Here is a 56,722-nt window from a genome sequence, read left to right as displayed (position 1 = left end):
TTGCCGGAGGTGACATTGGGGAAGATCGAGGCATCGACGATGCGCAGGCCCGCCAGGCCGTGAACCTTGAGGCGCGGGTCCACCACCGAGTTCTGCGGGTCGCGGCCCATGGCACAGGAACCGCACAGGTGGTAGATCGAGCCGCTGTTCTCGCGGAAATATTGCAGCATCTGCGCATCACTGTGCACCGCCGCACCCGGCAACACTTCGTCCACGGTAATGCCCTTGAGCGCCGGTGCCTGCATGATCTGGCGCAGCAGCCGGCTGCCCTGCAGCACCTCGTCGATGTCCTTCTCGGTGCTCAGGTAGTTGGGGTCGATCAGGGCTGCGTCCCGCGGGTTGTTCGAGGCAATCTCGATGCTGCCGCGGCTGGTGGGCCGGCACGGGTTGAAGCACAGCAGAAAACCTGAGTACGGCTCGGGCTTGAGACTGGCCTTGTTGCTCTTGGGAATCTGGTACGACAGCGGGTTGAAGTACAGCTGCAGGTTGGGATGTTCCTGGAGCTCGTCGCCACGGAAAAAACCGCCGGCCTGGTTGACGCTCATGGCCAGGGCGCCCTTGCGGGTCAGCAGGTACTGCAGCCCCAGCTTGAGCTGGCCGAACAGCGAGCTGAGTTCATCGTTCAGGGTCGGCACATTGGCCTTGTAGTAGTAGCTGACGCACAGGTGATCCTGCAGGTTCTGCCCTACCGCCGGCAGGTGCTTGAGCAGCGGGACCTGGTGCCTGGCCAGCAAGGCGCGGTCGCCCACGCCGGACAGTTGCAGGATCTTCGGCGTGTCCACCGCCCCTGCACAAAGGATCACTTCCTTGCGAGCGCTGAACGTCCGGGTGACACCCTGCTGGGTCACGCTGATACCGATGGCGCGTTGCTGCAGATCATCGAACAGCACCCGGTCCACCAGGACGTGGTGCAGCACTGTCAGGTTCGTTCGGCCCAGGGCCGGGTGCAGGTGGGCAAAGCTGCTGGAGCAGCGCTGGCCATTGCGGGTGTTGACGTCGTAGATGCCCGCGCCTTCGAACTTCGGCCCGTTGAAATCATCGCTGCGGGGATACCCCAACTGCTCGCAGCCCTTGAGGAACACCTCGCAGATCGGATGGGTCTGGCCCTGCATCGGGGTGATGCTGATCGGCCCGCTGGCGCCGTGGTATTCGCTGTCGCCCAGGGGGTGGTTCTCCAGCTTGCGAAAGTACGGCAGCACTTCCTTGAAGCTCCAGCCAGGGTTGCCAGCCGCCGCCCAATCGTCAAAGTCGTGGGCCTGGCCGCGCACATAGATCATCGCGTTGATCGAGCCGGAACCGCCCTGCACCTTGCCCCGGGGCGCATAGATAGCGCGGTCGGCGAGCTGCTTCTGTGGCTGGCTGTAGTACATCCAGTTAAACGTCGGGTTGTAGTACATCTTGGCGAAACCCACCGGGATCTTGAACCAGAACGATGAGTCCTTGCCGCCAGCCTCCAGCAGCAGTACCGAGTATTGCCCCGACGCCGAAAGCCGGTTGGCGAGAATGCAGCCGGCGGCGCCGGCGCCAGCGATGATGTAGTCGTATGTCATGCAGGGTTACCGCGTCAGTCGTATTGAAGGCAGCCGCCAGCGGCTGCCCATGCCCCGTCCGGGATCGGCGGGAAAATGCCTCAGCCCCTGGCCGGGGAAGTGTCCTTGACGTCGGCCGGGGTGGCGGCCATTTGCAGGTGCAGGCGTTCGCCGCTGTAGGGCGAGTGCCGGCGTACCACCTCCATGTTCAGCTCCACCCCCAGGCCCGGCTCGGTGGACGGGATGATGTAGCCGTCCTCCCACTGCAGGGGCTTGGTCAGTACCTCGGCGTGGAAGCCACCCCAGGTCATGATGCTTTCCTGGATCAGGAAGTTCGGCGTGCAGGTCGCCAGCTGGAAACTCGCCGCGGCGCCAATCGGGCCGTTGTACAGGTGCGGGGCGATCTGCGCGTAGTAGGCCTCGGCCATGCTGGCGATCTTCTTCGCCTCCAGCAGGCCGCCGCAGCGCGCTACGTTCATTTGCAGGATCGAAGCGCCACCGGCCTGCAGCAGCTTGAAGAACTCGTACTTGGTGGTCAGGCGCTCGCCGCTGGCAATCGGGATACTGGTCTTGGCCGCGACCTGGGCCATGGCCTCTTCCTGGCCGGGCGGCACCGGCTCTTCGAACCACAGCGGGTCGTACTTCTCCAGGCGCTTGGCCAGGCGAATCGCCGACGACGGCACCATCTGCCCGTGGGTACCGAACAGCAGGTCGCACTGATTGCCCACCGCCTCGCGAATCTTGCGGCAGAAGGTTTCGCAGCGCTCCAGCACTTCCAGGGACAACTGGTGCCCCGAGTAGGCGGTGTAGGGGCCGGCCGGGTCGAACTTCAGCGCAGTAAAGCCCTGCTGCATGTTCTGCACTGCACATTCGGCAGCCAGGTCCGGGTCGTCATAGTCGTATTCGCCGCGGCTGTTGAGCGGGTACAGGTAGGTGTAGGAACGCAGGCGTTCGTGGACCTTGCCGCCGAGCAGTTCATACACCGGCTTGTTCGCCGCCTTGCCGATGATGTCCCAGCAGGCCATCTCCAGGCCGCTGACCACGCCCATCATGGTCAGGTCCGGACGTTGGGTGAAACCGCTGGAATAGGCCTGGCGGAAGAAGCGCTCGATGTGGTGCGGGTCCTGGTCCAGCAGGTAGCGCTGGAACACATCCTCGATGATCGGCAACATCGCCTTGGGACCGAAGGTGGCGGCGTAGATCTCGCCCACGCCTTCGATGCCGCAAGCGGTCCTGAGCTTGACGAACAGCCAGTACATGCCACCGATATGCGGCGGCGGTACGGCGACGATATGGGTTTCAAGGGCGACAATTTTCATCTCAGGCACCTGCCTTCTGCTTCAGGGTTGAACGGTTGACGCGTGCCCGCAGGGCAATCGCGGCCAGGGTTCCGAGGGCGCCGACCGCGGCGATGTAGCCGAAATACAGGCGGTAGCCCAGGGCCCCGGGAAAGTGTTCGGTGAGGTAGCCGTTGATCAACGGAATGAACGTGTCCGGCAGGTAGCCCACCACCGAGACGATGCCAATGGCCAGGCCGGTGATGCGCAGCGGAATCTGGCAGGTGTCGAGGATCGCCCAGTACAACCCGCGAATCGCATAGGTCATCAGGCCGATGAAGATCACCGTAGCGATCAACAGCCCAAGGCTGCCCAGGGCCGGGAACAGGATCAGCCCGACAATCCCCAACGTTGCCAGCAACAGCGCAAAGATCAGCACCGAGATGTTGGAATAGCGGTCGCCCAGCCAGCCGCCGCCGATGCCGCCAAGGGGGCGCATCCACAGTTTGATGGTGGTGATGGTGCCGGCCATGACTGCGGTCATGCCGTTGCCCTGCAGGTAATCGGAGAAACTGTAGGTGGCCCAGAAGATGTGATAACCGCAGAACACGATGGCGGTCACCAGCCACAGTTCGGGGATCTTCACCAGGGTCGCCAGGTCGCTGAGCAGGTTGAACCTGCCCTGCTCCACCGGCGCCGTGTCCGCCATGGACTTGGGGTCCTTGAGCAACACCAGCACGCAGCCAATGGCGATACAGGTGAAGGAGTACAGGTACACCACCTGCTTGAACCCCTCGGCCGTCGACTCGCCGCGGGTCTCGGTGGCCAATGCGAACAGCCCCAGGGCCACGGTGGCCAGCAAGGCTTCCACCAGGCCGCGACCGCCATCGAGAATGCCGAAGAAACGCCCCTGCTCGGAGTGCCGGGCGATCATCTTCACCCGCTTGAGCACCGAGGCCCAGAAGGTCAGGCCGGTGCTCAGGCCCCAGCAGCCGAAGATGATCATCAGCCCGCTCATCGAAGGTGCAGTGGAATACCACAGGCCCAAGGCACCGGTGGCCACCAGGGAGAAGAAGATCAGGAAGCGCGGAGCGATGCGGTCCGCCAGCCAGCCGCTGGGCAAGTAGCTGAGGAGAAAAATCGTGCCGAGCATGGAGTACAGGTAACCCAGCTCGCTGTGGTTGATCTGCAACACTTCGAGCATGGTGGTCTGGTAGACCTGGCGCAGGTAGAGGATCGGGTAGATCGCCCCCGCCGCCAGCACCAGTAGCATCAATTGAACGTAGCGGCTGCGTGTGTCGCGGCTGCCCAATGGCAACGCTGCAGAAGCCTGGACCCCAGCAGCGCCGGCGTGTTTAGACATGACTGTGCCCTCGGGCACCGGTATCCGGCGCCCTCATTGTTGTTATTAGGGGGTGAAGCTGCGGCAAGCCTTGAGTTTCAAGCGGCAAAAGCTCATGCACCGCTTGCACCTGAAGCTTGCCGCTTGGAACCTGCAGCGGTCTTTAGAACGGCATGACCACCAGGCGGGTCTGGGTGAACTCGAGCATGCCGTGCTTGCCGTCGTCGCCGCCCAGCCCCGAGCGTTTCCAGCCGGCGTGATAACCCTGGTAGGGATCGGCCGGGGTACGGTTGATGTACAGCTCGCCGGCCTCGATGGCCCCGGCAACCTTCATCGCGGTGCGGTAGTTCTCGGTGTAGAGCACCGAGGACAGGCCGAACTGGTGATCATTGGCCAGGGCCAGGGCTTCATCGATATCGCGGTACTTGAGCACCGGCAGCACCGGGCCGAAGATTTCCTCCTGGACGATCTCCATGTCCTGACGGCAACCGCTGAGCAGGGTCGGCGGGTAGAAATGCCCCGGGCCTGCGGGCAGTACACCACCGCTTTCGAGCACCGCACCGTCGGCCACGGCGCGCTGTACCAGGGCGTGGATGTTGGCCTGGGCCGCGGCATTGACCAGCGGCCCCATCAAGCTCGGGTCTTGGCGGCGGTCGCCGAATTTCACGGCGCTGATCTGGTCCTTGAGCAAGGCCAGGAACCGCTCATGCACGCTTTCATGCACGTAGACCCGCTCCACCGCCGTGCACAGCTGGCCGCAGTGGGTGGTCTTGGAACCGATGATGGCTGCGGCCGCCAGCTCCAGGTCGGCGTCGGCCTCGATGATCGCCGGGGTCTTGCCCCCCAGTTCCAGGGACGGCTTGGCGATATTGGCCTTGCAGTAGTCGAGCACGATGCGCCCGGCGTTGACGCTACCGGTCAGGGTGATCATCCCCACCGCCGGGTGGGTGCAAACCGTGGCCGCGGTCGCGTGATCCATGGTCAGGATGTTCACCACCCCGGCCGGCAGCCCGGCCTGTTGCACCGCCCGGGCAATCTCGAAGGCCGAGATCGGCGTGTTGTTGCTCGGGCGCACCACCACGGTGTTACCGGCGATCAGCGCCGGCGCGACCTTGCGCAGCAAGGTGTAGACCGGGTAGTTGAAGGGAATCAGGCAGGCCACCACGCCAATCGCTTCGCGGTGCAGGAAGAGCTTTTCGTCGGGGCTGTCGCTGGGGATGATTTCGCCTTCGATACGCCGTGCCCACTCGGCGTGGTAGCGGGTGATCTGTGCGGCGTAGCGGGCCTCGTTGCTGGCGTCCAGCAGGCTCTTGCCGGACTCGGCGGCCAGGGCCTGGCCAATGGCCTCGGCGCGCGCCTCCAGGGCATCGGCCAGGGCGCGCAGGTAATCGCCACGCTGGATGCTGGTGAGCGCCGCCCACGGCTTTTGTGCCTTGGCCGCGGCAAGCACCGCAGCCGTCGCCTCCTCCTGGGTGGCCGCCGAGACTTGGCCCACCGAGGTTTCAGTGGCCGGATCGTAGACCGCGATCAAAGCGTCGCTGGCAGGTTCGATGAAGTGACCGTTAACAAAATTTCGCTCGAGTCGCATGGAGATGGCCCCGTGGTTGGCAGAAAGGTGGCGCAGGCAGCCTGGAGGCGATCCAGGCCCGGCGGTCAAAGGGTCTGGGAGGTTCGAGCGGACACAGCGGCGGCGCCTGCGGGCCGGTCAATGGCCTGCGGGCAACGATGAAAATGACGGACAAGGCGCGGCGACAGGCAATCGACAAGGACTGGATACGGCATGGCTGGGCACTCGGGTTGTTGTTATGTGAGTGCCGGCAGTCTTGTCGTCCGCCGCGATCAGGACAAACGATTAATTGCGCGATAGAACATTCGAAAAACGCATGTTACTGACCTCATCCCTGCAGGAGCCGCCTGGTCGGCGAAGCGCCCCTTGAGCCTTGCGTGGCCCTTGCCCAGGCCTGAGCTGGCCAAGCCTGCTCCTACAGGGGCGTCGAGGCGGTAGAAGGTTCTAGCTGACGTTGCGCCAACCAGATCTCTTCCTGCAGCCATTGGCCAAACACCTGCAACTGCGGCATCTGGGTCTGCTCCGGGCGGGTCACCAGCCAGTAGGATTGATGGCCTTCCACATGCACATTGCGCACCTGGGTCAACTGCCCGGCCGCCAACTCCGCAGCCACCATGTGCCAGTCGGCGATGGTCACCCCCAGGCCCTCGACCGCGGCGCGGATGGCCAGGTCCAGCAGGTCGAATTCATAGCCGCCCTGAGTGTCGACACCGCTGATCCGCGCAGCGTCCAGCCAGTGCTTCCAGGTCAGGTAGCGCTGGTCTTCGCGCGCCAGCACATGCAGCAGCGTCATGCGCGTCAGGTCGATGCCCTGCTCGGTCGATTCACGGGCCAGCAGCGATGGCGCGCAGACCGCGATATGCCGCTCCTGGAACAGCAGCGAGCTGTCCAGGCCATCCCATTCACCGTCGCCGAAGCGAATCGCGCAATCCAGGGTACTGGTTTGCACCAGGCTGTCCTGCAGGCGCGTGCTCAGGCTCAACTGCAACTGCGGATGCTGTTCGCGCAAGCGCCCCAGGCGCGGCAGCAGCCAGCGACTGGCAAAGGTCGGCGGCACATTGAGGTGCAGGCGATTGGTGTGGGATTGCTGCTGGATGCCGCGCAAGGTCAGCTCGATCTTGTCGAAGGACTGGTGCAGCGCCCGCAACAGCACGCGCCCGGCGCTGGTCAATTCGAGGTGGTGATGGCGGCGCTGCAGCAGGCTTTCCCCGAGCTGTTCCTCCAACTGCCGGACCTGGCGGCTGACCGCGCTCTGGGTGACGTTGAGCAGCTCGGCGGCGCGGGTAAAACTGCCGGTGCTGCCGGCGACTTCGAAAGCTTTGAGCGCATTGAGCGCGGGCATCTTGCGTTTCACGGCAGTCTCTCGCTGACAGCGGCTGAGGGGCGCCAAGCATCGCACGCCACGGCGTCGCCAGCCAACTGGCTAACATGCGTTTTACGCATGCTCAGGCACCGAATAAATCGTTTGTCGCGCCACCTGCGGATGCCAACACTGCGAGCACCTTAAAAAAACAACAACACGAGCCCTGCCCATGCCTCACTCACCCTGCCACGCCTGCACCCTGGCGGCTGTCACTGCCTGACAGCTACTGCCAGTGCATCCCCCCACTACCTGTGTGCGCCTTTGGTTGCAGCCTTTGCCGCGACCGGTTTCGACGCACCCCAAAACAATAACAATCCGGGAGAAAACCCCATGCGCCATCCTCGCGCCCGCACTCTCTGCAAGCTAACCCTGCTGCCATTGCTGGGCAGCCTCGCCGCCCCCGCCCTGGCGGTGCAGGTCAGCGATCATCTGGACCTGGGCGGCGCGGTTCGCGCACGCTGGGACTATGACCCGGACCGGGACATCCAGACCTTCAACTTCGACACCGCGATCCTCAGTGCCAAGTACGCCTCCGACACCTGGATCGGCGCCGCCAAATACCGCTTCTACGGCGGCGCCTACCCCTATCGCTACACCGACAAGGTCGGCGACATCGCCTTCGCCGAAAGCGCCTGGATCGGCTACCGCTTCACCCCCGAACAGCAGGTGCAGGTCGGCCTGAACCAGATCCCCTTCGGCCTGCAGCCGTATTTCGGCAGTAGCTTTTTCGAAACCCTGGGCAACGTGGTGGGCCTGGAAGACATCGAGCAGGTCGGCGCCAAGTACATCCAGCAAAGCGGCGCGTGGAATCTCCAGGCCGGCTATTACCTGCGCCCGGCCTGGCAAGGCAAGGGCACCAGCAACGGCCGTACCTACTCCAGCGTGGTGTCCTCCGCCGACCACTACGTGGCCGATGGCAGTGACAACCGTGAACGCAACACCCTGGTGCTGCGGCTGGCCAGGGCCGTGCAACTGGGGGATTGGGCCTCGGAAGTCGGGGTCTCCGGCCTGACCTCGACCCTGAAGAACAACGACACCCGCCACGATGGCCGGCGCAATGCCCTGGCCCTGCACTACCTGGGCAAGAACGGGCCCTGGGGCGTGCAGTTGCAGGCGGCGCGCCAGCAGATGTCGCCGCGCAATCCGGGCACCGACGAGCTGGTGACCCTGGGCGGTTATGACGGCACCTTCAACGTCGCCAGCCGCGGCAACCTGTATGTCGCCGACCTGAGCTATGCGGTGGACGGCAAGTACCTGTTCGACCAGGTCAGCGGGATCAAGCTGTACACCAACTACAGCGCCTTCGATAAATCCGCCAGCGGCTACCAGACCTCGCAACGGATGATCCTTGGCAGCTCGTTTTCACTGAGCCGACTGTGGGTAGCCACCGAGTGGCTGTTCGGCAAGAACGATCCCTACATCGGCGGCAGCAGCTATGCCCAGAGCCTGGGCCCCGGCGGCAGCAACCAGTGGGAAAACCAGCTGTACGTGAATATTGGCTACTACTTCTGAATCTTTGCCGGCCCTTTCGCTGGCAAGCCAGCTCCTACAGCTGACAGGGATATCGCCGGAAACCCTGTAGGAGCCGGCTTGCCGGCGAAGGCGATCTCAAGGTCCTCTTGGCCGGCAAGCCAGCACCCTCCAAGGGCGGCTACAGGGTAAGATGGGCGCGCTGAACAAGCGCCTTACAACAACAATAAGCCTGCCCCGCCACGTCCAGCGCCCCGCCTGCCAGGCTCGGCCGCTCCTTCCTGGCGCCAGGTGCGGAGTCTGCCCGCCATGCGTCAACTGCCCTCCCTGAACATGCTCCGGGTCTTCGAAGAAGTCGCCCGCCACCGCAGCTTCAGCCAGGCCGCCCTGGAGCTCAACGTCACCCAGGGCGCAGTCAGCCGCCAGATCAAGCAACTCGAAGACTACCTCGGCGTGGCGCTGTTCAGCCGCAACCCGCGAGGCCTGGAACTGACCGAGGCCGGCGCAGCCCTGGCGCCGAACCTGGGGCAGGCCTTCGATCACATGGAACGGGCGCTGCAAGCATTGCGCGTGCCCAACCTGCGCCAACGCCTGCGGATTGTCGCGCCGCCAACCTGGGCCACCCGCTGGCTGTCGGCGCAGTTGCGCGACTTCTGCCAGCGCTACCCGGACATCAGCCTCAGCGTGACCCAGCACAACAGCCATGACAGCCCGGCGCAAATCGACTGTGAGATCCGTTTCGGCATGCACGCCGCCACGCATTGCCACAGCCAGTTGCTGGTGATGGAGCGGCATATCGCGGTGGCCAGCCCGGAGCTGTTCAGTGCCGGCCAGGCACCGGACCTGCGCCGCTTTCCCCTGCTGCACATCCTGCATGACGGCAAGCGCCTGCGGGTCTGGGAGAACTGGCTGGCGGCCATGGGCCGGGACGATGTCGACGCCCAAGCGGGCCTTGAGTTCAGCACCCTGGACCAAGTGATCCATACCGCCCTGGCCGGTGGCGGGCTGGCGGTGATCGACCGGCAGATGATCGAGCGGGAACTGGCGGACGGACGCCTGCTGCCGATCACTCCGGTAGAAGTGATCGGCCCTTACGGTTATTGGCTTGAGGTGGCGAGTGATCGGCAGGGGTTGTCCAAGGTGCGGCTGTTCACCCAATGGCTGAGCCTGGTGAGCAACCCTTGAACCTCGCCGCGCAGCGTCGACCGCCAGCGGCTTGCCAGCAACGACGTCGCTCAACAACGCACAAGGCTCAAGGCGTTCTTCACCGGCCAGCCGGCTCCTGCAATATCAGATCGGCGCGACGACCTTGGGCAGGTTGGCGACAGGTTCAGGGCTGTGCACGCTACACGCCTGGCTCAACGTCAGGGACTTGGTTTCCGGCGCCCAGGCCCAGGAGATCCAGGCACCCAGGGCAAGGATCGCCGCGAGGATGGCCATGGTTGGGCTGAGGCCGATCCCGGCCACGCTCACCGGTAGCAGAAAGGTGCTGATGGCCGAACCCAGGCGACTGATGGCGGTGGCCAGGCCGATGCCGCTGGCGCGCACTTCAGTGGGAAAACTCTCTGCCGGGAACACCCCCACCAGGTTGCTCACCGCCGACAACACCAGGGTGAAAACACCAAACAGCAGCACCATCAGCCAGGCCGCACTGCCCGGCAGCACCGCCAACAGCAGCAATGCCACGGCGAGGATGATGAAGGAGTTGATCAAAAACCCCCGTCGGGAAAATTTCACCGTGCACCAGATGCCGATCAGCGCACCGATGATCAACAGCAGGTTGAGCATCAACTCGGTGCCGAAGCCTTCGGCCAGGCCCATCTTCTGCAGGATCGATGGCAAGAAGGTGTAGATGGCGAAGTACGGCATGACGATGCACACGAAGAACAGGCAGTTGAACGCCGTGCGCTTGCGGTACTCGGGGCTGAACAGCACCCCGTAGCCGGAACGGCTTTCGCCGCTGGGCTGTTCGTCGAGCACCACGTTGGCACCCAGGTGTTTGTGCACGATGGCCCGGGCCTCGGCAATGCGCCCACGATTGACCAGCCAGCGCGGCGACTCCGGGGTGCCGATGCGCGCCAGCAGGATCAACCCGGCCGGGATCGCCGAGGATGCCAGCATCCAGCGCCAGGCGTCATCGCCCAGGCTGAGCATGGCGGTGCCGATAAAGGTCGCGGCGACGTAGCCGAAGGTCCAGATCACGCTGAACGAACCGAGCAACACGCCGCGGTGCTTTTTCGGCGCGAACTCGGCGAGCATCGCGTGGCCGACGCTGAAATCGCCGCCCAGGCCAATGCCGATCAGCACCCGGCAGAAAAACAGGCCCATGGCGGTCTCGGCATAGAACTGCATCACCGAGGCCAGGGTGATCAGCACGAAGCTGACCAGGAAGATCTTCTGCCGTCCCAGGTGGTCGGAGATCCAGCCGAAGAACAGGCTGCCGATAAACAGCCCGATCAGCGCCGAGGCGCCGATCAGCCCCTGCCAGAAGGCGTCCAACTGCATCTGCGGACTGAGCAGGGTGAAGGCAATGCCGATCAGGCCAAGAATGTAGCCATCGGTGAAGTGCGCGCCGAACGTCAGCCCGGCGATCTTCAGGTGGAACCGGCCAATCGGCAGGTCATCGATCTTGACGGTTGCGGTGGTCATGTTCGTCTCCGTTTATTGTTTTTGAATAAGAGATGAATCGGGGTCGAGCACCCCTTGCCGCAGCCGTATGCGGCAAGGGGCCTGGCTTCAGAGGCCGCCCATCAGCAGGTATTTGATCTCCAGGTAGTCGTCCAGGCCGTACCTGGAACCTTCGCGGCCGAGACCGGATTCCTTGATCCCGCCGAACGGCGCCACTTCGGTGGAGATGATCCCTTCGTTGATCCCGACCATCCCGGCCTCCAGGCCTTCGGCCATGCGCCACACCCGACCGATGTCACGGCTGTAGAAATAGGCGGACAAACCGAAGGGCGTGTCGTTGGCCTGCTGCAGCACCTGGGCCTCGTCCTTGAAACGGAAACAGGCGGCCACTGGGCCGAAGGTTTCTTCCTGGGCGATGAGCATGTCGCCGGTGGCTTCAGTGAGGATGGTCGGCTCGAAGAAGGTCCCGCCCAGTGCATGCCGGCGACCGCCACACAGCAACGTCGCACCCTTCTCCAGCGCATCGCCGACATGCAGCTCGACCTTGGCCAGCGCCGCCGCGTTGATCAGCGGGCCCTGCTCGGTATCACCGTCCAAGGCGCTGCCCACGCGCATGGCCGCGACCGCGTCTGCCAGCTTGCGGGTGAAGGCCTCGTACACGCTGTCCTGGATAAAGAAGCGGTTGACGCACACGCAGGTCTGCCCGGTGTTGCGGAACTTCGAGGCCATGGCGCCCTTCACCGCGGCATCCAGGTCGGCATCGTCGAAAACAATGAATGGCGCGTTGCCGCCCAGTTCCAGGGAGACTTTTTTCAGGGTGTCGGCGGCCTGGCGCATCAGCAGCTTGCCAGTGCGGGTCGAGCCGGTGAACGACAGCTTGCGCACCACGCTGGAGGCTTGCAGCGCGCCACCGATGGCCACTGCATCACCGGAAACGATGTTCAACACGCCGGCTGGAATACCCGCCTGTTCGGCCAGCACCGCCAGGGCGAAGGCCGACAACGGTGTCTCTTCCGAGGGTTTGAGGATCATCGTGCAACCAGCGGCCAGGGCCGGGCCGACCTTGCGCGTGACCATGGCCAGCGGGAAGTTCCAGGGGGTGATGGCCGCCACCACGCCAATCGCTTCCTTGGTCACGATGATTCGCGCATCGGCCTTGTGGCTGGGGATCACGTCGCCATAGGCGCGCTTGGCTTCCTCGCCGAACCACTCGAGAAAACTCGCGGCGTAGACCACTTCGCCCATGGCTTCGGCCAGCGGCTTGCCTTGCTCGCGGCTGAGCAAGGTGGCCAGTTCACGCTGGTTGCCCAGCATCAGCTCGCTCCAGCGCTTGAGCTTCTGGCTGCGTTCCTTGGCGGTGAGCTTGCGCCACGCCGGCAAGGCGCGGTTGGCGGCGGCGATGGCCAGGTCCGTGGCTTCGGCACCGGCCTTCTGTACCTCGGCGATCAGCTCGCCGTTGGCCGGGTTGAACACCCGGTAGCTGGGGCCACCGTGGGACCATTGGCCATCGATGTAGTTGCCATTGCGGATCAGCGTGCTCATGCCACGGCCTCGGTCAGGGTGAAGCGCTCAAGGCCCGGACGGGCACTGCGCAGGATGCGACAGCCTGCGGTGTAATCGTTGATCACATCGCACGGGGTGTAGTTGCGTTCCAGCTCGTGCAGCTCCTCGGCATCCAGCGGCGTATCGAGGGCCGCCAGGGCACTGTCGAACTGTTCGGTGGTGTCGGCCCCCACCAGCATGCAATCGACACCCGAATGGTTGAGCACCCAGGCCTGGGCGATCTGCGCATTGGGCACGCCACGGGCACGGGCCACACGCTGCACCGAATGGGCGATCTGCAGCGAGGCTTCGTCGCTGTACATCTGCTGGGTGAAGAAGTCGGTCTGGTTGCGGGTCGACTGCACGTCGCCGGTGAGCAGCCCTCGGGCCAGCGGGCTGAACACCGACACGCCGAGGCCCTGGTCGCGGCAGAACGGGATCATCTCGCGCTCTTCCTCGCGGTAGGCACAGTTGAGTTGCAGCTGCATGTTGATCGGCTTGACCCAGCCGTTGCGCTCGCAGGCCATGAGGATCTTCGCCAGTTGCCCGGCGAGCATGGTGGACACGCCGATGTAGCGGGCCTTGCCGGCGCGCACGATGTCGTTCATCGCACTCATGGTCTCTTCCACCGGGGTGTTCACATCGAAGTAATGCAGCATGAAGACATCGACGTAATCCATGTCCAGGCGCTTGAGCGAGGCATCGATGCCGTCGAGGATGTGCTTGCGCGAATGGCCGCTGGCGTTGATCCCGCTGCGGGTGCCGTAGCCGACCTTGGTGGTGATCACCAGGTCCTCGCGGCGGGCCAGGCGCTTGACGATGCGCCCCACCACTTGCTCACCGACGCCGGCGGAATAGAAATCCGCCAGGTCGATGAAATTCACCCCGTGATCCAGGGCGTGCGCGACGATCGGCTCGCTTTGCTTTTCATCGAAGATCCAGGGTTTCCAGTCCGGAGTGCCCATGTTCATGGTGCCCAGGCACAGGCGCGAGACTTGCAGGCCGGAATGGCCCAAACGAATGTATTGCATGCGCTGCTCCTCAGGCTTTGGGGGTGTAGAACGGGTTGCTGATCTGGTTCACCACGTCGACCAGTTGGGCACGTTCGGGCTTGCCGGCCAGGGCCGCGCGAATCGCTGTGCGGCAGGCGTTGTAGTTGTTCAGGTAGACCGCATCCAGGTCGTCGCAGGCCGGGTTGACCCAGTTGGCGGTGACGATGGCCCATTGGTCTTCGGCTTCGGCCGGCAAGGTGCCGTCCAGCAAGGCCTCCAGCACCGCCTTGGCGATCCCGGCCTGGGACGCGCCCCAGGTGGCGTTGCCATGCAGCTCGCTGGCGATGGCCGCCTTGTTCACGTACAGGGTCATGGGCTTGACCGGGATGTTCGGCTGGGCGATCACCATGAATGGGCAGTGGCCCTGGCTCGGCGAAGCCAGGCTGCTGGCGAAGGCCTGCCCGGCGGGACCGTTGCGCGGGCCGATGAGGATATTGATATGGGCGGCGTTGACGCCCGGGCCTTCGAAGCCTTCACCGATATACAGGTCGAGTGGTGTCATGGGTGCTTACTCTTTGAGGACGCAGAGGAAAGGAACGAACCGGATCAGCGACGCTGGGGCCGGAGCGGGTCGAACATAGAGCTCAAAGAGCGCAGCCCGGAACGGGCGCAGCGGTCACCCGGGAACCGGGTTGGGAGAGATGGAGTCATGGCGCAAACGCTCTTTGTTGTTATGGATGAGCTGGGTTGGCGCTGTTGTATCACCGGGCTTGCGGGGGCCCGTAACCATTAAAAGTCATGCGCCCATGAGCTTTAGTCATAGCCTTGCGATGAGCTTGGATCAGGCTCGCCATGCCCCATGTTGCCGAAGGCACTGTTGGCCCAGTGTGTGTGTGTGTGTGTGTGGCTCGATGACGCTGAAATCAGCCTCATGGCGCAACCCGACATCGGCGTGGCCCACAACCCCGGCAGTAATGGCTGGACAAGGCCGGCGCGGCGGTCAACGCCCTGAATCGGGCAGAGCGCGACTGAGGTTCGGGCTACGTCATCGAACACCCTGGCAACACCCACGAAACCCGAGCCGTTGAGGGGGACGCGCCAGCAGGCGGACATGCTAGAGTCGCCCTTCGATTTCGCAGCGCGCCAGGGAAGCCGTGATGACCGCAATGATCTACCAGGGTGGCTGCCTGTGCGGGCAGATCCGTTTCGAGGCCCGAGGCCCCGCCGCCAACCCCCATACCTGCTCGTGCAAACTGTGCCAACGGCACAGCGGAGCGCTGACCGTGGCCTGGGTCGAATTCCCCCGGGAGCAGGTGAGCTGGACCGGCCCCGGCGGCGTGCCAGCCACCTTCAGGTCATCGGACTATTCGAGCCGGGCGTTCTGTTCGCAATGCGGCAGTTCCCTGGGGGCCATCGACGATGAGCCGACCATTGCCCTGCTGCTGGGTACATTCGACAGTAACAACCGCAAGGCGCTGATACCGACTCATCACTCCTTCAGCGGTAAACGGCCACGCTGGTGGCAGGCCGGAGTCGCTCCGTGAACCACAGTGACCGCGGCGCCGCCCTCGCCTCGAACATCTGGACCTGGTACGGCCAGGAGCAATACTCAAAGATCATCCTGGTGGGCGAACTGGGCCCGGCCCTGGAGTTCCTGGCCCTGGAGGCGGACCAGCAACGAGTGGCAATCGGCTGCTGCGCCGAGTGCAATCTGTGGTCACACCATCTCGATTATCTGCAGCACTTTGTGCAGCACTTTCCTGCGCATCTGGCGCCACAACTGCACCTGCGATTGCAAGCCTTGTTACAGGCCTGTGAAACCTTATGCCGGCAAGCCTATGGAGTGACTCTTGAGGACAACGGCTTCGAGCATGGGCAATGGCAGCCGCTGCGCCAAGGTGCCCGGGAGGCGCTGGAGATGCTGGGTTGGCCAGAGGTGCAAAAGCACATGGCCGAGCTGACAGAAGACTGCCGGGCAGCATTGAGGAAATGGCCGGATTGAGAGCCTGGCCCGTTGAGGCGGGGTTGCGGGTCTCTTCGCTGGCAAGCCAGCGCCGACAAGAATCTGCTCAATTCAGGCAGGGGTGCGTGGCAAGGCGCGTTTGTGGGCAGTGCGGGTGTAGGCGTTTTCGATCAGGCTGCGCACCGTATCGGGCACCGTTTCACCCATCAGGTAGGCATCGATCTCTTGGTAGCTGCAGCCATAGGCGTCTTCATCCAGCTTGCCCGGTGCCAGTTCTTCGAGGTCCGCGGTGGGCGCTTTGTGCACCAGATACCCGGGAGCGCCCAGGGCATCGGCGAGCATCCGCACCTGGCTCTTGGTCAGCCCCGAGAGCGGGGCCAGGTCGCAGGCACCGTCGCCGTATTTGGTGAAGAACCCCATCAAGGCTTCGGCGCCATGATCAGTGCCCACCACCAGGCCGTTGTTGAAGTTGGCCATGGCGTATTGGGCGAGCATTCGCGCCCGGGCCTTGACGTTGCCCTTGGCAAAATCCGTCAATGCCGCCGAGGGCTGCAGGTCGTCGCTCTGGATCGAGATCATCAGGGCGTCAACGCAGTCACCGATGTTGCTAGTGGTGATCTGGTCTGGACGAATGAAATCCAGGGACGCCTGGGCGTCACGCTCATCGGCCTGGTGCTTGTAAGGCAAGCGCATGGCGATAAACCTGGCCTCGTGCCCTGCCCCGCGCAGCTGCTCCACTGCCAGTTGGCACAGGCGACCGGCGACCAGGGAATCGACGCCGCCGCTGATGCCCAGCACCAGGGTCTTGCAACCGGACTCGCCCAGCACCTGCTGGATGAACGCTACGCGGCGGGCGATTTCGCCCGCCTCGCCACCGCGGGCCAGTTGACGATCGATGCCCAGTTCCCGGGCAATGCGTGCTTGGGTTTGGTTGCTCATATCAGGCCTCCAGGGGCGAGTGGGCAAGGTCGACGCTGAACACCTGCGCCGCGTAGCGCAGGAACGACGGGTCTTCGCAAACGTTCTTGATCGGGTCATCGGAGAACTTCACCACCGGCTCGCCGTGCACCCGCACCAGCTTCATCACGATGCTCAGTGGCTCGACGTCCTCGACGTCGCAAGCCAGGCTGGTGCCCATGCCGAAACCGAACCTGGCCTGGCCACGCACGTGGCGCAGGATCGGCAGGCATTTCTCGAAGTTCAGGCCGTCGGAGAACATCAGGTCCTTGGTCCGCGGGTCGATACCCAGCTCGCGGTAGCGGGCCAGGACCTTGTCGGCCCAGACGATCGGGTCACCGGAATCCTGGCGCAGGCCGTCATACAGTTTGGCGAAGTACAGGTCGAAATCCTTGAGGAAAAAGTCGGTGCTGATGCAGTCGGTCAAGGCAATGCCCAGGCGGCCGCGGTACTCGCGCACCCAGTTTTCCAGGGCTGCGTTCTGGCTTTCCCGCAGCCGGCCCAACTGCTGGTGCACCATCAACCACTGGTGGGCCATGGTGCCGATCAGCGGCAGGTCGAACTCGTAGGCCAGGTGGGCGTTGCTGGTGCCGACGAACACCCCGGGAAAGTCGCTGCGCATGATCTTCACCACTTCGCGCTGGGCCTTGAACGACAGGCGCCGACGGGTCGAGAAGTCCGAGACACGAAATTCGGCGAGCTCTTCCTGGCTAGCGTTTTTCTCCAGCCATTCGAATTTCTGGTAGAGCCGGCGAGTGACGTCCGCAAGCTCCACTTCCGGGTATTTGTCGCGGTTGCGCAACTCGCTGACCATCGCCAGCACCGGCTGCTCGAACATGATGCAGTGCAACATCGGGCCACGCACACGAATGCTCAACTGGCCATCGACAGCGGCCACATGGATGTAGCGCAGGTTGAAACGGAACAGGCCAAGGAACTGTTCGAAATCCGGTGTCAGGTACTCGCGAAACTTCTTGCTGAACAGGAAGCGCTGCTCGCCTTCACGCATCTGCAGGCCGGCCAGCTTCTCCAGCTCCTGGCGAATCTCGGGGATCAGGTGCACCAGGGACTCTTTGGAACGGACGATGAACTGATACTCGACATCGACATTGGGGTGCTGGTGCAGCACCGCCTGCATCATGGTGAAGGTGTAGTAGTCGGTGTCCAGCAGGCTCTGGATCACGCCGTTGTTGCGATCGAATGCACTTTCCATGGGGCTTTCCTTATGCGCTGGCCAATCTGGCGGTTTCTTCGCGAGTCGCGGTAACCGCGATGCCCGCTTGTTGCATGTCATGTATCGCCTGGGTCGCACCCGCTTCGCTGATGGCGCGGCAGGCCGGCAAATGCAGGATCACCTTGAAACCGGCGGCAGCCAGTTGCAGGGCGGTGGTCTTGACGCAGAAATCCAGGGCCAGGCCGCCGACGATCACCCGTTGCACGCCCTGGCTGTTGAGGTACTCGATGACCCCGGTGGAGAGCTTGCCGTGCAGGTCGTGGTAGCAGGCGCCGTAAGGGTGCAAGTCCGGCTCCACGCCCTTCCACACGAAGTAGTCGTAGTCATAAGGGCTCGGCAACTCGTCCAACAGGGTGAACCCCACGGTGCCCGGTACGCAGTGGCTGACCCAGGTCAGGTCGGCGTGCTCCAGGCCGGTCGGCTGCAGCATCTGCTCGTGCTTGGCAACTACCCAGGGGGCCTGTGGACTGTGAGCATCCTTGCTGCCGATGCGCAGGCTGGCCAGGGTTGCAATGAAATTCAGCTCGCCACCGATACGCTCACCCTCGGCCACCGGCAACTCGTCCGGGCACAGCGGGGTGAAGCTTTTTTGTGCATCAACATCGAAAGAAGCGGTCTTCATCGTTTGGCTGTTCATGCTGGGTCTCTCCTCTGCATGGAACACAAAGTACATGTCATGTACTTTCAATGCAAGCCCACCTGTTTATTTTTTATCTGCAGAAAAGCAATTAGCAAAACAAATATAGGCGCTTAAAAATCACCCCATTGGAAAAACCAATGATAAAGTACATGTCATGTACTCAGTGAGGAAAAGCCGATGTATGAACTCGCCCTCTATGGTGGCGCCTTCAACCCACCTCATGCCGGGCATGCCCGGGTCATGCTCGAAGCCGCCCGCCACGCCCGTCGGGTGCTAGTGGTGCCCAGCTTCCGCCACCCGGATGGCAAGCGCATGGCCGACTTCGGGCAGCGTGCGAACTGGTTGCAAGCCATCACCCAACACCTGCAAGCCGAATGCCCGGCGGAGCTGGCAGTGAGCCGACTGGAGCAACAACTGGCCCTGGCCGACCCCGGCCCGGTCTACAGCTACACGCTGCTGCAGCGTTTGGCGGACGACCTGGCCCTGGACGGCAAACGCATCGCGCTGGTGGTGGGTGAAGACGTGGCGCGCCGGTTGCCGAGCTTCTATCGCGGCGAAGATTTGTTGAGGCGCTTTTCCATCCTGCGTATCGAGGAACAGCCGGGAGTACGCAGCACGGTGTTGCGCCAATGCCTGGCCCGCGGCGAAACACCGCCCAGCCAATGGCTGGCACCAGGAATGAATCCGCTAAACTACGGCCTCTACGCCGCCCACGGAAGTTGATATGCACGACCGCCCCACCCTCCCCAGCGCCTACCTGCACACCATCGACCTGTGCCTGCTGCGCTATAACCGCGAACGCAGCGACCTGGAAATTCTCCTTCATCAACGTGACAGCGAACCTTTCGCCGGGCACTGGGCGTTGCCGGGCATCGTGGTCAATGGCGATGTCGAGGACCGCAGCCTGCAGGACGCGGTCGAACGACTGCGCCGCTCTGCCAAGGTCGACATGCCCGTGGCCTGGATGGAACAGGTGGGCACTGTCGGCGATGCCTTTCGCGATCCGCGCTGCTGGTCGTCCTCGACCTTCTACCTGGGCATTGTCAGCGACCCGGTGGAACCCGGCCCGCAACAGGGTTTCTTTGCCCTGGGAGAGCTCGCCAGCGGCGCTTTCAAGCTGCCATTCGACCACAACAGCCTGGTGACCCAGGTGCATGAGCGACTGTTTTCCAAATCCCTGTACAGCAGCCTGCCGCTGATGTTTCTCGGCAACGAATTCAGCGCCCCCGAGGCGGTGAGCATCTTCTCCCTGGTGCTGCAACGGCCCGTGCTCAAGACCAGCATCCGCCAGCGCCTGCTGAAGATGAGCGACGCCGGTTACCTGCAAGACACCGGGCGCAAGAAAAGCGGTGACGGCGGCCGCCCACAAGCCACGGTGGAACACCTCAAGCCGGGCGAACTGTACTTATTCGATCGTTGTTTTCTGGAGTGATACTGCCCATGAGTTCCGTCACCGACAGCCAATGCCTGCTGCAAACCCCGTACTTCAATGTGGTCCGCGAGAACGGCTATTTCATCATCAAGGAAGCCCAGGCAGTGAATGGCGTGGTTGCCGTGCCGACCCTGGCCGATGGCCGGTTGATGCTGGTCAACCTCAGGCGCCGGGCCATCGGCGGCCAGTCCATCGAGTTTCCCCGGGGCGCCATCGACGCCGGGGAAAGTGCCTGTGACGCCGCCGCCCGGGAATTGCTGGAGGAAACCGGCTGGCAGGCGTCGCAGGTCGTCGAGCTGGGCCTGCTGCACAGCAACACCTCGCTGATCGCCAGCGCGGTAGCGGTGTGCCGGGTACAGATCAGCGAGCAGCAAGCCGCCGCCACTGATGGCGAAGTGGACAACCTGCTGTGGGTCAGTCGCCAGGAGTTGCTGGCGATGATTGCCGCCGGCCAGATCACCGATGGGCACACCCTGTCAGCGGCCATGATGTTGCTGGCCAGCGAGTCGGCCTAGGCGTTGTTGAGGCCTGGCCGGCCCCACTTCTCCAGAGCGAAATCGACGAAGCTGCGCAGTTTGGGCAGGCGGTAGCGGTCCTGGGCATAGAGCAAATGCATCGAGCGCCGGGGCAGTTGGTAGTCCTGTAGCAGCGGCACCAGCCGCCCTTGCTGCAGGTCCTCTTCGACCAGGGCGTCAGGCATCATCACCACCCCCAGTCCGCCCCGTGCCGCACGATGCAGGCCAGACGAGGTATTGATCAGCAGCGAGCCAGATACGGCTATCAGCACCTCTCCGCCCGGGCCCAACAGCGGCCACTGGGTGGCGGTGGAACTCCACTCATCTCCGGCCGGGTAGGCAAACGCCAGGCAGTTGTGCTGCTGCAAATCCTCCGGCACCTGCGGCGTGCCGTAACGCTCCAGATACTCCGGCGCGGCACAAATGGTCAGGGTGTAGTCCTGCATGGGACGGGCGATCAGCGCCGTGGTGTCCAGGCTGCCCAGGCGGACGGCCACGTCGAAGGCCCCATCGATCAGGTCGAAACGCTGGTTGGCCAGGGTCAGTTCCACCTTGACCTGGGGGCAGCGGTGGCGAAACTCGCTCAGGGCCGGCGCCAGGCGCTCGGTGCCGAAGGTCAGCGGCGCGGTGATCCGCAGGGTACCGGACGGCTCGTCCTGGACCTGCTCCGCCAGGCGCTCGGAATCCGCCACCAGCCCCAGCACCGCCAGGCAGCGCTGGTAATACTCGGCGCCAAACTCAGTCAGGCGCTGGCGGCGGGTGGTGCGGTTGAGCAGGCGCAGCCCCAGGCGGTGCTCCAGGGCCTTGAGGTGAATGCCCACCATGGTGGTGGACATCCCGCATTGGCGGGCAGCAGCAGTCATGCTCCCCGCCTCCACCACCCTGACGTACACCGACATCGCCTGGAACAGATCCATTATCAACCCTGACTTGAAGATGATTAAAGAGATGGCGAGTTTATCTAGCTGTGGTGGCTAACGATACTGGCAACACACCCACCCTAGATGGAGTTACCCGCCATGACCGCCGCCTGCCTGATGAGCACCTACCAGCCTCTGTCCTTAAGCTTCTGCAAGGGCCTGGGCACCCGCCTCTGGGACCCGGCCGGCCGCGAATACCTGGACGCCATCGCCGGGGTCGCAGTGACCGGGGTCGGCCATTCCCATCCACGCTTGGTGAGCGTCATCAGTGAACAGGCCGGGCTGCTGTTGCACACCTCCAACCTGTACAGCATCGACTGGCAGCAGCAACTGGCCGCCAAGCTGACCCGGCTGGCCGGGATGGATCGTGCGTTCTTCAACAACTCCGGCGCCGAGGCCAACGAAACCGCGCTCAAGCTGGCGCGTCTGCATGGCTGGCACAAGGGCATCGAACAACCGTTGGTGGTGGTCATGGAGAACGCCTTTCACGGCCGCACCCTGGGTACTCTGTCGGCCAGCGACGGCCCCGCTGTACGCCTGGGCTACGGCCTCTTGCCGGGAGACTTTCTCAAGGTGCCCTTTGGCGATCTGGCGGCCCTGGAATCAGCCATCAGCCTGCATGGCCCGCGTATCAGTGCGCTGCTGATGGAACCGATTCAGGGCGAAAGCGGCCTCCAGTTGCCCCCGGCGGGCTACCTCAAGGCGCTGCGCGAGTTGTGCACCCGGCGCAACTGGCTGCTGATGCTCGACGAGATCCAGAGCGGCATCGGTCGCACCGGGCGCTGGTTCGCTTGCCAACACGAAGGCGTGGTGCCGGATGTCATGACCCTGGCCAAGGGCCTGGGCAATGGCATTCCCATCGGCGCCTGCCTGGCCCGGGGCAAGGCCGCCCAACTGTTCACCCCGGGCAGCCACGGCAGCACCTTTGGCGGCAACCCCCTGGCCTGCCGGGTGGCCTGCACGGTACTGGAGATCATCGAGGAGCAAGGCTTGCTGGCCAATGCCGAACGCCAGGGCGCACTGCTGTTGCAGCGGTTGCGGGAGCAATTGCAGGGGCATCGCGAAGTACTGGCGATTCGTGGCCTGGGACTGATGATCGGCATCGACCTGGCCAACCCGCCCCGGGACCTGGTGCAGATCGCCGCCCGGGATCACGGGTTGCTGATCAACGTCACTCGGGGCAAGACCATCCGCCTGCTGCCACCGCTGGTGATCGATGAGTCTGAAGTGGAGATGATCGTCCAGCGCCTGTGCCGGATCCTGCACAGCCGTTGAACGGCATCGGGGCGCGGCCAACACCCCACCCCGGCATGCGCTGCACGTGGCTCAGTCGTCCAGGTCCTTGGGCGCCGCAGCAGGTTTGGTCGCCTTGCCCGCCTTGGCATTGGTCGCTTTGCTTTGCGGCTCGGGGGCCGGTGCCGGGGCGGCGGCCTGTGCCTCTGCCGCCGGCAGTTGGTCGACCGCGGCGAAGACATCCTTGAGTTCGATGGCCCCGGAGTGCTCCAGTTTCTTCTCACCGTCCTTGCCCACCAGGATCACCTTGGTCTGCGCGCTGGCCCCCAGCTTGAGGCTGCGGATCAGGGCCATGGTGGATTGCGGATCAATATCCTTGCCATCGCGCTGGCCGATGGTGTTGATCACCGTGTACAGGACCATGTGGCGTTCGTTGAAGGCTTGCCGGGTCGCCGGCTCGTCCAGGGACTTCTTCAGGCTCACCAGGGTGGGGTCCACGGTGCTGGGGGCGATCACGACCAACGGCCGTGATTTTCCCAGGTCCTGGGTCAGTGGGCCGTCGTTGTCGGCAGCCACAGCGGTGCCAGCGACAGCGAGCAGAGTAGCGAAGGTCAATGACCGAATGAACATGCGTCTCTCCTTAGGTTTTCCACCCAGTAATGATTGCGCATTGCGGGAAAAGGTCCAGCCCGGGACGCAAAATCAAACATTTTTCTGGCCCTGAGCCCGCCTCTCACCCTGCCCTCTGCTACAGGCTGCAGGATACAAGGCATGCAGCGGTCCCACAGTGAACCGCACCAGGCTTCACAGTAAGGTTTTGTTGCATATTAAGCAGGCACTGCAGTGCGCCAGCACAACTCTCCCCCTGAACTTCCAACAGTCGTCCATTACACAAACACTCCCCCAAGTCGTTTATTCACTGCAGCGCCTGATTTGATCGCGCCATGCAAACTCCATGACCTGCACAGTACTCTTGCGGAGCAATCTAGCACCCCGCGCAACACCATTAAAAAGATCATCAGCAAACTTCAAAAGTTATTTATCACGCGTCATTTTTTGAACGCCAGAATTCAGACAGCCATCATTCGACTTCTTGAACAACCCCCTCTACTCAGTGGACCCTGGCCAGGCAGGCCAGGGTTCGACCCATCACTGCAGAGTTCCAGCATGACCCGCTGGCGCGAGCTGAAAGTTACAACTCCGGCAGCGGTTAAATCCCCATGAACAATGACCTGGAACAAATAACCTGCTTCCCCCGCTACTTGTTCTTTGATTACCGACCGAACTATAGTGCGGCGCGGCACGGACAGCCCATTGCACAATTATCAAGCGACAACTCGTCACATTCCCGAACACTATCCCGTTACGGATTTTTTCGAATGAGCGTCCGACCCCGATGATTCCCCTCCTTGTCTGCGATGACTCGAGCATGGCCAGAAAACAGGTCCTGCGGACCCTGCCCAGCGAGTGGCAGGTGTCCGTGACCCAGGCTTGCAATGGTCGGGAGGGCCTGGAAGCACTGCGTCGCGGCCTGGGCAAGGTGGCATTGCTGGACCTGACCATGCCGGTAATGGACGGCTACCAAGTCCTGAGCGCCGTGCAGGAAGAAGGCATCGACACGCAGATCATCGTCATCTCCGGCGACGTGCAGGAAGAAGCCGTGCGCCGCACCCGCGAACTGGGGGCCCGGGCCTTCCTCAAGAAGCCCTTCGACCCAGAGCAACTGCGCAACCTGCTCAACGAACTGCAATTGCTGGACAACGGCCAGGCCGCTTCCGCTGTCGAGCCGCCGCCCGCGCCGCTGGTGACCTTTCGCGATGCTTTCCGCGAAACCGTCAACGTCTCCATGGGCTATGCCGCCGCGCTGATCGCCAAGGTCCTGGATGTCTTCGTGCACCTGCCCATTCCCCACGTCAACATCCTCGAAGCCGGCGAACTGCAGATGCTCCTGGCCGATGCCCATCGTGCGCGCCAACTGACCGCCATCTGCCAGAGCTACATCGGCAGCGGCATCGCCGGCGAGGCATTGCTGATGTTCTACGACTCGGAGGTGGCCGACATCGCCCAACTGATGGAGCAAGGCACCGATCCCTACCAGGAAATGGAAGTGCTGATCGACCTGTCCAGCGTGCTGATCGGCGCCTGCCTGAGCAGCATCGCCGACCAGCTGGATGTGTTCTTCTCCGTCGGCCATCCCCAGGTGCTGGGGGAGCACACCAGCATCGACGAATTGATCGGGCTGAACCAGCAACGCTGGAAAAAGACCCAGGCGGTGGAGATCAGCTACAGCCTGGAAGAGCAGAACATCCACTTCGACCTGTTGCTGTTGTTCACCGAGGAGTCCATGACCTTGCTAGAACAGAAACTCACCTACCTGATGAGCTGAGCCATGCCCAAACGAATGGATTTCAGTGAGCTGCACTGGTTGCTGGCAGTGGTCCAGAGCATCGACGTGGGGATTGTCGTGCTCGACCTCGAGTGCCAGGTCCAGGTCTGGAACAGCTTCATGGAGAACCGCTCCGGCGTGCCCTCCAAGCAAGCCATCGACCGCTCGTTCTTCGAACTGTTCCCGGAGGTCGAACGGCCCTGGTTCAGCCGCAAGGTCGGGCGCGTGGTGGCCCTCGGTACGCCGGCCTTCACCATCTGGAAGCAACGCCCATACCTGGTGCACTTCAAGAACTACCAGCCGATCACCGGCCAGGGCGAGTTCATGTACCAGAACACCACGCTGCTGCCATTACGCTCCTCCAACAGCGAGATCCACCACGTCTGCCTGGTGATCTACGATCTCACCGATGTCGCGGTCAACAGCCTGGCGCTGCAGAAAGCCAACCAGCAGTTGCAACACCTGTCACGCACCGATCACCTGACCCAACTGTACAACCGTGGCCACTGGGAACAGCGCCTGCAGTTCGAATACAGCCGCCACGGCAACACCATCGCCTTGCTGATGCTGGACATCGACCATTTCAAGTCGATCAACGATCGCTATGGACACCAGGCCGGCGACGCGGTGATCAAACGCCTCTCGGTGCTGATCCATGAGCACGTGCGCGACAGTGACGTGGCCGGGCGCTATGGCGGCGAAGAGTTCGCCATCCTGCTGCCGCAAACCGATCTGGTCGGCGCCCGCACCCTGGCCGAACGCTTGCGTCAGTCAGTGGAGACTCAGGAGGTGACCCACAACGACCAGGCCATCGCTTTCACCATCAGCCTGGGCATCGCCTGCCTGGACCATCCATCACAGGACTATCGCTGCCTGATCGAGTGGGCGGACCAGGCGCTGTACGCCTCCAAGCATGCCGGGCGCAATCGCGTCAGCACCTATGCGCCCTGAACCGCCACGTCCGGCAGGATGAAAAAAGCCCCACGAGCAGGATAAACTGCGGGGCTTTCCGGCCCATCCGGATGGCTGATCTTTCCCGCACCGGCGCTACAAGGAGTCTTGCGCACATGTCCGAAACCCACTCGAACCGTTCCCCGCAACAGCAATGGCAACACGCCGTGATGATCTACGCCAAAGGTGTCAATCGCTACGTCGAGACCGGTACTCGCGAGGGCTGGGATGGCCTGAAAGAACCCTTCATGCCACGCACCGAACATTTGCTCGAAGCGTGGCAGGCCGCCCTGGAGCAGAGCAACCAGGAGGACCATGACCCGGCCCGCCGCGAGGCCTTTCGTCAGGCCTGGCCACCGGCGCACTTTCCCTTGTCGCCGCGCCTTGACGAGCAGGGACAAATGATTCCGGCGCTGGCGCTGCTGGACGACGGCAGCATGCTGGCGCGGATCGGCGCGCCTTACCAGGCCGGTTCGGTGGTGCATATCACCGACGGGCGAGTCGAGACCCTGGAACAGCTGGAGTTCTTCGGGGTGTGCCCGCAGCGGCGTTACTTCGCCTGGGCCTGGGCCGACGGGATCCAGGTCACTGATGGCTGGAACGGCCCGCAGGTGAGCCGCCTGGACTGGCCGAATCCCCTCGCCGGCCTGCCCGCAGGCCTGGACCTGGAACCCCGCGAACGCCCCGCCCCCACTGCCCTGATCCCTTTCCCCGACGGTCGCCGGGTATTGCTGGTGAGCGCCGACGGCATCTTCGTGCTGCAGGCCGAAGGTGCCACCCGACTGCTGCGGCGCCTGGAAGATATCCAGCAGGACTTGAAGGAAGGCGTGCTTGCCGACGACCTGAACCTCAGCCTGTGCATGGAGCATGGTGCCATCTCTGCGGACGGCCAGTGGATTGCCGTCGGCGAGCAATGCGGGTCACACCTGGTGTTCGATGCCAGCCTGCGGCTGGTGGCGCAGATCGGCCCCGCCGGCGAGTACCCGCATTTCGCCTGCTTCAACCAGCGCGGCGACCGCCTGCTGCTCAACGCCTGCCACTTCTATCACGGCGCCAGCCTGGGGGTGGCGGTGGCCGACCTGCCGGGGCTGTCCACCGACTTCTACAGCGATGACCCGCGCACCCCGGTGCTGCAGGATGGCGCCCGGGTGTATGCCGCAGCGTCCCGTGGCGACGAGTTCATCATCGGTGATGCCCACGGCTACCTGCGGGCCTTCAGCGAAACCGGCGAAGAGCGCTGGCAGCACTATGTCGGTTCCAGCTTCAGCGCCATGGACATCAGCCCCGACGGCAAGACTCTGGTGGCCGCGACCTATGCCGGGATCATCGTCAAGATCGCCCTGGACACGAAGCGCCCGGACTGGCAGATCGGCACCGGCGAACATCATGAAACTCAGCGCTGGCTGTTCTGGAAGGACTTCGCCAAACCGCTGCAGTGGTAAGGGCGCGTTACCCCTGTGCCGCAGAGAAGCTCACCTGAATCTGCAGATGCTGCGGATCGTCAATCGCCCGCAGGTACTCATCCAGGCTGACTTCACCGGCACTGGCCCGGGCTCCCGGGGCCGGCACATAACCGTCGAGCACCTTGCGCACCACGGCCACCGCCGCGCAGCTGGGGATCTCCGGGCCGTGGTCGTGGGTCGCGGTGAGTTGCGCAGTCATCGACAGCGGCTGTCCATCCAGGCCCTGGCCATGCACGTCGATGTACAAGGCGCTGAGGCCGTCACCGAGCCACTCGAACCAGGTGCCACAACGATGCAGGCGCGCGGCCCAGGGCAGCGGATCGCGGATCAAACCGAGCTTCACCGCCTGGGCCAGCAGGGCATTGGCCAGCCCGGCGACCTTCAACCCGGCACCCGCCTTGAAGCTCAAGGTATGGGCGCCATAACGCTCGGCGAACAGGTCCAGGTCTGGCACATCGACATTGGCCACCAGGCGCGTGCCCAACCTCGGCATTTTGCGCAGGGTCAGGCCTTGCCAGCCGATTACCGAGTGGGGCTGGCCGTCCTTGAGTTGCAGGATCGGCCGACCGGCATAGGCCAGTACGCCCTGGATGGTGGACAGGCCGGGCATTTTCGCCGAAGAGGAAATGCCGTGCTCGATACGCTCGATCCGGGCAAAGCGCCCGCGATGTTCATCGATGATTGCCGCCGACAGGGTCGGCACCGAGCTGCAGCCACTGAGGATCGTCACTCCGGCCGCCCGGGCCTCGGCATCGAGAGCACCGATACCACCGACGAACTGGCGACAGTCCGCCAGGTCGCAGTAGTTCACCCCAGCCTCGATGCAGCCCCGGGCCACCGCATAGGATTGCCCCTGGAACGGCCCACCGGTGTGAATCACCCAGTCAATGCCCAAGGCCTTGAGTGCCGGCGCCCATTGCGCGCCCATGGCATCACCGCACCAGCCTTCACAGGACGACGCACCCGCGGCCTGCAAGGCCGCGACCTTGGCCGCCAGCTTGTGCGGATCGCGCCCCGAGATCACCAGTTGCAACCCGGGCATAGGGATCAGATACCGGCAGATGATGCTGCCGAAATTGCCATAACCACCGACCACCAAGACCCTGAGTGTCATTACCTGCATCCCTGAACAAAGCCGTTGCGCAGCTGAAAAGCCGCCATTCGAGGCGCGGCAGCTTCCTTGATTTACCCGGGCCCGACAAGTGCCCGAGCACTGGCCCAACGCGCACCGAGAAGCGCGCATGCGCATTCACGCGGCAGCGGTAATCTCCAGTCATAAAAAAAATGCCAATGCCGGTCCGGCATAATGCTATGCAAATTCCTCATCATCTACGGCCTTGGAGCGTGATAGCCTCGTTCTGCTATGTCGGCCTCGCATAACAAACCTGCCGGTTCGCGCAACCGAGCGGGATAAAGACGCCCTGCTACCACCCTGTGCTTCACCTTCATCTGCCCAATTAACGTTTCGCTGTGAGCCTTTCATTCATCGGCTCGCCAAGGGAACTGATTGCAAAATTTGACTCGACCTCAAGGTCGATCTTTCGATCCTATCTCGGAGCTGTTATGTCCAGGCTTTCCCATCAAGATTTGCGCCGCGGTTTCCGTGAACTGATCGCTTCCCCGTCCTGTTTTCACACCGCTTCAGTGTTTGACCCGATGTCCGCCCGGATTGCCGCCGACCTGGGTTTTGAGGTGGGCATCCTTGGCGGCTCCGTGGCCTCGCTGCAGGTCCTGGCGGCCCCCGACTTCGCCTTGATCACCCTCAGTGAGTTCGCCGAACAGGCCACCCGCATCGGCCGCGTGGCCCAACTGCCAGTGATCGCCGACGCCGACCACGGCTACGGCAACGCCCTCAACGTGATGCGCACTGTGGTCGAACTGGAGCGAGCCGGGATTGCCGCGCTGACCATCGAAGACACCCTGCTGCCGGCCCAGTTCGGCCGTAAATCCACCGACCTGATTTCGGTTGCCGAAGGCGTCGGCAAGATCCGCGCCGCCCTCGAAGCCCGGGTTGATCCGGAACTGGCGATCATCGCCCGGACCAACGCCGGCATCCTCCCGGTGCAGGAAATCATCAGCCGCACCCAGCAATACGAGCGCGCCGGCGCCGACGCCATCTGCATGGTGGGCATCCGTGATTTCGAACAGCTGGAGCAGATCTCCGAGCACCTGAGCGTGCCGCTGATGCTGGTGACCTACGGCAACCCGGCGCTACGGGATGATGCGCGCCTGGCGGAACTGGGGGTGAAAATCGCCGTGGACGGCCACGCCGCCTACTTCGCCGCGATCAAGGCTACTTACGACTGCCTGCGCGAACAGCGGCAAATCTTCACCCAGGCCTCTGACCTGAGCGCCACTGAACTGGCCCACACCTACACCCAGCCCGAGGAGTACATCGTCTGGGCCAAGGAGTTCATGAGCGTCAAGGAGTAACACCGGCGATTGGCCGGGGTGAGGCGCAACGCCTCAACCCTGGACCGGTTGCAGCGCGCCTTCCACGCCGTCGAGGATCTGCCCGATGGTCCAGGGCTTGCGGATGAAGGACACCGGATAGCGCACCCCGGAACTCTCGGGGGTCTCGAAACCCGACATGATCACGATGGGCAACGCCGGCCAACGCTCGCCGCACAGGTTGCTCAGGCTGGCGCCATTGAGGATGCCGGGCATGCTGATATCGGTCAGCAGCAACGCCACGTCCGCAGCCCGTTCCTGCAAGAACGCCCAGGCCTGGTCGGCACTCCCATAGGCTTCGGTGACAAACCCCTCGTCCTGCAGGATCTCGCACAGGAACGCCAACACCGCCGGTTCATCCTCCACCACCAAAAGCAAACGAGAACTGGCGCAGGGGTTCACGGACGACACTGGGTTCATGGGGATGACACTCCCTGAGGGGTTGAAGTTTCTACGAACAGGACCACTGACAAGAGTTATGAGCAACGACGGGAAGATAAATTCACTCGCCGTGCCCCCAGGCCATTTTTTTAATACTTGTCCGATCAGCCGCGAGATAATCCTGGCACGATATCAACCCGACAATGGAGACCGGTCATTCATGCAGTTCGATCCCCAACGCCTGGCCCAAGCCCGGCATGTGGTGGTGTTCAGCGGCGCCGGAGTCTCGGCGCAGAGCGGCATCCCAACCTTTCGCGACGCACTGACCGGGCTCTGGGAAAACTTCGACCCGGCGCGGCTGGCCACGCCACAAGCCTTTCGCGAGGACCCGGCGCTGGTCTGGGGCTGGTATGAATGGCGACGCATGAAAGTGCTCCAGGCCCAACCCAATCCGGCCCACCTGGCGATCGCCGAACTGGCCCGACGCGTGCCGCGCCTGACCCTGATCACCCAGAACGTCGATGACCTGCACGAACGCGCGGGCAGCCCCTCGGTGCTGCACCTGCATGGCAGCCTGCACAGCCCCAAGTGCTTTGCCTGCAACCGTGCGTTCCGCGGCGAGCTGCCCGAGCCGCCAACCGCGGAACAGGGCTACCGCATCGAGCCACCGCGCTGCACCGGCTGTAACGGCAAGATCCGTCCCGGGGTGGTGTGGTTCGGTGAAGCGCTGCCGCAGCAAGCGCTCAAGGATGCGTTCAAGGCCGCCGGTGAATGTGACCTGCTGCTGTCGGTGGGCACCTCGGGGCTGGTGCAACCGGCGGCGCAGATTCCCCAGCTGGCCCTGCAACAGGGTGCCGCGGTGGTGCATATCAATCCGCAAGCCCAGGCGTGCGCCCACCCTGAGGAATACCACCTGAAAGGCAAGGCCGGACAACTGCTGCCGGAACTGCTGCAGCGGGCCTTTGCCTGAATCCAGAGTGGCTCACGCCGAGCCGCCCACCTCTCTCAAGGAAGTCTTCAGATGTCAGACACTCCAGCTCCTTCATGGCTCGAAGCCGCTTGGGCACAGCGTGAAGACCAAGTCTACGCAGCGCTGTTCGGCAACCTCGGCCCCGGCATCTACCCACTGAACATGGCGCTGTTCGAGCACACCTTCGGCCAGACCGAAATCGATCCGCGCTGGCTGACGCACGGGGTCTTCGAGTCGCCACCCAACACCACGCGGGACAGCTGGCTGTACGTCACCTCGGGCCTGTCCAATGCCTGGGAGGATGACCAGCCCGAGCCTGATGGCTGGTCCGGGCTGGGCCAGGAGTTGCTGCTGGAAACCCGCGAGCAATCGCCCTGGGCGCTGCGCCTGCTGCGCAACTTCTGCGCCTACCAACTGCTCCTGGCCGCCGGCCGCTTCGGCGAGCAGGCGCCGCTGGGACATTGGGACCGCATGCGCACCCAACAACCCATCGACGGTGCCGACAGCCAGTTGCAGGCGCTGTTGTTCATTCCCGCGCCGGGTTTTGCCGGGGCACAGCAACTGCTGTCCGGGCGCTTCGAGTTTGTCCAACTGCTGGGCCTGACCCTGGCCGAACATGCCTGGGGCCAGGCCGCCGGCTACGAGGCCTTGCAGGAGCGCCTGGCCCAGGCCGCGGCCTCGCCGGTAATCGACCCGGGGCGAGCCAGCGTGCTCTAGGCGTTCCCTGGACGTTCCACGGATTCAGGCACGGGCCCGTCGCGACTGCCGGAGCACCAGCAAGGCGACACAGACAAAGGAGGTCAAGGCCAGCAGCGAGTAGAACACCGCCAACGGCCACCACTGGCCACCAAACCGTCCTGCGATCAGGGTGCCAAGCATTGGCGTGGTGCCCCCGATCAGCGCGCCACAGCCCTGGTAGGCCAGGGAGATGCCGGAGTAACGCTGGTGCAGCGGGAAGATGTTCACGATGTAGCCGGCAATCACCGCATAGAACGCCGAAGAGAAAATCTTCGTCAGCGAGATCCCGAGGATGATCATCAGGCTGCTGCCGGTGCCCACCAGGTTGAACATCAGGTAGGGCACGAGAATGCTGATCCCCGACGTCAGCAGCAGGAAGCGCCCCGCTCCGACCTTATCGGCGAGCCAAGCGGCAATCGGCTGGTTGATCAATTGCACGATGGCCACCACCGACAGGCATTCAAGAATTACCTGGCTGTTGATTCCCATGAACTGGGTGGCATAGGCAATCATGAAGGTGTTGGTGAAATACGCCGAGGAGATGCCGATGGTGCAGGCCCCCATCACCAGCAGGATCAACGGCCAGGAGTCACGCAGGACGACCTTCACCGGCGACTGCTGTTCGCTACGCTCGGCAATTTTCGCCCGCTGGGCTTCGAATTCCGGCGACTCGTTGACCCCGCGACGAATGACGAACGCCAGCAGCAACAGCAGCACGCTGCCCACGAACGGCAAGCGCCAGCCCCAGGACAGCATGTCGGCCTCGGGCAGCGAGCTGATGTAGCGAAACACCAGCAGCGACAGGATCAACCCGGCCGGGCTGCCCAGTTGGGCGAACGAGGCATAGAAGCTCTTGCGCCGCTCGGGCGCATGCTCGCTGGCGAGCAACACCGCACCGCCCCACTCCCCGCCCACGGCGATGCCCTGCAGCACCCGCAACAATACCAACAGCACCGGGGCCATGACCCCGACCTGCGCGTAGGACGGCAGCAAGCCGATGCCGACCGTGGACGCCCCCATCAGGAACAGGGTGAGGATCAACGAATACTTGCGCCCGAAGCGGTCTCCCAGGTGGCCGAAGATAATGCCGCCCAATGGCCTGGCGAGAAAACCCACCGCCAGGGTGGCAAAGGACGACAGGGTGCCCACCAGCTGGCTGCTGCCGGGGAAGAACACATGGCTGAAGATCAACGCCGAGGCCGTGGCGTAGATGTAGAAATCAAACCACTCGATCAACGTGCCGAGGAATGACCCCAGGGCGGCACGGATCGGTTGCGCTTGCGCCTGGCGGGGCGTGGTACTGAGACTGCTGGACATAGGACTTCCCGATAATTGGCATTGTTATATAGGGTTGAAGCCTTGGGGCGTGCGTCTTGCTGCGCACCCGCCCCATGCAATGACACTCAGATCGGCCGGCGTGCAGTGTGGACACGGCTGGCGGTTTCAAACCGCTGGGCGAACTGCAACAGGCTGCGCTCGTCGCGGTAGCGGCCGACGATCTGCAAGCCCACCGGCAAGCCCTCTGCGGTAAAGCCGCAGGGCACGGAAATCGACGGGTGTCCGGTGAGGGTGATGAACGAGCAGGACTGCATCCAATCGATGTAGGTGTGCATCGGCTCATCGCCGATCCTTTCGACATAGGCCTGCTGCACCGGGAACGGTGGCACCTGGCTGACCGGCGCGATCAGGAAGTCGTAGGTTTCGAGCAGTTGCTGGGTTTCGCGGAACAACCGGGCGCGCACCTGTTCAGCCGCGATGACCTGTTCGGCGCTGAAGCTTTTCACCAATTCGATGTTCCACACCAGGGTGTCCTTGAGTTGGCCGCGATGGCTCTCGAGCAACGACGCGTAGCCACTGGCATAGGTCAGCGCACGCAGCACCTGGAACGCCTGTCCGGCACCGGCGAAGCTCGGTTCGGCATGTTCGACACTGCACCCCAACGCCGCCAGGCGCTGGGCTCCGGCATCGATCACGGCACGCACTTGCGGGTCCACCGGCAAGCCGCCGAGGTCCGGGCTGTAGGCCACCCGGGCGCTGCACACCGGCAACGCCGGCAAGCTCGCAAAACCCTCGCCCGACTCTTGCAGGGACAGTGGGTCACGTCGGTCAGGGCCGGCGATCACACTCAACAGCAAAGCCACGTCGGCGACGCAACGGCCCATGGGACCGGCGACGGTCAGTTGGCCGAAGCTGTTGCTGTTGGGCCAGTTCGGCACCCGCCCGATGGACGGACGCAGACCGACGATATTGCAGAAACTTGCAGGGTTGCGCAGCGAACCGCCCATGTCCGTGCCATCAGCCAGGGCCACCATGCCGGTGGCCAGCGCCACCGCGGAGCCGCCGCTGCTGCCACCGCAGGTCAGGCTCGGTTCGTAGGGGTTCAAGGTAGCGCCGAACAACTGATTGAAAGTCTGCGAGCCGGCACCGAATTCCGGCAGGTTGCTCTTGCCCAGGAGGATCGCGCCGGCCTCGGCCTGGCGCCGCACAATCAGCGCATCCTGGCTCGGCACATGCTCGGCATACACCGTGGAGCCCCAAGTGGTACGCATGCCGGCGGTGGGGAACGAATCCTTGTGCGCCACCGGCAAGCCGTGCAAGGCACCGAGCTGCCCGCCCCGCGCCTGATACTCATCGGCTTGCGCGGCACGCTGCAATGCCGCCTCGGCATCCAGCGTGACCAGCGCATTCAAGCTGGGGTTGTGCCGTTGCACCTGGCCCAGGCAGGCCTGGGTCAACTCGCGGGCCGAGAGTTCACCGCCGCGAATCTGTGCGGCAAGCCACCAGGCCGGCTGCATGACGAGATCTTGATCTTGCTCTGTAGGCATTCGACACCTGCATGTTCGACATCGATAAAGTATCGTATAGCGATACTATGTATTGTTATTAGGTACTATTTATAAGCTCAAGTGCCGAGCCGGTCAATATGCGCTACCCTGCCCGCCCCTTGGCCACAGCCCTGAAAGGAGCTCCTCACGGTGTCTGAAGCATCCACGGACCAGAGCAACCCACAGTTCATCGCCACGCTGGAAAAAGGCATCCGCGTGCTGGAAATGTTTCGCAGTGGGCATGCCTCCCTCGGCCTCACCGAACTGGCCGAGCACTGCGCCATGACCAAAAGCGCAGCGCAGCGCTTCACTTACACCTGGTGCGAACTGGGCTACCTGCAGAAGGACGAACGCTCGCGGCGCTACAGCCTGACCCACAAGGCCCTTGAGCTGGGTTTCCTGTACCTGAACTCGGACCCACTGATCAGCAAGGTGCTGCCGGCCCTGACCCGCATCCGCGAGCGCTGCTCGCTGACCGTCAACCTGAGCCTGCTCAGCGGCCATGACATCGTCTATGTGATGCGCATTCCCGGGGCACAGCAGACCGTGATCGAGATGCTGCCCGGACGGCGGATGCCCGCCTGGTGTACCTCGGCCGGGCGCATGCTGCTGGCCGCACTGCCCGACGAGCGGATCCGCGACAGCCTCGCGGCGAACCCCCTGGAAGCCTTCACCCCGCACACCCAAGTGGATCCCGAGATGCTCTTCCAGCACATCGTGCAAGCCCGCCAACAGGGTTATGCGCTGGCCAGTGAACAAGTGTTGATCGGCCAGATCGGCGTGGCGGCGCCGATCCGCAACCTGCATCTGCAAACCGTCGCCGCGGTGAACATCACAGCCCAGCTGAACCAGTGGCCGGAGCAACGGATGGTCGAGGAACTGGTGCCATTGTTGATGGAAACCACCCAGTCGCTGCTGGTCGGCTGATGGTTGCCGGCCTCCCCCAAGGCCGGTTCCCGACTCGGCGCATGGCGCCAAGAGAATATTTTTTGCCCCCTCAACGGGCCACGATGGGTTAGATTCAGTCAGCGCAGGATCCGCCGATCCGCTTTACTCTCTGGCATGACCGCTGGAATCAATCACCTCCATCAACGGTCCTGTTCACTGCGCCGTTGTTTATTTTTTCCACCGCCCGAGCACGGCACGGTGGCTTCGCTTTCAGGAAATGGATTAATGCCGCAAAGACACGTGATCAATGCTTCGGTCAGCCCGAAAGGCAGCCTGGAGACCCTCTCGCAACGTGAAGTCCAACAACTCAGCGCCGCCAGTTCCGGCAGCATCTATACGCTGTTCCGCCAGTGCGCCCTGGCCATTCTCAACACCGGCGCCCACGTCGACAACGCCAAGACCATCCTCGACGCCTACCACGATTTCGAAGTGCGTATTCATCAACAGGATCGCGGCGTGCGCCTGGAGTTGCTCAACGCTCCGGCCGACGCCTTCGTCGATGGCGAGATGATCGCCAGCACCCGGGAAATGCTCTTCAGCGCCCTGCGTGACATCGTCTACACCGAGAACGAACTGGACAGCCAGCGCATCGACCTGGAGAGTTCCCAAGGCATCACCGACTACGTCTTCCACCTGCTGCGCAACGCCCGCACCCTGCGTCCGGGTGTCGAGCCGAAGATGGTGGTGTGCTGGGGTGGCCACTCGATCAACACCGAGGAATACAAGTACACCAAGAAGGTTGGCCACGAGCTGGGCCTGCGCAAGCTGGACATCTGCACCGGCTGCGGCCCGGGCGTGATGAAAGGCCCGATGAAGGGCGCGACCATTGCCCACGCCAAGCAGCGCATGAGCGGCGGCCGCTACCTGGGGCTGACCGAGCCTGGGATCATCGCCGCCGAGGCACCGAACCCGATCGTCAACGAACTGGTGATCCTGCCGGACATCGAGAAGCGCCTGGAAGCCTTCGTTCGCGTCGGCCACGGCATCATCATCTTCCCCGGTGGCGCCGGTACCGCCGAAGAGTTCCTCTACCTGCTGGGCATCCTGATGCACCCGGACAACCGCGAGCTGCCGTTCCCGGTGATCCTCACCGGACCCAAGAGCGCGGCGCCGTACCTGGAGCAGCTCAACGCCTTTGTCGTCGCCACCCTCGGTGAAGCGGCGCGCCAGCACTACCAGATCATCATCGACAACCCGGCCGAAGTGGCGCGGCAGATGACCGAGGGCCTGAAGACCGTCAAGCAGTTCCGCCGCGAACGCAACGACGCCTTCCACTTCAACTGGCTGCTGAAGATCGACGAAGGCTTCCAGCGCCCGTTCGATCCAACCCACGAGAACATGGCCAACCTGCAGCTGAGCCACGCTCTGCCGGCCCACGAACTGGCGGCCAACCTGCGCCGGGCGTTCTCCGGCATTGTCGCCGGCAACGTCAAGGACCAGGGCATCCGCCTGATCGAGGAGAAAGGCCCGTACAGCATCCACGGCGACCCGGCGATCATGCAGCCGCTGGACCGACTGCTCAAATCCTTCGTCGAGCAGCACCGGATGAAGCTGCCGGGCGGCGCGGCCTATGTGCCCTGCTACCGCGTAGTGAGCTGATACAAAACGGGCCCCTGATGGGGCCCGCTTCATTCCAGGCGGCAACCGCTGATGCTCAGTCCTGCCGCCTGCGCGCCATCAGCTGGTTGCACGGCGCGCCAACGCCGCCGGTGAGAGCCGGCACATGAACGCTATGGCGGCTGTTGCAGCACGGCCGATACTTTTCGATTTTTTTGCGCCATCGGCGCCGCCGCCAACCTCTCTCGGGCTGCGTATCTTCGGGGTACTGCCACTACGGCAGCCACTACGGAGATCAGCCACATGTCCAACACGAAATCCCCTGCCAGCAAATCGCCGATGAACCAGCCAGCCGCCTCGCGCATCGCTAGCAGCACCGCCAGGACTGGCAACGGCCAGGTACCAGCGGACAGCTTCGCCGCACGGGCAGAACGCGCCGCAGCGAAAAACGCCAAACCGTAACCCTCCCCCAAGAGCCCACGTCAGCCCTCACTGGCGTGGGCCAGGCCAAGGAGGCCGTCATGCCCCATTACAGCAATGACAAGGACATCGCCAGGCTGGTCAAACAGCAATTACCACTGGGCTGGCTGTTCCATCGCGGCAAGCGCCATGGGAAGCTCAGCGCCCCGGGCAAGGGCTCGATCCCGGTGCCCTGCACCCCAAGCGACTGCCGCGCACTGCTGAATTTCAGACTGATGTTACGGAGGCTCGAATGCCTATAGCCCGCTCACCCTTTCCCAGCCTGGGAGAGTGCTACCAGTTGCTCACGACCGCCTTCGATAGCAAATCCAGCGACGCCGCGCGGCGCAAGCAGTTGTCAGATCTGGCGGGCAGTGAGCACGACTGGAGCCTGTTTGCCGAGATCAAGCGCGACTTGCTGATCGAACCACTGAGTCGCCTGGATCGCGAGTTTGCCGAAGAACTTGAAACCTTCATCGACTACCTGCAGGAGCATTACCTCGAACTGGTCAAGGACGTCGGGCTCGACAGCCTGAACCGCGAGCAAGCCCTGCCGACGCTGGTGCAGCACTACGCCGGCTTGACCGGCGACTTTCTCGGGCGATTGCGCCAACGCTTCGGCGGCCCGGAGCTGGCGCACCTGCTGGACCCCGACCGAGCACCATTGGACGTGGCCCTGTGCTGGTTCGAGCAACAGACCGGCGACAGCGCCCAGCCGTTGGCCCGGCGGATCTACCCGGACAGCAAGGATGCCCGGGACCAATTGGGGCGCTGGCGCAAAGGTACGCAACCGGCTGCCCTGTCGAGTCTCAAGAGTCTGCTCAAGGCGCTGAGCAACGTTAGCCGCCAACCTTTGCTGGTGGCCAACCTGGGGCGCTGGCTGGTAACTGCCCGGGCCCTGGGTCACTTCGATCAGGCGATGCTCGGCGCCGGGTATCCGGGCTTCAGGCAACAGGTGCTGCACGCGCTGCTGCTAGCGTCCTCGTTGCAGGATGGCCGGCAGGCGCTGGAGGCCCTCAACCACGAGGCTGGACAGCGCTTGAACATTCTCAAGCCAGGCGCCCAATGGCTACTGGAACATCTGGCCCCGGACCGAGATAAATCCATCGACAGCCAGGCCCAATCACGCCAGGTACTGGACGACTTCATCAAGCTGCAGAGCCGGTATGACGAGGACCGTCGGACCGGGTATTTCAGTGCCTGGTTCGAAGGCCGCTGGCAACTGCTGTCGGGAAACTACTCGGCGGCCCTGGAGCACTACGACACAGCTCTGGAGGCCGCCTTGTATCGCGCCGGGCGTTTCCAACTTTGCCTGCTGCAAGAATCCCTGGCCCTGGCCGCCATGCTGGGGAAGAAGATTCGGCTCAAGCAGTTAAAACATCAAGCGGTGGTACTTGGGCTGTTTACCTCCCTGGGCCTGAAGCAGAACCCAGTGATCAGCGACTGGGAAATCAGCCAGCTGAAGCAGCTCTACGCCAGACTGTTTCCGCACGCTGGCTTTTTTCCGCAAGCCAACCCTGTCAAACAGCCACAGACGCTGCCAATCCTGGTCTTCGATCCTGCCGCCACCGAGCGAATCAAGGTGGACTTGCAACACCCTAACCGGGTTATTTCGGTCTACACCCAGGATCGCCAGAAACGTCGCTACCCGCAATTGGTCTGGTTCGCCTCGGAAGGTCAGGCCGAGGCGGTCAGTGCCCTGTTGCAGCATGGCGCCGATGTCAACCTGAGCGACGAGGCCGACGGCTCGGCGCTGCTCTGTGCCCTGCAACGTGCCCAGAAAACCGGTGAGCGAGCGACCCTTGATCTGCTGCTGGCCCAACCGCACGACCCCGCCACCCTCAATCGACGGACCCACCGCAAGCAACTGACCCCATTGATGCTGGCCATCGATAGCGGCGACGTCGAGCTGGTGGCCCAGCTCCTGGAAATGGGCGCCTCGGCCAATGCTCCCGGGCTCTATCCGGCGTTGACACCGCTGTACAACTGCCTCAGCAAGCTGTGCCAGTTGCAACAACCGGACAAGACACTGGAGATCGTATGCAAGCTGACCCGGCAACCAGACGCCGTCATCCGTGATGTGCTGCGGCGCTACCTGGGCGTCAGTGCCGGAGCATTCGGCCAGCAGACACCCCTGCCCCCCGAGCATCCGCTGTATCAAATAGCGCTCAAGACCGTGCTGGATCTGAAGCGCGAGCGCTGCACCCCCAGGCAATTGATCAACATCGGACATTTGCTGCTGCGTCATGGTGGCCTGCCCAATACACCTCACGCCTATCCCTGCCCGGGTCGAACGCCACTAATGCTGGCGGCCGAAGATGATGAGTTAGAGCTGTTCAAGGCCATGCTCACCGCCGGCGGCGACCCACGGCAACGCGATCAGGATGGCGCTGATTGCTGGAATATCGCTTTGTGTCATGGCGCCCATCGCGTGCTGGCCTTTCTTCACTCAGCACAGGGTTGAGCCAACGCCGGAACACCCACAAGACAGTGCCAACCTCGGGGGGCGCGGCGTACCTGATCAGCAGCAAGGCGGCCCCCAAGAAAACCGCTCGAGTCCGTTAGGATGTCATCTCGACAAAGCAGGAATCGTGACATGCAAGAACCCGACTTCGATGAATCCGCCCGTTGGGAGGCCTTCTACAAGACCTTCGAAGGTCGCGCACCTTCCGCCCTGTTGAGCCGTGCCCTGGACCTGGGCGTACCGGCAGCAACCCCACCGCAGGCCCTGGACCTGGGCTGCGGCTCAGGCATCGAAACCTGCCTGCTGCTAGAGCGCGGCTGGCAGGTACTGGCCATCGACCAGGAAGCCATGGCCATCGAGCGCCTCAGGACCCGGGTCGGCCCTCTGGCTGCCGGTCGCCTGCGCACTCTCCAGCAGCACTTTGAAACCCTCGACGAACTGCCACCCGCGCAGTTGATTCATGCCGGCCTGGCCTGGCCGTTCTGCCACCCGGAGTGGTTCGCCAGGTTCTGGCAGTTGCAGGTCGAGGCTTTGCAGCCCGGGGCGCTGCTGGTGGGCCAGTTGTTCGGTGAGCGGGATCAATGGTCCACGGACCCGGACCGGACCTTTCACTCGCGCAGCGCGGCACTGGAACTCTGTGCCGGCCTGGAAATCGAGCATTTCGCGGAAAGCGAAGGCCTGGGCAAAAGCCTGCGCGGTCCCAAGTACAACCACCGGTTCGATCTGATTCTGCGTAAACCCAACGCGCTCTGAGCCCCCCCTAGCAACGCGTCGAACAGTCGCGCCGCCTCTTCTCATGCCCCCGGCAACTCCCGACCACTGGGCGTTGCCGCGGGCGAACCGAGTCTGGTTTGACAGCCTCCCAGACGCTATGGAATAGTTTTCCACAAAAGTGGAACATAATTCCACTTTTCCACAATAATCAAAAAAGGCCTGTCATCGTGAGCGAAGCTCCCTGCGCAACCCTCCCCCCCTTGGACTGTGACCTGTTGGTGATCGGCTCCGGTGCCGCAGGCCTGGCCTGCGCCGTAACCGCCGCCTGGCACGGTCTCAAGGTGATCGTGGTGGAGAAGGACAGCACCTTCGGCGGTGCCAGCGCCTGGTCCGGTGGCTGGATGTGGGTGCCGGGCAATCCCCTGGCACGTCGCGCCGGCATCGATGAAGACCCGCAGCAGCCGCGCACCTACCTCAAGCATGAACTCGCCGAACGCTACGACGCAGCACGCATCGATGCCCTGCTCGATAACGGGCCGCAGATGGTGGCCTTCTTCGAGCAACACACCGCCCTGCAATTCGTCGATGGCAACGGCATTCCGGATATTCATGGCCAAGTTCCCGGCGCCGGCATCGAGGGTCACCAGGTGATTGCCGCGCCCTACGACGCCCGGGCCATTGGTCCTTTGCTGTCGCGACTGCGCAGGACCCTGCGGGAAACCTCGTTCATGGGCATGCCGATCATGGCCGGTGCCGACCTGGGCGCCTTTCTCAGCATGACCCGTTCGTTCAAGTCGCTGCGGCATGTCGCCAAGCGTTTCCTGCGCCACCTGCGGGACCTGGCCCTGCACGGTCGAGCCATGCACCTGGTAAACGGCGTGGCGCTGATCGGCCGGTTGGCAAAATCGGCCCAGGACCTCGGCGTGAGCTTGCTGGAGTCCACACCGGCCCGCTCGTTGCTGCGCGATGAGCACGGGGTGCGGGGGGCGCTGGTCGAGACGCCACAGGGCTTGCGGGAAATCCGTGCCCGTCGCGGCGTGCTGCTGGCGGCCGGCGGTTTTGCCCATGACCCGGCTCGGCGCCAGGCGCTGCTGCCCCGGGCTCCAGGCCCCGACGAGCACCTGGCCCTGCCGCCGCTGAGCTGCGCGGGGGACGGTATCCGGCTCGGTGAAAGCGCGGGCGCCGTGCTGGTGACCGACCTCGCCAGCCCGATGGCCTGGGCTCCCGTGTCGCGGGTGCCGCACGCCGACGGCAGCATCGGGCACTTTCCCCACATCATCGACCGGGCCAAGCCCGGGCTGATCGGGGTGTTGGCCAACGGCAAGCGCTTCGTCAACGAGGCCGACGGTTACTACGACTACACCGCCGCCATGCTCGAGACGGTTCCCGCGGGTGAGGAAGTGGCCTCCTGGCTGATCTGCGACCACCGCTTCCAGCGGCGCTACGGGCTGGGTTATGCGCGGCCCTTCCCGCTGCCCGTGGCACCGCTGGTGCGCAGCGGCTACCTGCAACGAGCCGACTCCATCGAGGCCCTGGCGCAGCGTTGCGGCATCGACCCCCAAGGCCTGGCGACCACGGTGCAGCAGTTCAATCAACATGCCCGGCAAGGCCAGGACCCCGAGTTCGGCCGTGGTTCGACGCCCTATAACCGCAAGCAGGGCGATGCCCTGTATCCGGGCCCCAACCCCTGCGTGGCACCGATCCAGCAGGGGCCGTTCTATGCGGTGAAGGTGCTGCCCGGGAGTTTCGGCAGTTTTGCCGGACTCAAGACCAACCCCCAGGCCCAGGTGCTGGACCCGGCCGGCGCGGCGATCCCGGGGCTGTATGCGGCGGGCACCGACATGGCCAGTGTGATGGGTGGCTTCTATCCGTCCGGTGGCATCAACCTGGGGCCGGCGATGACCTTCGGCTACATCGCCGGACGCCATGCGGCGGGGATCAGCGCCCCTGAAGTGATCCTGCCGCAGACGCCTCGACCTGGCGAGATCCCGGACTCCAGCGCGCGCGGCCCAAGCTGATCCGCCTCCGGTGCCTCAAGGGGCGCCTGCAGCGCCGCCCTGCTCAACCACCGGCTGCTGCCGTTGCAGTTGGCCTTCGATCTGCTGGCCGAGGTAATACACCCCGGCCATGACCCCATGCTCGGGGTCGTGCAACTGCTTGAGCCAGGCCTGATCGAACGCGGCGCCCAGATCCTGCCGAGTCTGCGCCTGCAGATCCTCACGGTCATGGCTCTGCACCATGGCCCGCACGCCCGCCACGCCCACCGAGATCAGCGCTCCGGCCACCCGGCCCACCGCGGCAGCCACGGCGCCGGCCACACCGCGGCTGGCGAACTGGGCCTGGAGTTTTTCACTGGTCACCTGTGCCACCTGAGACACCCCCGGCGGCGCCACGCCCTCCTCGGTGGCCGCAGCCCCGTGGATCTTCTGCAACAACGGCCCATAGGCCGGCAAGCGGGCAACCGGCTCGACCCGCAGCAGTTGCCTCAACGAGGCGCGCTGGTCGGCGCCCGGGCCGAGGTCGATGGCCAGGAACCGATCGAGGTGCTGGTCCAGTTGCGACGCCGGCAACTGATGACGGGCAGTGATCAGCGCCAGTTGCTGGCGCAGCAGTTGCACGTAGAACTCCATGGCCTCGCCGGTGATCTCATTGGCATCGATTTCCAGGGCCACCGGCGCCAGCACTCGCTGCTGGTATTGCTCCTGCAGGTATCCGGCCAGGCGCTGCGACGATTGCCCACTGTCGCCCCGACTGTTCAGCGAATACCAGCCAACCTTGAGCGACAGCCACTCCTGGGTCCAGTAGCCACTGAACCAGGGGATGAAGTTCTCGTCGGTCTGTTGATAGACCCGGGTTCGCCAATGCTCCATGGAGCCCCGGGCATAGACCTCGGCCTGCTCGGTGGCGGAACCTGCGGCGTCCAGCAGTTCGCCATCGACCTGGCGCCAGGTGGCCGGGCTGACCGTAGGCAGCGCAACCGGCACCGGGGCGCGTCCGGCGCACCCGGCGATGGCCAGCAGCAACACCATCAGCGCACCGAGACTGAACAAGGCCCCCCCATGACGGCAGCGAGTCGCCAGCGGTAACAAGGCAGGTCCCTCCCTGAAAGACGGTGTCAGGTCCAGCACCGCGCCCCGACATCCATGCAGTATAGGTAGCAGCGTGCCGGGATTCGGAGGAAAACCGCAGCGCTGCCGACCCAGGCTTTTTTCCCGCGCCGCGGAGAATCGCCGCCCACGATTGCCCCGCCATCGGTATATTGCCCCGGGCGCCTGCGCCACGGACCTGCCTCTCATACAAGGACCCCCCATGCTCTACCGCATTGCCGCTGACAGCCTGGTGCTGTTTCACCTGTCATTCATCCTTTTCGTCCTGTTGGGCGGACTGCTGGTACTGCGCCAGCCACGGCTGATGCTGCTGCACCTGCCCGCCGCGGCCTGGGGCGTGGCTGTGGAAGTCTGGCACCTGGAATGCCCGCTGACCCGCTGGGAAAACCTCCTGCGCCATGCTGCCGGACAGGACGGCTACGGCGCCGGGTTCATCGAGCATTACCTGATCCCACTGATCTATCCCGCCGGACTGACCCCGGGCATCCAGCTATGGCTGGGCAGCCTGGTGCTGCTGATCAACCTGTCGGTCTATACCTACCTGGCACGCCGCTGGACCCGCAGTCGCACGCGCAGCGCCTGACGCTGCCCCGGGGCCGGAACTGCCTGCCAGTCCCGGCCTCGCCGCCTTCCCCAAGCAAGCCATATCCAGATGCATCAGCACTTGAGCCGGACACAAGCGTTTCGCTATATACTTTTGTATATTGCGAATATCGAACCTTGAGACGTCCCCATGCATCGCCCTTCACCGACCACCGCTGCTGTGCCCCCACCCGCCATTGAGGCTCACTCGGGACAACTTCAGGTGGACGCGCCGGCGAGCCGGGAACGCCGCTCCCGACTGCGCCACCGGCAACTGATTCTCGACGCCGCTCGCAACGAGTTCGCCGCCAAGGGCTTCAGTGGTTGCCAGACCCTGGACATCGCGCTGCGCGCCGGGGTGCCCAAGGCCAATCTCTATTACTACTTCCACACCAAGGAAAATCTCTACGCCGAGGTCTTGCAGCCGTTGCTGGAACCTCTGCGCCTGGCTTCATTGCTGCTGCATGAGGACGCCGACCCCGGCCCCGCGCTCAAGGCCTACATCGAGGCGCGGGTGCAGATCGTCCAGGGGTTTCCTCTACGCTCGAAGATCCTCTGCAGCGAACTGCTGCACGGCGCGCAGCAGTTGCCGCGCACCTGGCGCGAAAGCCTGGAAGCGCAGAACCGCAGCGAAATCGACTGCCTGCGCCGTTGGGCCGAGCGTGGCCTGATCGCCGCCATCGACCCGGAACATCTGTTGCTGTTCATCGGCGCGGCGACCCAGACTTACCCCACCCTCGGCTGGCAGATCGCCTTGATGAACCACAACAACGGCCCCAGCGCCGAGGACTTCCAAGGCGTTGCCGCGACCCTGACGCGCATGGTCCTGGGCGGCGCGCTTCCGGCCTCGGACAGCCGCCCCGAGCTGCCGGCCCGGGCCCTGGCGATCTAACCCGGTTCGCTTGCCGCAAGGCCTTCACAAGCCTCGGTCAGCGCCTGCCAGGTCGACTCATCTGCGGGTATCAGGTGCTCGATGCGCAACGAGGCGACGGTGATGTCCTGGGGCATGCCGAAGGTGGTGAAGGTGGAGAGAAAGCGCAGTTCGCCCAGGGGACTGCGGACCCGGGTCAACAGCAGTGGCGTGGCCAGGTCAGGCGTCGCCACCGACTCTCCGGGAAACGGCAGGCTCGCCAGCCAGGTCGCCAGCCCCGGATCAACCGCTGCCTCGCGCGCCGCCCGCTGCCAGGCCACCTGACGAATCTCCTCGGCATTGATCAGGCAGTCACCGAAACCGCCGGGCGCCAGCAGGGTCGCCAACAGGTTGAAGCCCTGCTCGATTGCGTCCAGCGGCAGCCCCAACAGCTGAAACAAGGCAGTGGTTGCGCGGTTGGCCGCCAGTACCTGCCAGTGGCTGTCGATGACAATCGCCGGCGCCGGATTGTTGGCCTTGAGCAGGTGCATCAGCGCCGTGCGCACCGGCTCCAGGCCCGGATCATTCAACGCCAGGGCGGCGTAGCGCGGGGCGTAGCCGGCAGCGAGAAACACTCGATTGCGGGTTTGCAACGGGGTATCCAGGGTGCCCAGCACGCTGTGCAGCAGCCCGGCACTGGGGTGCGCGCGACCGGTCTCGACGCAGCTCAGGTGCCGTTGCGACATGCCCGCCTGCAAGGCCAGCTCCAGCTGGCTCAAGCGCGCCTGCTGACGCAGTTCACGCAACAACATGCCCACGGAAAGCGAGCCGACGGCGGCGGATTCATGAGATTCGAGCATGGGGCGGGGTCGTCCTGTATGGGCGCATTCTGCGAAAGCCTTGGCGATCAGCGCACAGGCTTGAAATAGATCAGTTCAGGATCGTTCTGGTCAAGGTTCTCCACCACTCCGCTGGGCAGGAATCCGGCCTTGGCAATCAGCGCCCGGGCCGCCTGGTTGGAGCGGTTGGTAGAGATGAACAGCTTGGCTGTCCTGCAGGCCTGCTGCGCCGCCTCCAGCAGCCGCAGGGCCACGCCCCGACGTTGCTGGTCGGGCGCCACCACCACCAGGGAAACGAAGCCCTGGTCGAAAAAATCATGGCTGAGCAGCAGGTAGCCGAGCACGCTGGCGGACTCGACCTCGACCCAGCACTGGCCCTGCTCGACGGCCCGATGGATCGCCAGGCCACGCCCGGGGTGGGCACTGGCATAGGCATCGAAGCCGAGCATGGCTGGCACATCCTCGGGGCGGGCTGCACGGATCAACCGGCCGCTGGTAGGGCCCGGTGTCTGTTCGGTCATCACTGCTCGCTCCTTGAAGGTGATCGTCGTGCCAGGCACAGCTGACAGGATTGGCCGCCCTCCTGTCTATGACCTGTGGGGTCATTGAGTGACGGCTGGGTTGCCACTTAGCCTGTTTGCTTCCCGTAGTTCAAGGAGTTTCACCGTGAGAAAAACACTCTGGGTGCTTTGCGTGGCCCTGTTCGCCGGCCATGAACTGGACGCCGTGGCCCAGTCCGAATGGCGCCTGCTGTATGGCTTGCGCCACCTTGAGCCAATGCTCGGCCAGGAGCTGTTCATCGCCCTGCACATCCCCCTAGTTGCCGGGTTGATCTGGCTCGCCGGGCATCCGCGTCCTGGCGTGCGCCGCAACAGCCGACGGCTGCTGACAGGCTTCGCCGTGGTCCACGCCGGGCTGCACTTCAACCTGCGCGAACATCCGCTGTGTCTGTTCGACTCGCCGTTGTCCCAGGCTCTGATCTTCGCCTGCGGCGGTGCCGGCCTGCTCTGCCTGCTGCTGGACCTGAGCCGGCAACGCCGCCAAACCGCCTGCCCACGCCCTGACTGATCGAGGACTCTTGCATGCACCGTCCCTATCCCGCGCTCCTGGCCCTGCTGGCCTTCAGCGGCTACACCCTGTTCACCCTGCTCCAGGCCGAGCAGTCACTGCTGCAGTTCGGCCTGCAACTATTGTCGCGGCCCGACACCGCACAAGTGGTAATCGATCTGTACCTGATGGCGCTGCTGGCCTCGGCCTGGATGTTGAGCGACGCCCGCCGCCGCGGGCGCTCGGTATTCTCGGTGCTGCCCTACCTGCTGCTGACAGCGGTCTTCGTCTCTATCGGGCCGCTGCTGTACATCGTGATCCAAGGTTGGCAGCGCCTCCCGCCAGCCCAGGCCCGGAGGAATTGAAACCCGGCTTCAGATCCGCCACGGGGTCAGTATCCGAGCCATGCCCCGAATAACCCTGCGAGTTCGATCTGGGTGGACAAAGCCACTGCCGCTGCACCGTACGGCTTGGTGTCGCCTCTGGGCCAAGGGTGATGCCCAGCACACTCACGGTACACAGCCCAAGGTAAAGATCACGCTTGAGGTGTCGGCAAGCACTCGATAAGTCACTTAGCGAACAGCACACTAGTTGAGAAAATCTTGATGCATGTCATAAACCGATTCCGCTTCAAGACACATGATCGGATGTTTTTATTTTCTGTTTGAGCATGACAACAGCGCTGCTGCCTAGATGATCTAAAAGCCATAAAAATTTAAATTTTAGTAGCGACCTTGCTTTCATGACTTTCTGTGCTAAAAATATGTTCTCCAATCACTTAGTGCAACTAGGAAGGGAAATTACTAGTTAAAATAAAGATTCTCAAAGCGAAATAACCTTCGCTCTTGGCAAGTAATGAATGAGTCATTTTTGCTCCTGCACACTCATCGTCATGGATGAACACTTAAACAAGGATGCTGTATGAAAATCGTAGGACTTTCAGGAATTCTTCCTTCGCGAATCGTTACAAACCAAGATGTTCTTGAATTGGTTGAGCAACACTCGAAAAACACCTTCCAGGATGACTTGCCAAAAACACTGAAAACCATCGGCAAACTACTTGATAAAAGTGGAATCGAAACACGGCATTGGTTAGGCGCCGGAGAAAAACCAATGCAACTGATGGAGGCGGCATTCAACTCAGCGTTAGCACAGGCCAACATCAGCAAGGCAGACGTTGACTTGTTAATTTACCCCAACGTTACACGAGGGTTTATTGAGCCAGCCAACAGTACGTTCATCGCCAAGGCCCTGGGCCTGAGCTGCAGAAATTTCGATGTTGTCGACGCCTGCAACGGCTGGGTGACGGCCATGGACGTCATCAACAGCAAGATGGAAGCGGGTGAGATACGCCACGCGGTCATTGTCAACATGGAGTTTGGCATGTCTGACGGCGGGCCAGTGATGCCAAAGAACTTTACGTTAGAGTCCCCGTCAGAACTGGCGTACAAGTTCCCAAGCTTTACCATCGGAGAAGCAGCAACAGTCACCATACTCAGCAATGAATCACCTAAAAACTTCAGGTTCTCTTATATCAGCAGGCCTGACTTGAGCGATCTTTCTACCATTTCCCTGCCAGATTGGAAGCTGTTCTGCAACGAGGAGGATACGCCTCGCATTTCACCAACAGGCGGGGAGTATCAATTCAACTCTTACGCTGCGGCCTTGCATGAAGATGGTCGAAACGAAGCGATAAACGTCTTTAACATGCACAAAGTAACTGGCTCGGACATTCATAAAATGTTCATCCACACTGGCTCACCAAAAATGTGGGATCACATTGGCGAGATCATCGGCATCGATGACAAACTGCATCACGTCGGGCATAAAACAGGCAACATCATTACCGCATCGATACCTTTTGGGATTTTCGATGCCATTAGTCGAGGCGTAGTTGAAAAAGATCAGTTCTGCATGGGTTGGGCAGGAAGTGGCGGGATGGTTTTTTCTGCCCTTTCATTTAAATTGTAGAGCGCCATTGAAAAACATCACAGGGTGAACTTCCGGTTAACAGCCGCCAACAAAAACTGTAGCCAAGTTCTCTAAGAACCCCCGATCAACTTGTCGCGACCACGCGGCAAGTTGAATACGCCATACCGCTCGGTGCGATTTATCGCGAACTCTCGCATGCGCACCGCTGTGCTGGGTTTCTCAGCTCATCTCTCTATATGAAACGCGCAACACCGGTGTACCCAACGTCGGCATACCGCGCGTTTTCACCTGCCCGCAGCAACTCGGCAACCTGAGTGACGTCCGCCACAATCGCCACCATACAGTGGTCTTGCCTCCCCCCCTCCAAGGGTTCCTGACTTGAGCGCCAAGACGGGTTGAATCCGCTGTCAGATCAGGCGCTGGATCTGTTTGTGCCGCCAGACCAGTTTGAAATAGCAGGTCTGCAGCACCAGCATGGTCAGGTACGCCACCGGGAAGGCCATCCATACCCCTTGCAGGCCATAGTGCGCATCCAGCAAATAGGCCGCCGGCACCTGCACCCCAAGGATGCAAAAAATCGAGATTGCCACCGGCATCAACACCGTGCCGCTGGCGCGCATGATGCCGCCCACCACCGCCTGGAAACCGAACACCAGGATGCTCCAGAGCATGATGTGCAGCAGGTGTTCGGCCTGCACCAGGGCCGCCGGATCGATGATGAACAATCCCAACAGCCAGTGGGAAATCAGGTAGCCAAGCAACACCAGGGCGCCGGTCAGGCACAGGTTGATCGCCAGCCCCGTGCGCAGGATCGGGGTGATCCGCTGCAACTGTCCGGCACCGATGGCCTGGGCCCCGAGGATCGAGGCGGTGATGGCGATCGACAGTGCCGGGAACTGCACGTAATTGACGATCTGAGTCACCGCGCCATACGCCGCGGTGGCCTGGGAACCATGGCGGTTGACCAGGGACAGGATCACCAGCTCAGACAACGAGATCACCACCATCTGCACCCCGGTGGGCAGGCCGATGCGCAGCACCTTGGCGAGGATCGCCGGGTCCAGTTTCATCGCCGCGAACAGTGCCCGGTCCGGGGCCAGGGGATGGTTGCGGCCACTCAAGCGCCAGACCAGAAACCCCATGGCGAAGATGTTCCCCACCAGCCCGGCGAAGGCCGCACTCTGGATGCCCATGGGCGGCAGGCCCAGCCAGCCAAGGATCAGCGCCGGCGTCAGGAGCAGGCCCACCAGGGTCGAGACGATCAACGCCAGCAACGGCGACAGGGTATCGCTGACCCCCCGCAGCAACTGGGTGAACAGCACGAACACCAGCAGCAACGGCATGATCAGCATCATCACCCGGGCATACCCCACCGCCTCGTCCAGCACATCCAGGGGGGTGCCCAGCCCTTGCAGGGCCGGCCGCGCGAACAGGCTGCCCAGCACCGCCCCCAGCAAGCCGATCATCGCGCCGAGCAACAGCGTGCTGCCCGCCACCGACTTCACCGTATCCAGCTCCCTGGCCCCCCAGGCCTGGCCGATCAGCACCGAGGCACCGCCCCCCAGGCCGATCACCAGGGCAATGAAGAAGAACACGATGGGGAACATCCCCGACACCGCCGCCAGCGCCTGGGTACCCAGCATCTGGCCAATGTAGATGCCATTGAGGGTGCCGGAAAACGACTGCAGGAAGTTGGACAAGACCATGGGCAACAGGAAGATCAGATACACCTGCCAGAGCGGGCGCTGAGCGACAATCGACATGGAGCAGGCAACCTCGGATCAAGGGCACGGCGGGCGGCAAAGGGCCCGAAAAAGTCTGCTGACCGGCTGTTTTCAGGCTCAGCGGTGCAGCACCGATGCCACCACAGGAATCGTCCGTAAGCGGCAAACAGCACGAACGCGCCATCCTACTCAACCCCCTGGGAGGCGTCCATGCTCAACCCGCGCGCTGGCAGGCCAGTGCTCCCCGGGGCCCCACTTCGCCAGCTGCGGATCGCCGAGGTAATGGGGCGACAGGATCTGCACCCCGTCCCCGCTCAACACATTCTGGAAATAGACATGGCAAGCCGCGGCTTCGCAGCGCGACCATGACGCGGCTTTTACAACCTGACCGAACGGATTCCCGAGCGTGTCCCACCTACCGGAAAAAGCCGCCGAACGCGGCGACCTCGTCCCTCTCATACAACAGGCCCCTCAAGCATGAGCAATGCCTTGACCATGGCCTACTATCAGGGGCGAGACAACCACCGCGGCTATGTCGACGACTGCCTGCAAGCCTTGGCGCTCGACCCGCAGGCGATTTACCGGGTGAAAAACAGCTGGAGCAACTGTGATCGGCTAGCAGTGCCGATGGATCGCCGACTCGCGGCCTGGCGCGCCATGGGTCGACCGCGGAACTTCGAGTGATCGCAGTAACCCGGGTCAGGGGTAGCTGATGATGAAGCTCACATTGCTGACCCAAGGGCCTACCCGCAACTTGTCCTTGGTGCGTTCGAGATAGATATCGATTGTTTGCCTGAGGGTGGCTTTATCGGTCTGCGCAGTGCCGACGTTGAACCAGACCGAAGAGTCCCCCGTCACCGCTGCCGGATTGCCAAACCGGATGTCCGCGCCATTGTTGGCATTTTTCAAGCGGATATAGAGTCCATCGATGATCCTGTCATCGGTTGTCGACACCACCAGGTTCTGGTACTTGCCCCTGGACAGGTCACGGTAGGAGGCAAAATGGATATTGGGCTTCACCCCTTTGCCGCATTGACTGAGCACGATTTCGACACTGCGCTTCTGACTCAACTCGTAAAGCGCCAGCTCATCGGAGGCCAATGGCGGCCAATCGACCCCGAGGAGCTTGGTATCCAGCGTACACGTTGACTGGACCGGATCAGGGATTTTCAGGTTCAGGTCCATTTCTATCCAGGCATGTGCATCCCCTCCACAAACGCCTGCAGGAAACGTCGCGACAACCATCACTGCGTATAAAGCTTCGATAGTCCCGCCCTTGGTAAATTGATCATTCATTTTCACAACCTGCTGTTTTAGCACCGCATATTGATTCGAGGGTTCCTGATAAGGCTGGAACCTTCCGGCCTTCAGCAGAAACGCACCCTGAGTGATGATCTTGCCGTCCTCGGTGGTATAACGGATACCGAGTCCATTCAAAAACCCTCCTCCATTAGCAGTACCATAAACCGATGCGGCATAGCTCGGCGGTTGGACGTTGGTATTGCTCCAATATCCATTGATAACAAAGTCCTCCACCAAGGCAGTTGAACCTATCCGCTTGAAGGATACTTCCACTGCAAGAGTTCGCTCGAAAATCACACTGCCAATGGGCAGGTTGCCATCGATATTCAAGATTTTCTGTGACCAGGCCCCTTCAATACGGCGTTCATAAACGCAAGACATGGCCGCCTGTACCGATTGCGCAAAAAACCCGGCGCCCATCAGCAGGCAAAAACCGAAGATACGAAAGTTAGCCTTTATCCTGTTCATCTAGTGCCTACTCCAGGCCTGGCCTGATCATCTATAACATTCAAGAGCCGCGACTCATCCGTAACAAAAACCTTCATCAGCACGCTCAGTCGCATTTCAAATCGGCGTTTTCAAAATTCAACGCCTTGTCGCGCGGCGCCAGTCGGTAAGCGGCGGTGCAGGTCTGCTTATCCCACTTGAGGGTGAGCACGCCCTGGTCCTCACCGAGCAAGGTCAGCGCCTTGCCATAAGGATCGGAAATCGCCAGCAGCTTGCCCTGGGCATCCTCGACCCGGGCACCAAACCCCAGGGGACTGCCATCGGCCTGATACAGCTGGAATTGCAAGCGCCGGCCCTGCTCGGCCTGATACCGGCTGTGCAGCACCGCGCCCCGGCGCGGCACCAATTGATGCACGGCGTTTTCCAGCTCCACATCGGCGCCCAGCTCGCTGCTGTCCAGGCTGACCCAATTCAATCGATACGGTTGCAGGGTCGGCACGATGGCGTAGCCATTGGCGCCGGTACGCACGCCGATGTGATTGCTCACGCCCACGCCTGGGGTATCAGGGACTTCCACCAGGGCAAAGCTCTCGCCGACCTGCCGACCAAAGTTGAAGCCGCCACCATGGGCTACCACCGAACCGCTGGCCCCCAGGCTCAAGTTGCTGTAGTCACGCCCCTGCCCATAACCCAGGTCGAATCGGCCCACCGCAGTCTCGGTACCGACGCTGGCAAATCCGCTGCTGCCGCCAACACTGTCGTTGCCGGCCTGCAACGAGTACTGGCTGGCCCGATCGAAGTGACCGCTGAGCCCGGCCTGGGTGTTGTTCTGGTTGTTGCTGTCCCGGGTACTACGCAGATGCAGACGCGGGGCCTGTGAGTCCTGGCCCAAAGGCAGGGTCAGCGAAACCGCGAGCTGCGAGTCACGGCGGCTGCCGTTGCCGGTATTGAGGGTACGGGTGAAACCTATATCGTAGGTCAGGCGTTGCCAGTGGTTGCTGTAGCCCGCGGAAATACTCTGGGAGCGGTCGCTGTTGTTCCAGTAGCTCTGGTCGCTGGCCGTCAGGTAGGCGCTGCCGTACTGGCGCTGTGGTCCGAGACGCTGCTGCAAGGTCAGATCCAGGCGTGCCCTTGAGCGGCCCAGGGTTTCCTTCGCCGGGTCGTGGCCGACGGCTCGCACATGGTCGTCCAGGGTCCGGTAGTTCTCGGTGGAATAGCGATAGGCGGCCAGCATGAAATCCGTGTCCGTATGGATAAAGGTCTTGGAGTACAACATCCGCACACTCTGCCCACGGCTGGTCTGCCCCTGGGCGGTGCTGCTGGATTGGGTGAGGTCCAGAGACACCGCGCCAATAAAGGTATTGCGCCCTATCCCCAGGCTCATGGCCTGGAACCCCTCGCTGGCCTGGACACCGAGGACCCCGGTCAGGTTGTCGCCAATGCCATAGGCAAAGGCGGAACTGAGAAAGGCCGGGCTGCCCAAGGTCGCGTCATTGCTGTGGAACTTGCCGGCGCTGGTGCTGAAGGTCAGCCGCCCCTTGCGCACCATGATCGGCACGTTGCCGAAGGCCTGGCGGGTCACCCGACGACGACCGTCGGCCTCGATGATGATCACTTCCAGATCACCGTTGGAGCCACTGGGATATATGTTGGTCAAGGCGAAGGGGCCGGGGGTGACGGTGGTGCTGTAGAGCAGGTAATCGTTCTGGTACACCTCCACCGTGGCGTTGCTTTCGGCCACGCCACGGATCACCGGGGCGTAGCCACGCTCGCTGTCGGCCAGCATCGCGTCATCGGACACCAACTGCACGCCCCGGTAGCGAACGCTATCGAACAGACTGTCCCGGGAATAAAGCTCACCCAGGGCAAACTGCGCCTTGAGCACGGTGACATCGTGCTCGGCGAAGTTGCGGTTGCTGTTGAACTCGGTAGGCTGCCCGGTGCTCGTGGTCAGGCTGGACTCGTTGCGTAGGCGCCAGGCACCGAGGTTGAGTCCGTTCTGCAGGCCCAGGTAGGTGGACGTGTCATAGTGCTGGTTGCTCTTGTTGCGCCGCAGGTTCAGTTGATAGTTGCTGAAAGCCGCATTGACTCCCTGATCCCAAAGCGCGGGATCCACATAGCCCTGAGCCCCCGCCACCTGGTAAACCTGGGGCACGCTGATGTTCAAACGCAGGCGCGAGGCGTCGAACTCCACCTCGGCTTCCTTGATCAACTCCACCAGCTTGATGCAGCTCTCGCCCCGCGCCTGTTCAAGGGCCGCGCTGTCTTTGAGCCGGCCAAGATCGATGGCGAACTCCTGGAGCATGGCCAGGGTAAGGCAGGGTTCAACCTGGTCGCCCGCGTCGTTCAAGCTGAAATCAAGATCGCGACGACTGTTGAGATCACCGTTTACATAGATGTCGACACGGTAGGTACCAGGCATCACGCTGTTGCCGGCCAACAGGAACTGCAGGCTTTCAGGTCGGCTGCCGCCCTGAAAGAAACCACTGCCAAAGGCCGTTGAAGGAATGACCTGTTGCTGGGACTTCTCCGGGGAGACGATGTCCTTCTTGCTGGTCTCTGAACCCAGGACCAGACATGGAAAACCGAGCAGAACTATAAGTTGATACTTGTTGAAACCCAGTCGACTTAAAACGCCTTCAAAACAAGTCAGCGCAACGGATAAAGGCCGCATCAAGCCACACACATCAAGTGCGCTCCGTGGTGAGTTCATGGTATCCATTCAACGACCCTACGGATTTCACACACCTGAAACGGTGCCGCTATCGAAAAAAACCATGCGCTTTACTCTTTGGCATTGGCTACGGCCACTTGCCCCTCCAACAACTTCACCGAGTAAAGATCGCGACCTCCATGATCGTTCATGCTGCCGAAGTTCAAGACAACGCCGGCACTGCCTTTGACCTTATCCAGCGGCAAAATCACCGAAGCGCCAGGCGCCAGCATCTGCACTTCAGCCAATCGAACCTTTTGCAGACCTTGTTCAAGATCAAGGTCCACCAGGCTTACGTAATAAGGCCCGGAGTTGCTCACCGAAAGCTCAAAGGCTTCACTATTGCGTTGTAATTTCCACTGCAACTTCGTGGCGGCTTGAATCGGCTCCCCGAGCAATCCCTTGGGTCGATAGAAGACTTTGATGCGCTGGCGAATGGCGAACTGCAACGCATTCTCGGCATCGGTGGATTGCGGTATCTCCTGGACGTTAAGCCAGAAGATCGACTCTTTGTCGGTTGGCATGCCCGCACCGGAATACATGATCCGCAACAGCTGCTGTTGCTTGGGCGCGACCCGGATCAACGGCGGCGTGACCACGAATGGCAGATCCCTGACCTCGACCCCTGCGGCCGGCTCCAACCAGGACTGTACGAGAATCTCGCCGCCGTCATTGCGCACGACAAGGCTCTCTTCTTTCCTGCCTTCGTTGAACACCAGACGTGTGCTGGAGAGGGAAATTCCTGCGTGGGCCGCGCTCGTGAGCGCCATCCATAGCAGCAGACCAGTCATGGAACAAAAAGTAGGTGACATGCAATTACCTGAAAAACCAAGCCGTGCGGGGTCTTGGGCCCCCGCACTGCAGAGAGCCGTCACTCGTAGGAGAGTACGAATGGCATTTTCGCGTTGGCGGTACCGGCCGTTACATCGGTTGACGTGGAACCGGTGCTGATGACATAGGCGGCCTTCAGCGGAATGTTGATGGTGCCGCCCGTGCTCCCGTTGCCAAAGCTGGCCTCATAGAACTCGGTGTCCAGGTTCATCACGCTGCCGTCGGCTTTGAGCATGACAATCGCCACGTTCTTGGCAAAACCCGCACCGGTGACCCCTTCGTTGACCCGCAACGCCTTGCCGCTTTCAACCTTGTCGGCCGCAGCCGGCTTGAAGGACATCTGTACCTTGGTCCCGGACGCACACTTGATGGTCAGCGGAGTGCTGGCCCCGGTACCGCCGACTGGCGCAGCGACAGTCCCCAGTTCACGCGCCTGC

The 56,722-nt window shown here is 62.8% G+C and carries 53 protein-coding genes and 1 pseudogene (2 of these 54 only partly in view); 27 read left to right on the top strand and 27 right to left on the bottom strand.

The window, feature by feature from the left end:
* The 5 genes from GV819_RS27390 to GV819_RS27370 all read right to left on the bottom strand — a co-directional run.
* Positions 1-1,550: the 5' portion of a GMC family oxidoreductase gene (locus GV819_RS27390; RefSeq protein WP_161759168.1), read on the bottom strand. Its footprint begins 64 nt before the window's first position; only the first 1,550 of its 1,614 coding nucleotides appear in the window; the start codon lies at positions 1,548-1,550; its stop codon lies beyond the left edge, outside the window.
* Between the two features lie 80 nt (positions 1,551-1,630).
* Positions 1,631-2,848, bottom strand: a complete 1,218-nt coding sequence (locus GV819_RS27385; RefSeq protein ID WP_161759167.1) for a mandelate racemase/muconate lactonizing enzyme family protein — start codon at positions 2,846-2,848, stop codon at positions 1,631-1,633.
* A 1-nt stretch (position 2,849) separates the two neighbouring features.
* Positions 2,850-4,169: an MFS transporter gene (locus tag GV819_RS27380; protein WP_161759166.1), complete on the bottom strand. Its 1,320-nt coding sequence runs from the start codon at positions 4,167-4,169 to the stop codon at positions 2,850-2,852.
* Positions 4,170-4,311: 142 nt separating this feature from the next.
* The gene (gene aldA / locus GV819_RS27375; protein WP_161759165.1) at positions 4,312-5,736 is read right to left on the bottom strand and encodes an aldehyde dehydrogenase; all 1,425 of its coding nucleotides are present in this window, start codon (positions 5,734-5,736) and stop codon (positions 4,312-4,314) included.
* 394 nt (positions 5,737-6,130) lie between these two features.
* Positions 6,131-7,069 (bottom strand): LysR substrate-binding domain-containing protein, encoded by a 939-nt coding sequence (locus tag GV819_RS27370; RefSeq protein WP_161759164.1) that lies wholly within the window; start codon positions 7,067-7,069, stop codon positions 6,131-6,133.
* Between the two features lie 339 nt (positions 7,070-7,408).
* Between GV819_RS27370 and GV819_RS27365 the strand changes: the two genes are divergently transcribed.
* Together GV819_RS27365 and GV819_RS27360 are read left to right on the top strand one after the other, a co-directional pair.
* Positions 7,409-8,590, top strand: a complete 1,182-nt coding sequence (locus GV819_RS27365) for a hypothetical protein (protein ID WP_161759163.1) — start codon at positions 7,409-7,411, stop codon at positions 8,588-8,590.
* A 267-nt stretch (positions 8,591-8,857) separates the two neighbouring features.
* The gene (locus GV819_RS27360) at positions 8,858-9,733 is read left to right on the top strand and encodes a LysR substrate-binding domain-containing protein (protein ID WP_161759162.1); all 876 of its coding nucleotides are present in this window, start codon (positions 8,858-8,860) and stop codon (positions 9,731-9,733) included.
* Positions 9,734-9,838: 105 nt separating this feature from the next.
* Here GV819_RS27360 and GV819_RS27355 read toward each other — a convergent pair whose 3' ends face one another.
* The 4 genes from GV819_RS27355 to fae all read right to left on the bottom strand — a co-directional run bounded on the left by GV819_RS27355 (position 9,839) and on the right by fae (position 14,272).
* A complete protein-coding gene (locus GV819_RS27355; protein ID WP_161759161.1) occupies positions 9,839-11,197 on the bottom strand; it encodes an MFS transporter in 1,359 nt (452 codons plus the stop codon).
* An 87-nt stretch (positions 11,198-11,284) separates the two neighbouring features.
* Positions 11,285-12,718 carry an NAD-dependent succinate-semialdehyde dehydrogenase gene (locus tag GV819_RS27350; protein WP_161759160.1) on the bottom strand — a complete coding sequence of 478 codons (1,434 nt, stop codon included), beginning with the start codon at positions 12,716-12,718 and terminating at the stop codon, positions 11,285-11,287.
* A complete protein-coding gene (locus GV819_RS27345; protein ID WP_161759159.1) occupies positions 12,715-13,749 on the bottom strand; it encodes an aldo/keto reductase in 1,035 nt (344 codons plus the stop codon). The genes GV819_RS27350 and GV819_RS27345 overlap by 4 nt, the downstream gene beginning before the upstream one ends.
* Before the next feature lie 10 nt (positions 13,750-13,759).
* Positions 13,760-14,272, bottom strand: coding sequence for a formaldehyde-activating enzyme (gene fae / locus GV819_RS27340; protein ID WP_161759158.1), 513 nt, complete (start codon positions 14,270-14,272; stop codon positions 13,760-13,762).
* A 595-nt stretch (positions 14,273-14,867) separates the two neighbouring features.
* Between fae and GV819_RS27335 the strand changes: the two genes are divergently transcribed.
* Positions 14,868-15,254: a GFA family protein gene (locus tag GV819_RS27335; protein ID WP_161759157.1), complete on the top strand. Its 387-nt coding sequence runs from the start codon at positions 14,868-14,870 to the stop codon at positions 15,252-15,254.
* Entirely contained in the window at positions 15,251-15,712 is a 462-nt protein-coding gene (locus GV819_RS27330) for a hypothetical protein (protein WP_161759156.1), read from the top strand. The genes GV819_RS27335 and GV819_RS27330 overlap by 4 nt, the downstream gene beginning before the upstream one ends.
* Before the next feature lie 72 nt (positions 15,713-15,784).
* Here the strand turns inward: GV819_RS27330 and nadE are convergent, their stop codons facing one another.
* The 3 genes from nadE to GV819_RS27315 are packed head-to-tail and all read right to left on the bottom strand — an operon-like array spanning position 15,785 to position 18,501.
* On the bottom strand, positions 15,785-16,612 hold the full coding sequence (nadE, locus tag GV819_RS27325; RefSeq protein WP_161759155.1) for an ammonia-dependent NAD(+) synthetase: 828 nt from the start codon (positions 16,610-16,612) through the stop codon (positions 15,785-15,787).
* A 1-nt stretch (position 16,613) separates the two neighbouring features.
* A complete protein-coding gene (pncB, locus tag GV819_RS27320) occupies positions 16,614-17,843 on the bottom strand; it encodes a nicotinate phosphoribosyltransferase (protein WP_161759154.1) in 1,230 nt (409 codons plus the stop codon).
* A gap of 10 nt (positions 17,844-17,853) precedes the next feature.
* Complete coding sequence (locus tag GV819_RS27315) at positions 17,854-18,501, bottom strand: isochorismatase family protein (protein WP_161759153.1); 648 nt, start codon at positions 18,499-18,501, stop codon at positions 17,854-17,856.
* 180 nt (positions 18,502-18,681) lie between these two features.
* Between GV819_RS27315 and GV819_RS27310 the strand changes: the two genes are divergently transcribed.
* Genes GV819_RS27310 through GV819_RS27300 form a run of 3 tightly spaced genes read left to right on the top strand, consistent with a single transcriptional unit; the run spans position 18,682 to position 20,451 of the window.
* A complete protein-coding gene (locus tag GV819_RS27310; RefSeq protein ID WP_161759152.1) occupies positions 18,682-19,227 on the top strand; it encodes an adenylyltransferase/cytidyltransferase family protein in 546 nt (181 codons plus the stop codon).
* Position 19,228: 1 nt separating this feature from the next.
* A complete protein-coding gene (locus tag GV819_RS27305; RefSeq protein ID WP_161759151.1) occupies positions 19,229-19,936 on the top strand; it encodes an NUDIX hydrolase in 708 nt (235 codons plus the stop codon).
* 8 nt (positions 19,937-19,944) lie between these two features.
* Positions 19,945-20,451 (top strand): NUDIX hydrolase, encoded by a 507-nt coding sequence (locus tag GV819_RS27300; protein ID WP_161759150.1) that lies wholly within the window; start codon positions 19,945-19,947, stop codon positions 20,449-20,451.
* Here GV819_RS27300 and GV819_RS27295 read toward each other — a convergent pair.
* Positions 20,448-21,368, bottom strand: a complete 921-nt coding sequence (locus tag GV819_RS27295; protein WP_161759149.1) for a LysR family transcriptional regulator — start codon at positions 21,366-21,368, stop codon at positions 20,448-20,450. The two genes, GV819_RS27300 and GV819_RS27295, sit on opposite strands and share 4 nt — an antisense overlap.
* A 102-nt stretch (positions 21,369-21,470) precedes the next feature.
* Between GV819_RS27295 and GV819_RS27290 the strand changes: the two genes are divergently transcribed.
* Positions 21,471-22,646, top strand: coding sequence for an aspartate aminotransferase family protein (locus tag GV819_RS27290; RefSeq protein ID WP_161759148.1), 1,176 nt, complete (start codon positions 21,471-21,473; stop codon positions 22,644-22,646).
* A gap of 51 nt (positions 22,647-22,697) precedes the next feature.
* On the opposite strand, the gene GV819_RS27285 is transcribed toward GV819_RS27290, so the two are convergent.
* The gene (locus tag GV819_RS27285; protein ID WP_161759147.1) at positions 22,698-23,234 is read right to left on the bottom strand and encodes a DUF4174 domain-containing protein; all 537 of its coding nucleotides are present in this window, start codon (positions 23,232-23,234) and stop codon (positions 22,698-22,700) included.
* A 766-nt stretch (positions 23,235-24,000) separates the two neighbouring features.
* On the opposite strand from GV819_RS27285, the gene GV819_RS27280 reads away from it, so the two are divergent.
* The 3 genes from GV819_RS27280 (at position 24,001) to GV819_RS27270 (ending at position 27,383) form a co-directional block, all read left to right on the top strand.
* Positions 24,001-24,990 carry a response regulator gene (locus GV819_RS27280; protein WP_161759146.1) on the top strand — a complete coding sequence of 330 codons (990 nt, stop codon included), beginning with the start codon at positions 24,001-24,003 and terminating at the stop codon, positions 24,988-24,990.
* Between the two features lie 3 nt (positions 24,991-24,993).
* Positions 24,994-25,941, top strand: coding sequence for a sensor domain-containing diguanylate cyclase (locus GV819_RS27275; RefSeq protein WP_161759145.1), 948 nt, complete (start codon positions 24,994-24,996; stop codon positions 25,939-25,941).
* A 116-nt stretch (positions 25,942-26,057) separates the two neighbouring features.
* Positions 26,058-27,383 carry a YncE family protein gene (locus GV819_RS27270; RefSeq protein ID WP_161759144.1) on the top strand — a complete coding sequence of 442 codons (1,326 nt, stop codon included), beginning with the start codon at positions 26,058-26,060 and terminating at the stop codon, positions 27,381-27,383.
* 7 nt (positions 27,384-27,390) lie between these two features.
* Here GV819_RS27270 and GV819_RS27265 read toward each other — a convergent pair whose 3' ends face one another.
* Positions 27,391-28,518 (bottom strand): saccharopine dehydrogenase family protein, encoded by a 1,128-nt coding sequence (locus tag GV819_RS27265; protein WP_161759143.1) that lies wholly within the window; start codon positions 28,516-28,518, stop codon positions 27,391-27,393.
* Positions 28,519-28,967: 449 nt separating this feature from the next.
* Between GV819_RS27265 and GV819_RS27260 the strand changes: the two genes are divergently transcribed.
* Entirely contained in the window at positions 28,968-29,837 is an 870-nt protein-coding gene (locus tag GV819_RS27260; protein WP_161759142.1) for an isocitrate lyase/PEP mutase family protein, read from the top strand.
* Positions 29,838-29,870: 33 nt separating this feature from the next.
* Here GV819_RS27260 and GV819_RS27255 read toward each other — a convergent pair whose 3' ends face one another.
* On the bottom strand, positions 29,871-30,275 hold the full coding sequence (locus GV819_RS27255) for a response regulator (RefSeq protein WP_161759141.1): 405 nt from the start codon (positions 30,273-30,275) through the stop codon (positions 29,871-29,873).
* Between the two features lie 181 nt (positions 30,276-30,456).
* On the opposite strand from GV819_RS27255, the gene GV819_RS27250 reads away from it, so the two are divergent.
* Together GV819_RS27250 and GV819_RS27245 are read left to right on the top strand one after the other, a co-directional pair.
* Entirely contained in the window at positions 30,457-31,206 is a 750-nt protein-coding gene (locus GV819_RS27250) for an SIR2 family NAD-dependent protein deacylase (protein ID WP_161759140.1), read from the top strand.
* A gap of 51 nt (positions 31,207-31,257) precedes the next feature.
* The gene (locus GV819_RS27245; RefSeq protein ID WP_161759139.1) at positions 31,258-31,923 is read left to right on the top strand and encodes a suppressor of fused domain protein; all 666 of its coding nucleotides are present in this window, start codon (positions 31,258-31,260) and stop codon (positions 31,921-31,923) included.
* Between the two features lie 24 nt (positions 31,924-31,947).
* On the opposite strand, the gene GV819_RS27240 is transcribed toward GV819_RS27245, so the two are convergent.
* Complete coding sequence (locus GV819_RS27240) at positions 31,948-33,261, bottom strand: MFS transporter (RefSeq protein WP_161759138.1); 1,314 nt, start codon at positions 33,259-33,261, stop codon at positions 31,948-31,950.
* 86 nt (positions 33,262-33,347) lie between these two features.
* The gene (locus GV819_RS27235) at positions 33,348-34,769 is read right to left on the bottom strand and encodes an amidase (RefSeq protein WP_161759137.1); all 1,422 of its coding nucleotides are present in this window, start codon (positions 34,767-34,769) and stop codon (positions 33,348-33,350) included.
* A 150-nt stretch (positions 34,770-34,919) separates the two neighbouring features.
* On the opposite strand from GV819_RS27235, the gene GV819_RS27230 reads away from it, so the two are divergent.
* The 7 genes from GV819_RS27230 (at position 34,920) to GV819_RS27205 (ending at position 42,929) form a co-directional block, all read left to right on the top strand.
* A complete protein-coding gene (locus tag GV819_RS27230; protein WP_368668948.1) occupies positions 34,920-35,696 on the top strand; it encodes an IclR family transcriptional regulator in 777 nt (258 codons plus the stop codon).
* A 246-nt stretch (positions 35,697-35,942) separates the two neighbouring features.
* Positions 35,943-37,316: a nucleotide 5'-monophosphate nucleosidase PpnN gene (ppnN, locus tag GV819_RS27225; RefSeq protein WP_161759136.1), complete on the top strand. Its 1,374-nt coding sequence runs from the start codon at positions 35,943-35,945 to the stop codon at positions 37,314-37,316.
* A 261-nt stretch (positions 37,317-37,577) separates the two neighbouring features.
* Positions 37,578-37,736 (top strand): hypothetical protein, encoded by a 159-nt coding sequence (locus GV819_RS32990; protein ID WP_178126105.1) that lies wholly within the window; start codon positions 37,578-37,580, stop codon positions 37,734-37,736.
* 59 nt (positions 37,737-37,795) lie between these two features.
* Positions 37,796-37,996, top strand: a complete 201-nt coding sequence (locus GV819_RS27220) for a hypothetical protein (RefSeq protein WP_161759135.1) — start codon at positions 37,796-37,798, stop codon at positions 37,994-37,996.
* Positions 37,987-40,197: an ankyrin repeat domain-containing protein gene (locus GV819_RS27215; protein ID WP_161759134.1), complete on the top strand. Its 2,211-nt coding sequence runs from the start codon at positions 37,987-37,989 to the stop codon at positions 40,195-40,197. The genes GV819_RS27220 and GV819_RS27215 overlap by 10 nt, the downstream gene beginning before the upstream one ends.
* Positions 40,198-40,329: 132 nt before the next feature.
* Positions 40,330-40,950 (top strand): class I SAM-dependent methyltransferase, encoded by a 621-nt coding sequence (locus GV819_RS27210; protein ID WP_161759133.1) that lies wholly within the window; start codon positions 40,330-40,332, stop codon positions 40,948-40,950.
* Between the two features lie 188 nt (positions 40,951-41,138).
* On the top strand, positions 41,139-42,929 hold the full coding sequence (locus tag GV819_RS27205) for an FAD-dependent oxidoreductase (protein ID WP_368668947.1): 1,791 nt from the start codon (positions 41,139-41,141) through the stop codon (positions 42,927-42,929).
* A gap of 15 nt (positions 42,930-42,944) precedes the next feature.
* Here the strand turns inward: GV819_RS27205 and GV819_RS27200 are convergent, their stop codons facing one another.
* Positions 42,945-43,961 (bottom strand): hypothetical protein, encoded by a 1,017-nt coding sequence (locus GV819_RS27200; RefSeq protein WP_256667611.1) that lies wholly within the window; start codon positions 43,959-43,961, stop codon positions 42,945-42,947.
* Positions 43,962-44,220: 259 nt separating this feature from the next.
* Here GV819_RS27200 and GV819_RS27195 point away from each other — a divergent pair, with 259 nt between their 5' ends.
* Entirely contained in the window at positions 44,221-44,601 is a 381-nt protein-coding gene (locus tag GV819_RS27195; protein ID WP_161759132.1) for a DUF2784 domain-containing protein, read from the top strand.
* A 150-nt stretch (positions 44,602-44,751) separates the two neighbouring features.
* Positions 44,752-45,492, top strand: a complete 741-nt coding sequence (locus GV819_RS27190; protein WP_178126104.1) for a TetR/AcrR family transcriptional regulator — start codon at positions 44,752-44,754, stop codon at positions 45,490-45,492.
* Here GV819_RS27190 and GV819_RS27185 read toward each other — a convergent pair.
* Both GV819_RS27185 and GV819_RS27180 read right to left on the bottom strand, forming a co-directional pair.
* Complete coding sequence (locus GV819_RS27185) at positions 45,489-46,310, bottom strand: helix-turn-helix domain-containing protein (RefSeq protein ID WP_161759131.1); 822 nt, start codon at positions 46,308-46,310, stop codon at positions 45,489-45,491. The two genes, GV819_RS27190 and GV819_RS27185, sit on opposite strands and share 4 nt — an antisense overlap.
* A gap of 47 nt (positions 46,311-46,357) precedes the next feature.
* A complete protein-coding gene (locus tag GV819_RS27180) occupies positions 46,358-46,810 on the bottom strand; it encodes a GNAT family N-acetyltransferase (RefSeq protein WP_161759130.1) in 453 nt (150 codons plus the stop codon).
* A gap of 145 nt (positions 46,811-46,955) precedes the next feature.
* Here GV819_RS27180 and GV819_RS27175 point away from each other — a divergent pair, with 145 nt between their 5' ends.
* The 3 genes from GV819_RS27175 (at position 46,956) to GV819_RS27165 (ending at position 49,307) form a co-directional block, all read left to right on the top strand.
* Positions 46,956-47,357, top strand: coding sequence for a DUF6713 family protein (locus tag GV819_RS27175; RefSeq protein ID WP_368668946.1), 402 nt, complete (start codon positions 46,956-46,958; stop codon positions 47,355-47,357).
* A 14-nt stretch (positions 47,358-47,371) separates the two neighbouring features.
* The gene (locus GV819_RS27170; RefSeq protein WP_161759128.1) at positions 47,372-47,701 is read left to right on the top strand and encodes a DUF2834 domain-containing protein; all 330 of its coding nucleotides are present in this window, start codon (positions 47,372-47,374) and stop codon (positions 47,699-47,701) included.
* Between the two features lie 556 nt (positions 47,702-48,257).
* Positions 48,258-49,307 (top strand): 3-oxoacyl-[acyl-carrier-protein] synthase III C-terminal domain-containing protein, encoded by a 1,050-nt coding sequence (locus GV819_RS27165; protein ID WP_161759127.1) that lies wholly within the window; start codon positions 48,258-48,260, stop codon positions 49,305-49,307.
* Positions 49,308-49,509: 202 nt separating this feature from the next.
* Here the strand turns inward: GV819_RS27165 and GV819_RS33880 are convergent.
* Both GV819_RS33880 and GV819_RS27160 read right to left on the bottom strand, forming a co-directional pair.
* Positions 49,510-49,614: pseudogene (locus tag GV819_RS33880) on the bottom strand (IS5/IS1182 family transposase); the annotation flags it as partial.
* A 61-nt stretch (positions 49,615-49,675) separates the two neighbouring features.
* Positions 49,676-51,031: an MATE family efflux transporter gene (locus GV819_RS27160; RefSeq protein WP_161759126.1), complete on the bottom strand. Its 1,356-nt coding sequence runs from the start codon at positions 51,029-51,031 to the stop codon at positions 49,676-49,678.
* Between the two features lie 438 nt (positions 51,032-51,469).
* Here GV819_RS27160 and GV819_RS27155 point away from each other — a divergent pair, with 438 nt between their 5' ends.
* The gene (locus GV819_RS27155) at positions 51,470-51,676 is read left to right on the top strand and encodes a hypothetical protein (protein ID WP_161759125.1); all 207 of its coding nucleotides are present in this window, start codon (positions 51,470-51,472) and stop codon (positions 51,674-51,676) included.
* A 15-nt stretch (positions 51,677-51,691) separates the two neighbouring features.
* Here GV819_RS27155 and GV819_RS27150 read toward each other — a convergent pair whose 3' ends face one another.
* From GV819_RS27150 to GV819_RS27135, 4 genes are all read right to left on the bottom strand, one after another.
* Positions 51,692-52,762 (bottom strand): hypothetical protein, encoded by a 1,071-nt coding sequence (locus GV819_RS27150; RefSeq protein WP_161759124.1) that lies wholly within the window; start codon positions 52,760-52,762, stop codon positions 51,692-51,694.
* Positions 52,763-52,847: 85 nt separating this feature from the next.
* Entirely contained in the window at positions 52,848-55,415 is a 2,568-nt protein-coding gene (locus GV819_RS27145; protein ID WP_161759123.1) for a fimbria/pilus outer membrane usher protein, read from the bottom strand.
* 110 nt (positions 55,416-55,525) lie between these two features.
* Positions 55,526-56,266: a fimbrial biogenesis chaperone gene (locus GV819_RS27140; RefSeq protein ID WP_161759122.1), complete on the bottom strand. Its 741-nt coding sequence runs from the start codon at positions 56,264-56,266 to the stop codon at positions 55,526-55,528.
* A gap of 59 nt (positions 56,267-56,325) precedes the next feature.
* On the bottom strand, positions 56,326-56,722 hold the 3' portion of the coding sequence (locus GV819_RS27135) for a fimbrial protein (RefSeq protein ID WP_161759121.1). It continues 176 nt past the right edge of the window; 397 of the gene's 573 nt are visible here — the last part of the coding sequence; the start codon falls outside the window, past its right edge — the gene reads right to left on this strand; it ends in the stop codon at positions 56,326-56,328.

It is taken from the genome of Pseudomonas sp. Fl5BN2, from assembly GCF_009908205.1.
GTDB lineage: Bacteria > Pseudomonadota > Gammaproteobacteria > Pseudomonadales > Pseudomonadaceae > Aquipseudomonas.
This window is presented reverse-complemented; position numbering and strand designations above follow the sequence as displayed.

Excerpts from the sequence above, each read along its gene's own strand:
- GV819_RS27385 (WP_161759167.1), bottom strand. The coding sequence starts at position 2,848 with ATGAAAATTGTCGCCCTTGAAACCCATATCGTCGCCGTACCGCCGCCG.
- GV819_RS27380 (WP_161759166.1), bottom strand. The coding sequence starts at position 4,169 with ATGTCTAAACACGCCGGCGCTGCTGGGGTCCAGGCTTCTGCAGCGTTG.
- aldA (WP_161759165.1), bottom strand. The coding sequence starts at position 5,736 with ATGCGACTCGAGCGAAATTTTGTTAACGGTCACTTCATCGAACCTGCC.
- GV819_RS27365 (WP_161759163.1), top strand. The coding sequence starts at position 7,409 with ATGCGCCATCCTCGCGCCCGCACTCTCTGCAAGCTAACCCTGCTGCCA.
- GV819_RS27360 (WP_161759162.1), top strand. The coding sequence starts at position 8,858 with ATGCGTCAACTGCCCTCCCTGAACATGCTCCGGGTCTTCGAAGAAGTC.
- GV819_RS27355 (WP_161759161.1), bottom strand. The coding sequence starts at position 11,197 with ATGACCACCGCAACCGTCAAGATCGATGACCTGCCGATTGGCCGGTTC.
- GV819_RS27350 (WP_161759160.1), bottom strand. The coding sequence starts at position 12,718 with ATGAGCACGCTGATCCGCAATGGCAACTACATCGATGGCCAATGGTCC.
- GV819_RS27345 (WP_161759159.1), bottom strand. The coding sequence starts at position 13,749 with ATGCAATACATTCGTTTGGGCCATTCCGGCCTGCAAGTCTCGCGCCTG.
- fae (WP_161759158.1), bottom strand. The coding sequence starts at position 14,272 with ATGACACCACTCGACCTGTATATCGGTGAAGGCTTCGAAGGCCCGGGC.
- GV819_RS27335 (WP_161759157.1), top strand. The coding sequence starts at position 14,868 with ATGACCGCAATGATCTACCAGGGTGGCTGCCTGTGCGGGCAGATCCGT.
- nadE (WP_161759155.1), bottom strand. The coding sequence starts at position 16,612 with ATGAGCAACCAAACCCAAGCACGCATTGCCCGGGAACTGGGCATCGAT.
- pncB (WP_161759154.1), bottom strand. The coding sequence starts at position 17,843 with ATGGAAAGTGCATTCGATCGCAACAACGGCGTGATCCAGAGCCTGCTG.
- GV819_RS27315 (WP_161759153.1), bottom strand. The coding sequence starts at position 18,501 with ATGAACAGCCAAACGATGAAGACCGCTTCTTTCGATGTTGATGCACAA.
- GV819_RS27310 (WP_161759152.1), top strand. The coding sequence starts at position 18,682 with ATGTATGAACTCGCCCTCTATGGTGGCGCCTTCAACCCACCTCATGCC.
- GV819_RS27305 (WP_161759151.1), top strand. The coding sequence starts at position 19,229 with ATGCACGACCGCCCCACCCTCCCCAGCGCCTACCTGCACACCATCGAC.
- GV819_RS27300 (WP_161759150.1), top strand. The coding sequence starts at position 19,945 with ATGAGTTCCGTCACCGACAGCCAATGCCTGCTGCAAACCCCGTACTTC.
- GV819_RS27295 (WP_161759149.1), bottom strand. The coding sequence starts at position 21,368 with ATGGATCTGTTCCAGGCGATGTCGGTGTACGTCAGGGTGGTGGAGGCG.
- GV819_RS27290 (WP_161759148.1), top strand. The coding sequence starts at position 21,471 with ATGACCGCCGCCTGCCTGATGAGCACCTACCAGCCTCTGTCCTTAAGC.
- GV819_RS27285 (WP_161759147.1), bottom strand. The coding sequence starts at position 23,234 with ATGTTCATTCGGTCATTGACCTTCGCTACTCTGCTCGCTGTCGCTGGC.
- GV819_RS27280 (WP_161759146.1), top strand. The coding sequence starts at position 24,001 with ATGATTCCCCTCCTTGTCTGCGATGACTCGAGCATGGCCAGAAAACAG.
- GV819_RS27275 (WP_161759145.1), top strand. The coding sequence starts at position 24,994 with ATGCCCAAACGAATGGATTTCAGTGAGCTGCACTGGTTGCTGGCAGTG.
- GV819_RS27270 (WP_161759144.1), top strand. The coding sequence starts at position 26,058 with ATGTCCGAAACCCACTCGAACCGTTCCCCGCAACAGCAATGGCAACAC.
- GV819_RS27265 (WP_161759143.1), bottom strand. The coding sequence starts at position 28,518 with ATGACACTCAGGGTCTTGGTGGTCGGTGGTTATGGCAATTTCGGCAGC.
- GV819_RS27260 (WP_161759142.1), top strand. The coding sequence starts at position 28,968 with ATGTCCAGGCTTTCCCATCAAGATTTGCGCCGCGGTTTCCGTGAACTG.
- GV819_RS27255 (WP_161759141.1), bottom strand. The coding sequence starts at position 30,275 with ATGAACCCAGTGTCGTCCGTGAACCCCTGCGCCAGTTCTCGTTTGCTT.
- GV819_RS27250 (WP_161759140.1), top strand. The coding sequence starts at position 30,457 with ATGCAGTTCGATCCCCAACGCCTGGCCCAAGCCCGGCATGTGGTGGTG.
- GV819_RS27245 (WP_161759139.1), top strand. The coding sequence starts at position 31,258 with ATGTCAGACACTCCAGCTCCTTCATGGCTCGAAGCCGCTTGGGCACAG.
- GV819_RS27240 (WP_161759138.1), bottom strand. The coding sequence starts at position 33,261 with ATGTCCAGCAGTCTCAGTACCACGCCCCGCCAGGCGCAAGCGCAACCG.
- GV819_RS27235 (WP_161759137.1), bottom strand. The coding sequence starts at position 34,769 with ATGCCTACAGAGCAAGATCAAGATCTCGTCATGCAGCCGGCCTGGTGG.
- ppnN (WP_161759136.1), top strand. The coding sequence starts at position 35,943 with ATGCCGCAAAGACACGTGATCAATGCTTCGGTCAGCCCGAAAGGCAGC.
- GV819_RS32990 (WP_178126105.1), top strand. The coding sequence starts at position 37,578 with ATGTCCAACACGAAATCCCCTGCCAGCAAATCGCCGATGAACCAGCCA.
- GV819_RS27220 (WP_161759135.1), top strand. The coding sequence starts at position 37,796 with ATGCCCCATTACAGCAATGACAAGGACATCGCCAGGCTGGTCAAACAG.
- GV819_RS27215 (WP_161759134.1), top strand. The coding sequence starts at position 37,987 with ATGCCTATAGCCCGCTCACCCTTTCCCAGCCTGGGAGAGTGCTACCAG.
- GV819_RS27210 (WP_161759133.1), top strand. The coding sequence starts at position 40,330 with ATGCAAGAACCCGACTTCGATGAATCCGCCCGTTGGGAGGCCTTCTAC.
- GV819_RS27195 (WP_161759132.1), top strand. The coding sequence starts at position 44,221 with ATGCTCTACCGCATTGCCGCTGACAGCCTGGTGCTGTTTCACCTGTCA.
- GV819_RS27190 (WP_178126104.1), top strand. The coding sequence starts at position 44,752 with ATGCATCGCCCTTCACCGACCACCGCTGCTGTGCCCCCACCCGCCATT.
- GV819_RS27185 (WP_161759131.1), bottom strand. The coding sequence starts at position 46,310 with ATGCTCGAATCTCATGAATCCGCCGCCGTCGGCTCGCTTTCCGTGGGC.
- GV819_RS27180 (WP_161759130.1), bottom strand. The coding sequence starts at position 46,810 with ATGACCGAACAGACACCGGGCCCTACCAGCGGCCGGTTGATCCGTGCA.
- GV819_RS27170 (WP_161759128.1), top strand. The coding sequence starts at position 47,372 with ATGCACCGTCCCTATCCCGCGCTCCTGGCCCTGCTGGCCTTCAGCGGC.
- GV819_RS27165 (WP_161759127.1), top strand. The coding sequence starts at position 48,258 with ATGAAAATCGTAGGACTTTCAGGAATTCTTCCTTCGCGAATCGTTACA.
- GV819_RS27160 (WP_161759126.1), bottom strand. The coding sequence starts at position 51,031 with ATGTCGATTGTCGCTCAGCGCCCGCTCTGGCAGGTGTATCTGATCTTC.
- GV819_RS27155 (WP_161759125.1), top strand. The coding sequence starts at position 51,470 with ATGAGCAATGCCTTGACCATGGCCTACTATCAGGGGCGAGACAACCAC.
- GV819_RS27150 (WP_161759124.1), bottom strand. The coding sequence starts at position 52,762 with ATGAACAGGATAAAGGCTAACTTTCGTATCTTCGGTTTTTGCCTGCTG.
- GV819_RS27145 (WP_161759123.1), bottom strand. The coding sequence starts at position 55,415 with ATGCGGCCTTTATCCGTTGCGCTGACTTGTTTTGAAGGCGTTTTAAGT.
- GV819_RS27140 (WP_161759122.1), bottom strand. The coding sequence starts at position 56,266 with ATGTCACCTACTTTTTGTTCCATGACTGGTCTGCTGCTATGGATGGCG.